General features: G+C 58.4%; 49 protein-coding genes and 1 pseudogene (1 of these 50 cut by a window edge). 15 read left to right on the top strand and 35 right to left on the bottom strand.

Going from position 1 to position 57,671, the window contains the following annotated elements; translation table 11 throughout:
* The first annotated feature begins 92 nt into the window (after positions 1-92).
* The 4 genes and pseudogenes from rcsF to ACOI6Z_RS22115 all read left to right on the top strand — a co-directional run bounded on the left by rcsF (position 93) and on the right by ACOI6Z_RS22115 (position 3,936).
* Complete coding sequence (gene rcsF, locus ACOI6Z_RS22130) at positions 93-500, top strand: Rcs stress response system protein RcsF (RefSeq protein WP_023292059.1); 408 nt, start codon at positions 93-95, stop codon at positions 498-500.
* Positions 497-1,204, top strand: coding sequence for a tRNA (N6-threonylcarbamoyladenosine(37)-N6)-methyltransferase TrmO (tsaA, locus tag ACOI6Z_RS22125; RefSeq protein WP_032452991.1), 708 nt, complete (start codon positions 497-499; stop codon positions 1,202-1,204). Before rcsF ends, tsaA begins: the two co-directional genes overlap by 4 nt.
* A gap of 111 nt (positions 1,205-1,315) precedes the next feature.
* Positions 1,316-3,034 (top strand): proline--tRNA ligase, encoded by a 1,719-nt coding sequence (gene proS / locus ACOI6Z_RS22120; protein ID WP_032452990.1) that lies wholly within the window; start codon positions 1,316-1,318, stop codon positions 3,032-3,034.
* Between the two features lie 59 nt (positions 3,035-3,093).
* Positions 3,094-3,936 (top strand): annotated as a pseudogene (locus ACOI6Z_RS22115) (YaeF family permuted papain-like enzyme).
* A 157-nt stretch (positions 3,937-4,093) separates the two neighbouring features.
* Here ACOI6Z_RS22115 and nlpE read toward each other — a convergent pair.
* Genes nlpE through ACOI6Z_RS22100 form a run of 3 tightly spaced genes read right to left on the bottom strand, consistent with a single transcriptional unit; the run spans position 4,094 to position 5,790 of the window.
* The gene (gene nlpE / locus ACOI6Z_RS22110; RefSeq protein ID WP_086075002.1) at positions 4,094-4,792 is read right to left on the bottom strand and encodes an envelope stress response activation lipoprotein NlpE; all 699 of its coding nucleotides are present in this window, start codon (positions 4,790-4,792) and stop codon (positions 4,094-4,096) included.
* A gap of 42 nt (positions 4,793-4,834) precedes the next feature.
* The gene (gene arfB, locus ACOI6Z_RS22105) at positions 4,835-5,248 is read right to left on the bottom strand and encodes an alternative ribosome rescue aminoacyl-tRNA hydrolase ArfB (RefSeq protein WP_004204468.1); all 414 of its coding nucleotides are present in this window, start codon (positions 5,246-5,248) and stop codon (positions 4,835-4,837) included.
* Entirely contained in the window at positions 5,245-5,790 is a 546-nt protein-coding gene (locus tag ACOI6Z_RS22100; RefSeq protein WP_023292054.1) for a YaeQ family protein, read from the bottom strand. The genes arfB and ACOI6Z_RS22100 overlap by 4 nt, the downstream gene beginning before the upstream one ends.
* Positions 5,791-5,986: 196 nt before the next feature.
* Between ACOI6Z_RS22100 and ACOI6Z_RS22095 the strand changes: the two genes are divergently transcribed.
* The gene (locus ACOI6Z_RS22095) at positions 5,987-6,187 is read left to right on the top strand and encodes a YaeP family protein (protein WP_002889429.1); all 201 of its coding nucleotides are present in this window, start codon (positions 5,987-5,989) and stop codon (positions 6,185-6,187) included.
* Positions 6,174-6,434, top strand: a complete 261-nt coding sequence (gene rof, locus ACOI6Z_RS22090) for a Rho-binding antiterminator (RefSeq protein ID WP_002889424.1) — start codon at positions 6,174-6,176, stop codon at positions 6,432-6,434. Before ACOI6Z_RS22095 ends, rof begins: the two co-directional genes overlap by 14 nt.
* A 12-nt stretch (positions 6,435-6,446) precedes the next feature.
* Here rof and tilS read toward each other — a convergent pair whose 3' ends face one another.
* The 20 genes from tilS to rpsB form a co-directional block, all read right to left on the bottom strand.
* Positions 6,447-7,760 (bottom strand): tRNA lysidine(34) synthetase TilS, encoded by a 1,314-nt coding sequence (gene tilS, locus ACOI6Z_RS22085; protein WP_065812209.1) that lies wholly within the window; start codon positions 7,758-7,760, stop codon positions 6,447-6,449.
* Between the two features lie 53 nt (positions 7,761-7,813).
* Entirely contained in the window at positions 7,814-8,203 is a 390-nt protein-coding gene (locus ACOI6Z_RS22080) for a VOC family protein (RefSeq protein ID WP_002889387.1), read from the bottom strand.
* A 46-nt stretch (positions 8,204-8,249) separates the two neighbouring features.
* Positions 8,250-10,403 carry a lysine decarboxylase LdcC gene (locus ACOI6Z_RS22075; RefSeq protein WP_065812220.1) on the bottom strand — a complete coding sequence of 718 codons (2,154 nt, stop codon included), beginning with the start codon at positions 10,401-10,403 and terminating at the stop codon, positions 8,250-8,252.
* A gap of 113 nt (positions 10,404-10,516) precedes the next feature.
* On the bottom strand, positions 10,517-11,476 hold the full coding sequence (gene accA / locus ACOI6Z_RS22070; protein ID WP_004145855.1) for an acetyl-CoA carboxylase carboxyl transferase subunit alpha: 960 nt from the start codon (positions 11,474-11,476) through the stop codon (positions 10,517-10,519).
* A 12-nt stretch (positions 11,477-11,488) separates the two neighbouring features.
* Positions 11,489-14,971, bottom strand: coding sequence for a DNA polymerase III subunit alpha (gene dnaE / locus ACOI6Z_RS22065; RefSeq protein WP_048336426.1), 3,483 nt, complete (start codon positions 14,969-14,971; stop codon positions 11,489-11,491).
* Positions 14,972-14,988: 17 nt separating this feature from the next.
* Entirely contained in the window at positions 14,989-15,588 is a 600-nt protein-coding gene (rnhB, locus tag ACOI6Z_RS22060; RefSeq protein WP_420687517.1) for a ribonuclease HII, read from the bottom strand.
* A complete protein-coding gene (gene lpxB, locus ACOI6Z_RS22055) occupies positions 15,585-16,736 on the bottom strand; it encodes a lipid-A-disaccharide synthase (protein ID WP_064158231.1) in 1,152 nt (383 codons plus the stop codon). The genes rnhB and lpxB overlap by 4 nt, the downstream gene beginning before the upstream one ends.
* Positions 16,736-17,524: an acyl-ACP--UDP-N-acetylglucosamine O-acyltransferase gene (lpxA, locus tag ACOI6Z_RS22050; RefSeq protein WP_004204455.1), complete on the bottom strand. Its 789-nt coding sequence runs from the start codon at positions 17,522-17,524 to the stop codon at positions 16,736-16,738. The genes lpxB and lpxA overlap by 1 nt, the downstream gene beginning before the upstream one ends.
* Positions 17,525-17,527: 3 nt before the next feature.
* Positions 17,528-17,983: a 3-hydroxyacyl-ACP dehydratase FabZ gene (gene fabZ, locus ACOI6Z_RS22045; protein WP_004145858.1), complete on the bottom strand. Its 456-nt coding sequence runs from the start codon at positions 17,981-17,983 to the stop codon at positions 17,528-17,530.
* A gap of 105 nt (positions 17,984-18,088) precedes the next feature.
* A complete protein-coding gene (gene lpxD, locus ACOI6Z_RS22040; protein WP_032452898.1) occupies positions 18,089-19,114 on the bottom strand; it encodes a UDP-3-O-(3-hydroxymyristoyl)glucosamine N-acyltransferase in 1,026 nt (341 codons plus the stop codon).
* A 3-nt stretch (positions 19,115-19,117) separates the two neighbouring features.
* Positions 19,118-19,603, bottom strand: a complete 486-nt coding sequence (gene skp / locus ACOI6Z_RS22035; protein WP_002889325.1) for a molecular chaperone Skp — start codon at positions 19,601-19,603, stop codon at positions 19,118-19,120.
* A gap of 121 nt (positions 19,604-19,724) precedes the next feature.
* Positions 19,725-22,154 carry an outer membrane protein assembly factor BamA gene (gene bamA / locus ACOI6Z_RS22030; protein ID WP_023292048.1) on the bottom strand — a complete coding sequence of 810 codons (2,430 nt, stop codon included), beginning with the start codon at positions 22,152-22,154 and terminating at the stop codon, positions 19,725-19,727.
* A 31-nt stretch (positions 22,155-22,185) separates the two neighbouring features.
* Positions 22,186-23,538: a sigma E protease regulator RseP gene (gene rseP, locus ACOI6Z_RS22025; RefSeq protein WP_004204451.1), complete on the bottom strand. Its 1,353-nt coding sequence runs from the start codon at positions 23,536-23,538 to the stop codon at positions 22,186-22,188.
* 11 nt (positions 23,539-23,549) lie between these two features.
* Entirely contained in the window at positions 23,550-24,407 is an 858-nt protein-coding gene (gene cdsA / locus ACOI6Z_RS22020; protein WP_023292047.1) for a phosphatidate cytidylyltransferase, read from the bottom strand.
* A 12-nt stretch (positions 24,408-24,419) separates the two neighbouring features.
* Entirely contained in the window at positions 24,420-25,178 is a 759-nt protein-coding gene (gene ispU / locus ACOI6Z_RS22015) for a (2E,6E)-farnesyl-diphosphate-specific ditrans,polycis-undecaprenyl-diphosphate synthase (RefSeq protein ID WP_032429282.1), read from the bottom strand.
* 237 nt (positions 25,179-25,415) lie between these two features.
* Positions 25,416-26,618 (bottom strand): 1-deoxy-D-xylulose-5-phosphate reductoisomerase, encoded by a 1,203-nt coding sequence (gene ispC, locus ACOI6Z_RS22010; RefSeq protein ID WP_044521082.1) that lies wholly within the window; start codon positions 26,616-26,618, stop codon positions 25,416-25,418.
* A 228-nt stretch (positions 26,619-26,846) separates the two neighbouring features.
* The gene (gene frr, locus ACOI6Z_RS22005; protein ID WP_002889308.1) at positions 26,847-27,404 is read right to left on the bottom strand and encodes a ribosome recycling factor; all 558 of its coding nucleotides are present in this window, start codon (positions 27,402-27,404) and stop codon (positions 26,847-26,849) included.
* A 150-nt stretch (positions 27,405-27,554) separates the two neighbouring features.
* The gene (gene pyrH / locus ACOI6Z_RS22000; protein WP_002889306.1) at positions 27,555-28,280 is read right to left on the bottom strand and encodes a UMP kinase; all 726 of its coding nucleotides are present in this window, start codon (positions 28,278-28,280) and stop codon (positions 27,555-27,557) included.
* Positions 28,281-28,427: 147 nt separating this feature from the next.
* Entirely contained in the window at positions 28,428-29,279 is an 852-nt protein-coding gene (gene tsf / locus ACOI6Z_RS21995) for a translation elongation factor Ts (RefSeq protein WP_004151930.1), read from the bottom strand.
* Positions 29,280-29,398: 119 nt separating this feature from the next.
* Complete coding sequence (gene rpsB, locus ACOI6Z_RS21990) at positions 29,399-30,124, bottom strand: 30S ribosomal protein S2 (protein ID WP_004204447.1); 726 nt, start codon at positions 30,122-30,124, stop codon at positions 29,399-29,401.
* 323 nt (positions 30,125-30,447) lie between these two features.
* On the opposite strand from rpsB, the gene map reads away from it, so the two are divergent.
* From map to ACOI6Z_RS21970, 4 genes are all read left to right on the top strand, one after another.
* The gene (gene map / locus ACOI6Z_RS21985) at positions 30,448-31,242 is read left to right on the top strand and encodes a type I methionyl aminopeptidase (RefSeq protein WP_004204446.1); all 795 of its coding nucleotides are present in this window, start codon (positions 30,448-30,450) and stop codon (positions 31,240-31,242) included.
* A gap of 57 nt (positions 31,243-31,299) precedes the next feature.
* On the top strand, positions 31,300-33,963 hold the full coding sequence (gene glnD, locus ACOI6Z_RS21980) for a bifunctional uridylyltransferase/uridylyl-removing protein GlnD (RefSeq protein WP_023292044.1): 2,664 nt from the start codon (positions 31,300-31,302) through the stop codon (positions 33,961-33,963).
* A gap of 30 nt (positions 33,964-33,993) precedes the next feature.
* A complete protein-coding gene (dapD, locus tag ACOI6Z_RS21975) occupies positions 33,994-34,818 on the top strand; it encodes a 2,3,4,5-tetrahydropyridine-2,6-dicarboxylate N-succinyltransferase (protein WP_002889295.1) in 825 nt (274 codons plus the stop codon).
* A 107-nt stretch (positions 34,819-34,925) separates the two neighbouring features.
* Positions 34,926-35,312 (top strand): DUF3461 family protein, encoded by a 387-nt coding sequence (locus ACOI6Z_RS21970; RefSeq protein WP_002889292.1) that lies wholly within the window; start codon positions 34,926-34,928, stop codon positions 35,310-35,312.
* A gap of 118 nt (positions 35,313-35,430) precedes the next feature.
* On the opposite strand, the gene cdaR is transcribed toward ACOI6Z_RS21970, so the two are convergent.
* The 3 genes from cdaR to dgt all read right to left on the bottom strand — a co-directional run bounded on the left by cdaR (position 35,431) and on the right by dgt (position 39,837).
* The gene (gene cdaR, locus ACOI6Z_RS21965) at positions 35,431-36,588 is read right to left on the bottom strand and encodes a DNA-binding transcriptional regulator CdaR (RefSeq protein ID WP_050533898.1); all 1,158 of its coding nucleotides are present in this window, start codon (positions 36,586-36,588) and stop codon (positions 35,431-35,433) included.
* Between the two features lie 166 nt (positions 36,589-36,754).
* Complete coding sequence (gene degP, locus ACOI6Z_RS21960) at positions 36,755-38,188, bottom strand: serine endoprotease DegP (protein ID WP_023292042.1); 1,434 nt, start codon at positions 38,186-38,188, stop codon at positions 36,755-36,757.
* A 134-nt stretch (positions 38,189-38,322) separates the two neighbouring features.
* Positions 38,323-39,837: a dGTPase gene (dgt, locus tag ACOI6Z_RS21955; RefSeq protein WP_049013573.1), complete on the bottom strand. Its 1,515-nt coding sequence runs from the start codon at positions 39,835-39,837 to the stop codon at positions 38,323-38,325.
* 83 nt (positions 39,838-39,920) lie between these two features.
* On the opposite strand from dgt, the gene mtnN reads away from it, so the two are divergent.
* Genes mtnN through ACOI6Z_RS21940 form a run of 3 tightly spaced genes read left to right on the top strand, consistent with a single transcriptional unit; the run spans position 39,921 to position 42,075 of the window.
* Entirely contained in the window at positions 39,921-40,619 is a 699-nt protein-coding gene (mtnN, locus tag ACOI6Z_RS21950; protein WP_023292040.1) for a 5'-methylthioadenosine/S-adenosylhomocysteine nucleosidase, read from the top strand.
* On the top strand, positions 40,612-41,412 hold the full coding sequence (gene btuF / locus ACOI6Z_RS21945; protein WP_117129218.1) for a vitamin B12 ABC transporter substrate-binding protein BtuF: 801 nt from the start codon (positions 40,612-40,614) through the stop codon (positions 41,410-41,412). The genes mtnN and btuF overlap by 8 nt, the downstream gene beginning before the upstream one ends.
* 36 nt (positions 41,413-41,448) lie before the next feature.
* Complete coding sequence (locus tag ACOI6Z_RS21940) at positions 41,449-42,075, top strand: TRIC cation channel family protein (protein WP_023292038.1); 627 nt, start codon at positions 41,449-41,451, stop codon at positions 42,073-42,075.
* A gap of 82 nt (positions 42,076-42,157) precedes the next feature.
* Here ACOI6Z_RS21940 and erpA read toward each other — a convergent pair whose 3' ends face one another.
* Positions 42,158-42,502, bottom strand: a complete 345-nt coding sequence (gene erpA / locus ACOI6Z_RS21935; RefSeq protein ID WP_002889275.1) for an iron-sulfur cluster insertion protein ErpA — start codon at positions 42,500-42,502, stop codon at positions 42,158-42,160.
* Between the two features lie 81 nt (positions 42,503-42,583).
* Positions 42,584-44,002, bottom strand: coding sequence for a H(+)/Cl(-) exchange transporter ClcA (clcA, locus tag ACOI6Z_RS21930; RefSeq protein ID WP_044521076.1), 1,419 nt, complete (start codon positions 44,000-44,002; stop codon positions 42,584-42,586).
* Between the two features lie 180 nt (positions 44,003-44,182).
* On the opposite strand from clcA, the gene hemL reads away from it, so the two are divergent.
* A complete protein-coding gene (hemL, locus tag ACOI6Z_RS21925) occupies positions 44,183-45,463 on the top strand; it encodes a glutamate-1-semialdehyde 2,1-aminomutase (RefSeq protein ID WP_017900647.1) in 1,281 nt (426 codons plus the stop codon).
* Positions 45,464-45,773: 310 nt separating this feature from the next.
* Here hemL and fhuB read toward each other — a convergent pair whose 3' ends face one another.
* From fhuB to mrcB, 5 genes are all read right to left on the bottom strand, one after another.
* Positions 45,774-47,756, bottom strand: coding sequence for a Fe(3+)-hydroxamate ABC transporter permease FhuB (gene fhuB / locus ACOI6Z_RS21920; protein WP_065812208.1), 1,983 nt, complete (start codon positions 47,754-47,756; stop codon positions 45,774-45,776).
* Positions 47,753-48,643, bottom strand: coding sequence for a Fe(3+)-hydroxamate ABC transporter substrate-binding protein FhuD (gene fhuD / locus ACOI6Z_RS21915; RefSeq protein WP_032452786.1), 891 nt, complete (start codon positions 48,641-48,643; stop codon positions 47,753-47,755). The genes fhuB and fhuD overlap by 4 nt, the downstream gene beginning before the upstream one ends.
* Positions 48,643-49,440, bottom strand: coding sequence for a Fe3+-hydroxamate ABC transporter ATP-binding protein FhuC (fhuC, locus tag ACOI6Z_RS21910; RefSeq protein ID WP_032452785.1), 798 nt, complete (start codon positions 49,438-49,440; stop codon positions 48,643-48,645). The genes fhuD and fhuC overlap by 1 nt, the downstream gene beginning before the upstream one ends.
* A 45-nt stretch (positions 49,441-49,485) precedes the next feature.
* Positions 49,486-51,693: a ferrichrome porin FhuA gene (fhuA, locus tag ACOI6Z_RS21905; RefSeq protein ID WP_065812207.1), complete on the bottom strand. Its 2,208-nt coding sequence runs from the start codon at positions 51,691-51,693 to the stop codon at positions 49,486-49,488.
* A 234-nt stretch (positions 51,694-51,927) separates the two neighbouring features.
* Positions 51,928-54,483 carry a bifunctional glycosyl transferase/transpeptidase gene (mrcB, locus tag ACOI6Z_RS21900; RefSeq protein WP_049014303.1) on the bottom strand — a complete coding sequence of 852 codons (2,556 nt, stop codon included), beginning with the start codon at positions 54,481-54,483 and terminating at the stop codon, positions 51,928-51,930.
* 587 nt (positions 54,484-55,070) lie between these two features.
* Here mrcB and gspS point away from each other — a divergent pair.
* Positions 55,071-55,445, top strand: a complete 375-nt coding sequence (gene gspS / locus ACOI6Z_RS21895) for a type II secretion system pilot lipoprotein GspS (RefSeq protein WP_023292031.1) — start codon at positions 55,071-55,073, stop codon at positions 55,443-55,445.
* 39 nt (positions 55,446-55,484) lie between these two features.
* Here the strand turns inward: gspS and gspB are convergent, their stop codons facing one another.
* Positions 55,485-56,042, bottom strand: coding sequence for a type II secretion system assembly factor GspB (gene gspB / locus ACOI6Z_RS21890; protein ID WP_044521071.1), 558 nt, complete (start codon positions 56,040-56,042; stop codon positions 55,485-55,487).
* Between the two features lie 255 nt (positions 56,043-56,297).
* Positions 56,298-57,671, bottom strand: the 3' end of a protein-coding gene (pulA, locus tag ACOI6Z_RS21885; protein WP_065812206.1) for a pullulanase-type alpha-1,6-glucosidase. 1,917 nt of this gene lie beyond the right edge of the window; the window shows 1,374 of its 3,291 coding nt (coding positions 1,918-3,291); its start codon lies off the right edge, out of view; it ends in the stop codon at positions 56,298-56,300.

Raw genomic sequence — 57,671 nt, 5'->3', positions numbered from 1 at the left:
ATATCATTCAGGACGGGCTTCACGCCCGTCTTGTCATTTATGCAAGCACCTGATTCAATAACGCCCTGTTTTTTATTCATTGAGGAAATACTATGCGTGCTTTACCGGTCTGTTTGTTAGCACTCATGTTAAGCGGTTGTTCCATGCTAAGCAGATCTCCCGTTGAACCTGTTCAAAGCACTGCAACTCCCCCGGTTAAATCGGAGCCGAGCAAACCACGCGCAACCCGTCCGGCGCCGGTACGTATTTATACCGATGCGTCAGAGCTGGTAGGTAAACCATTCCGCGATCTGGGGGAAGTGTCTGGCGAGTCCTGCCAGGCCTCGAATCAGGATTCTCCGCCGAATATCCCTACCGCCCGCAAGCGCCTGCAGATTAATGCCGCACGTATGAAAGCCAATGCTGTCCTGCTGCACCGCTGCGAAGTGACCAGCGGCACCCCAGGCTGCTACCGTCAGGCGGTTTGTCTGGGCTCGGCGCTTAACGTCTCGGCGCAATGAGTGCATTTCAGTTCGCGCAGATAGGCGTGATCCGCTCGCCGTATAAAGAGAAGTTTGCCGTACCTCGCCAGCCGGGTCTGGTCAAGCACGGCGGCGGAGAACTCCATCTGATCGCGCCCTACAACCAGGCCGACGCCGTGCGTGGTCTGGAAAGCTTCAGCCATCTGTGGATCCTGTTTGTGTTTCATCAGACCATGGAAGGCGGCTGGCGTCCGACGGTGCGCCCTCCCCGTCTCGGGGGCAACGCGCGTATGGGCGTCTTCGCCACCCGCTCCACCTTTCGCCCCAATCCCATTGGCATGTCTCTGGTTGAGCTGAAGGGCGTTCGCTGTCAGAAAGAGCAGGTGATACTGGAACTCGGCAGCCTCGATCTCGTCGACGGTACGCCGGTGGTCGACATCAAACCCTATCTGCCGTTTGCCGAAGCGCTACCCAACGCGCACGCCAGCTACGCGCAACAGGCGCCGCAGGCGGATCAGGTCGTCAGTTTTACCGCCGACGTCGAAACGCAGCTTTTGCATCTGGAGAAGCGTTATCCGCACCTGAAGGCGTTTATCCGAGAGGTGCTGGCGCAGGATCCGCGTCCGGCCTACCGTAAGGAGGAAGAGGCAGGCAAAAATTACGCCGTCTGGCTGCTGGATTTCAACGTCCGCTGGCGGGTGACTGCCTCCGGTTTTGAAGTCTTTGCCCTCGAAGCGCGCTAATTTTATTTTCCTCTCTTTTGGCATCTTTGCCACACTGGTAAACTAAACCACTTTTTTGTTTCAGGCTGGGCAACCAGCCTGTTCCGCTCGTTTAACTGGAACCGTTACAACATGCGTACTAGCCAATATCTGCTCTCCACTCTGAAGGAGACACCTGCCGACGCCGAGGTAATCAGCCACCAGCTGATGCTGCGCGCCGGGATGATCCGCAAGCTGGCCTCCGGGTTATACACCTGGCTGCCGACCGGCGTGCGCGTCCTGAAAAAAGTCGAAAACATCGTGCGTGAAGAGATGAACAACGCCGGTGCGATCGAGGTGTTAATGCCGGTCGTTCAGCCATCTGAACTGTGGCAGGAGAGCGGTCGCTGGGAGCAGTACGGCCCGGAACTGCTGCGCATTGCCGATCGTGGCGATCGTCCGTTCGTCCTCGGTCCAACCCACGAAGAGGTCATCACCGATCTGATCCGCAACGAGCTGAACTCCTATAAGCAGCTGCCGCTGAACTTCTATCAGATCCAGACCAAATTCCGCGACGAAGTGCGCCCGCGTTTCGGCGTGATGCGCTCCCGCGAATTCCTGATGAAAGATGCGTACTCTTTCCATACTTCGCAGGAATCGCTGCAGGAAACCTACGATGCGATGTACGCCGCTTACAGCAAAATCTTCAGCCGTATGGGGCTGGATTTCCGCGCGGTACAGGCTGATACCGGCTCCATCGGCGGCAGCGCCTCTCATGAATTCCAGGTGCTGGCGCAGAGCGGCGAAGACGATGTGATCTTCTCCGACAGCTCCGACTACGCGGCAAACATCGAGTTTGCGGAAGCCGTTGCGCCGAAAACGCCGCGCGCGGACGCCACCCAGGAGTTGACCCTGGTCGACACGCCGAACGCCAAAACCATCGCCGAGCTGGTTGAGCAGTTCAACCTGCCGATCGAAAAAACCGTGAAAACCCTGCTGGTGAAAGCGGTTGAAGATAGCGCTTCCCCGCTGGTTGCCCTGCTGGTGCGCGGCGATCACGAGCTGAACGAAGTGAAAGCGGAAAAACTGCCGCAGGTCGCCAGCCCGCTGACCTTCGCCACCGAAGAAGAGATCCGCGCCCTGGTGAAAGCCGGTCCGGGCTCCCTGGGTCCGGTGAACCTGCCGGTGCCGGTGATTATCGACCGTACTGTGGCGGTGATGAGCGATTTCGCCGCCGGCGCCAACATCGACGGCAAACACTACTTCGGCATCAACTGGGACCGCGATGTCGCCACGCCGGAAGTCGCTGACATCCGTAACGTCGTTGCCGGCGATCCGAGCCCGGACGGCAAAGGTACCCTGCTTATCAAGCGCGGTATCGAAGTGGGTCATATCTTCCAGCTGGGGACGAAGTACTCCGAGGCGATGAAAGCCGCGGTTCAGGGCGAAGATGGCCGCAACCAGATCCTGACCATGGGTTGCTATGGTATCGGGGTCACTCGCGTGGTGGCGGCGGCGATTGAGCAGAACTTTGACGATCGCGGTATTGTCTGGCCAGATGCGATTGCGCCGTTCCAGGTGGCGATCCTGCCGATGAACATGCATAAATCTTACCGTGTGCAGGAGCTGGCGGAGAAACTGTACGCCGAGCTGAGCGCCCAGGGTATTGAAGTGCTGATGGACGATCGTAAAGAGCGTCCGGGCGTGATGTTCGCCGATATGGAGCTGATCGGTATCCCGCACACCATCGTGCTGGGCGATCGTAACCTCGACAACGACGATATCGAATACAAGTATCGTCGCAACGGTGAGAAGCAGCTGATCAAGACCGGGGATATTGTGGAATATCTGGTTAAAGCGATAAAAGGCTAATTACACAGCTCAGGGCCCTGAACGGATGTCAGGGCCTTTTTTTTACAAGGACTGTACCCATGACTGCACCTCTCCTCAGCAGCGGGCTGCTTACCTCCGCCCTGCTCCTGCTTACCGCCTGCACTGTAGACGTCGGCCGCAGCGCCCCTTCCGCATCCGCTACCGATGGCCGCTCACCGCCATGGGCTGTCACCCTCCAGCGTCAAAGCTCGATTGCCGGCAGCGGACTGCGCGAAATCGCCGAAAACGACCTTCGTTCCGGCGACCTGCTCTTCTCCTCCAGCCTTGGCGTCACTTCGCTTGGGATCCGCGCCTTCAGCGCCTCTTCCGTGAGCCACGTCGCGCTGTATCTCGGCGAGGGTCAAATTGCGGAAGCTACCGGCGCCGGTGTGCAGGTGATATCGCTACAGCAAGCGATGGCGCACAGCGATAAACTCTTTGCCCTCAGAGTGCCCGATCTGACGCCGGACCAGGCGATGGCGATGAGAGGTTTTGCCTGGCAGGTCAAAGACAGCGGGTATAACTATCGCGGCATTATTCAGTTTATCCCTTATATGGTCACCAAACCGCTCTGCTCGCTCAACCCTTTCTCGCGTAACTTTCGCCAGCAGTGCGTAAGCGGCCTGGCCAAAGCGCAACTGGGCGATGGGGCCAGCCCCGACAAGAAAGCGTGGTTTTGCTCGGAGTTTGTCAGCGAGGCCTTTGTCAGAGCCGGGCATCCGCTGACCCTGGCGCAGGCGGCGTAGATCAGCCCTTCCGATCTGCTGCACATGCGGGAAGGAGATGTCGCCACCTTTAAACCCGAGACGCAGCTGCAGTATGTCGGGCATCTGAAACTGGGAGTTTATCTTCAGGCCGGTAAACTGGTGGGGTTGAGCAAACCGAAGGCCGGTGCGGAGTAAAAGAACGATTTGCCCTTTACCCCCGTCATGAGGCTCATGCTTCGTGCGCTATGGTTGGTGGAAAAGGGGGGACGGTAAAACCGCAATGACCCAATTCCGCTGGCCGGCTACCGCTGAGGCGTATCCCCTGCCCGTTTCCCGGGCAGGAGCCGGACAATCAGTGTCCGCAGTCCTTCCCAGGAATAAATTTGCCAGCCTGATCCGTCATCAGCGTTTTCATCATTTCGCCGGTATCCGGGTTCGCCTCGAGGGTAAAGTGCCCCTCCACCACCAGCAGCACCGGACGTGAATCATTGCCGCGGGCAGCGGCATAATCCCGCTCAAGCTGGGCATTATTCGCCACCGCGATGCGTTTACCGGTCGCGCAATCAGTAAAGGTTGCCGCATCGGCCATATAGAAGTACATACCACGCATCGCCATCGGGGTGGTCGGCAGGCTGGCCTTCACCGGCTCCAGGGTATAGTTGAGGGGAGACTGAATGGGACTCCCGTTGCGGTCGAGCATCTCCAGCTTGTCGCCCTTCGCGCGAAAGTACGATTTTTCGCCCTTGCTGTTGGTCAGTACCAGCTTATCCGCCGTACGCGCCCAGGTGCCGTAAGAGGCAAAGGAGGATGGTTCACGACGCGCGCCCTGGTAGTGCTCATTCATCACCCAGGTGCCGTCTTTTTCCAGGAACAGCGAGGTGTCGATGCCTTCGCAATCCGCGCAAGGCAGCACCCCGCGCCAGCTTTGCTGCATCGGCTTGAGCTCTTCCATCGCCGCCGGCTGGACCGTGTCAGTTTCGGCGCGATGGTTACAACCAAACAGCGCGAACAGCGAACAGGCCGCTATCACGGAGAATATGATTTTCTTCACTCTACTTTCCTTATGATCCATTCCACCCGTTCGCCGACGCCTTCACTGGCGAACTTTCCCACGCAGCGCCTTGACTGAGGACTTTTGCGCCTTGGAAGCAAGGCGTCGCTCTTTGGATGCCCGAGTCGGTCGCGTCTCCCGGCGACTTTTTTGCACTGCGGTCAATTCTTTGATAAGGGCCACCAGCCGGGCGATCGCCGCTTCGCGGTTCATCTCCTGACTGCGATATTCCTGAGCCTTAATGATAACCACACCGTCAGCAGAAATTAAATGGTGGCTGGCGGCGAGCAGGCGCTCTTTGTAAAACGCCGGCAGGCTCGAGGCTTTAATATCGAAGCGCAGATGGATCGCGGTCGACGCTTTGTTCACGTGTTGGCCCCCGGCCCCCTGGGCGCGAATACCTTCCAGCGTGATCTCGTTATCGGCAATGGCCACGCTGCGGCTGATAGTAATCATGCCGGCCCTTGCCAGGCGGTAAGCTGAATTTCCAGATTATTCTGAGCGTCGGACAACCAGATGCTCCCCTCCTGCAAAGTGGCCTGCAGCGTCATCGTGCGGTCGGCAAAAGCGCTAAGCTGCGCCAGCTGGGCATCATCAAGATACCAGATAGTCAGCTTCGGGTATGCCGCAAGCTTGTTCTGATTCTGCTGCCACCAGATTTCAGCCGCCCGGCTGTTATAGGCAAACAACGCCACCGCCTGCGCCCGCGAGCAGGCTTTCTTGAGACGTTTCTCGTCCGGCAGCCCCAGCTCGATCCACAGATCAACCCCGAGATGATCGTTAAGCAGCCACAGCTCCGGCTCGTCGTCTGACGAGAGGCCGCGCGTAAACTGCAGCCGCTCATCGGCATATTTGATCCACGCCAGCAGGCGCAGCATCATGCGCTCCTGGGTTTCCGACGGGTGCTGCGCCAGCGTCAGGTTAGCATCCAGAAACTGGTTGCGATCCAGATCGGCTACATTCACCGCGGCTTTATATATCGTCGCTTTCAGCGCCATGAACAAACTCCTGAAAAAAATGGCGTACATTGTAGCGAAACTGGCGACAAAAGGCTGTCAGCAATCGCAGCAACCTGTTTCATCCTGCTGAAATTGCTTAAATGACTATGATATAGTTCCCTTGCTAAACAGAGTTTATCTTCGTAGGCTTAAACTTGCATCCCACGGTTGAGTCAGAACGCTGACAGGAGGGCATGTGGACCACTATTGTGAGTTAATACGCAAGCGGTATGCGGAAATAGCCAGCGGAGACTTAGGGTATATCCCGGATGCGCTGGGTTGCGTGTTGAAAGTATTGAATGAGATTGCGGCGGATGAGGCCCTTTCGGAGTCAGTCAGGGAAAAGGCCGCTTATGCGGCAGCAAACTTACTGGTGAGCGATTATGTCAATGAATGATACTTATCAACCCATTAACTGCGATGATTACGACAACCTGGAGCTGGCCTGCCAGCATCACCTGGTGCTGACGCTGGCGCTGAAGGATGGCGAACAGCTGCAGGCGAAGGCCAGCGATCTAATCTCGCGTAAAAATATCGAGTATCTTGTGGTCGAACTCGCCGGCAACGTCCGCGAGCTGCGCCTGGATAAAATCGCCAGCTTCAGTCACCCGGAAATCGGCACCGTGGTGGTGAGCGAATCCTGAATCAAAACGGGCTTAACCGCCCGTTTTCCTCCACGCCAGACTGACCCCTTCCCCGTCTTTGACTTCACCTTCGTTGGTCACAAACAGATCGTCCGCTGCGGCAATCGGCGTTTCGCCGTAAAACAGCAGCGGCGTGGTGTCTCGTCGCCACGGAGCAACGCCCAGCTCCTGCCAGATCTTCTTCAGCTTACGGCCGCCATGACGCCCGACGATATGCAGATGGCCGCTGGCGCGAAAGCGGACGGTGACTGGCTCATCCGCCGGGGGCGGGCGCAGCCTGCCGCCCGGCTGCAGCATCAGCTCACCAAGACCGTCCGCCAGCCGCAGCGGTTGGCGCCAGTCTGACCAGCGCTGGACGCTGTCCGTCTGCCCGGGTACATATCTCACCCAGTACAAGCGCTGCTGAAAACGGCGGACGGTAAATTCCCCCAACCGCAGGCAGGGGCTGGCATCTTCCCGCGCCAGCGCCACCTCGTGCCAGAGGCGCTCAGGCACCTCGCGGGCCGGCATCGGCGCCTGCTGCCCGGCGAGCCAGCGACGCAGCAACGCCGCGCGGCGGGGAGAACTCATCGACGTCAGCGGCGCGATAGCCAGTGACCCGTCTTCGGCCACCAGCGACGCCAGCTCCGCCGCCAGCATCTCGTCCAGCAGCTGCTCCTGCTCGGCGCACAGGCTGGCGCTGCGGGCGACGGCCTCGCTAAAGTGCGGCCAGCGCTCACGCAGCACCGGGATCACCCGCAGGCGCAGGAAGTTGCGGTCATAGGTATCGTCCTGATTACTCTCATCTTCAATCCACGACAGCTGGTGGGCGAGCGCCCACTGGCGCAGCGATTCCCGGGTTTCATTGAGGAGAGGGCGCAGCAGTCGACTGCCGGCAAAGGGAGACGATGGCGCCATCGCCGACAGGCCGGTCGGACCGCTGCCGCGTTTTAACGCCAGCAGCAGCGTTTCACACTGATCGTCCTGGTGCTGAGCGGTCACTAACACTTCGCCGGCGCGGAGCGTCTCCTGAAAGGCCTGATAGCGCGCCGCGCGGGCATGGGCCTCGACGCCCAGGCCGCCTCGGGCTAACGTCACGCGATGCACCGCCAACGGCACCTGCCACTGCTGGCAAATTTGCCGACAATGCGCCACCCAGTCGTCTGCGTGGGCGCTAAGGCCGTGGTGAACATGCACCGCCCGCAGCGTCAGAGAGGGATCCTGTTCCCGCAGCAGCACCAGCTGATGCAGAAGAACCGTCGAGTCCAGACCGCCGCTGAAGGCCACCAGCAGCTGGCGATGGGGATGAAGCGTATGCGCAATGTTAGCCGTCATAACCACAAACATACCGAGAAGTGATGGCCCGGCACGTTACCGGGCCAGGGTCGCGCTGGCAAGGTTTACTGCTGATATATTTCCAGCGGCAGGTCGTCCGGATCGCTAAAGAAGGTAAAGCGTTTACCGGTAAAGGGATCGACGCGAATCGCTTCGCACTCCACGCCATGCGCCGTCAGGTGCGCCACCGCAGCGTCGATATCATCCACGCTAAAGGCCAGATGACGCAGCCCGCAGGCTTCCGGACGACTGGGTCGGGCCGGCGGAAACGGGAACGAGAACAGCTCAATCACATACTCGCCGTTGAGCGCCAGATCGCCCTTCCAGGAGTCACGTTCGGCGCGATAAAACTCGCTTTGCAGCGTAAACCCCAGAATATCGCAATAGAACGCTTTACTGCGGGCGTAGTCAGTCGCAATGATGGCAATATGGTGAACCCGTTTCAAACCCAGCATGGTCAAACTCCTTCTGTTAAGCCAGCCACGTTACTCGTGCGCGCCGTTAACGCGCAAGCCTTTCGTCATTTTTTAAGACTCGTACCCGATACACGCCGTCCTCATCGCGCTTCGCGCCGTGAATACCGGTCTCAAACCCCGGGTAATGACGTCCTATTGAGCAGAGCATTAGCAGGAAGTCGAGCACCGCCCGGCTCTCCTCGGTGATCATCTCTCCCGGCATCAGCAGCGGTACGCCCGGCGGATAAGGGAGGATCATGTTGGCCGAAATCCGGCCCACCAGGTTCTCCAGTTCAATGGTTTCCACCTCACCCTTGATCTGGCGCTGCCAGGCATGATGCGGCGTCATTTTCATTTCCGGCAGGACGTCAAAGGCGCTGAGCATCAGCTGCGGCAGCTGGTGCTGGCGGATCAAGCGGTGGATCCCCTGTGCCAGATCCTGGATCCGCATGTTGCGGTAGAAGTCGGGATCTTCCGCGTACAGATCCGGCAACATATTTTTCACCCGCAGATTGAGATCGTAGGCGCGCTTAAATTCGGTCAGGCCGCGCAGCAGACCCATCGCCCGGGTTTTATCGATACCGATGCTAAAGAGGAACAGCAGGTTGTAGGGGCCCGTTTTCTCCACCACCACGCCCCGCTCGTCGAGGAACTTCGCCACCAGCGCCGCCGGGATCCCCTCTTCATCCATATTCCCCTGCTCGTCCATACCCGGCGTCAGAATGGTGACTTTCACCGGATCGAGGTACATATGATCCGCATCGGCATCTTTGAAACCGTGCCAGTCATCGCCCGGCGCCACCGGCCAGCACTCGGCTTTATCCACCGCTTCCGGCTGCCAGATATCAAAGAACCAGCCGTCCGACTCCTCGCGCAGTCGCTGCACCTCTTTGCGGAAATCCAGCGCCCGCTCAATGGAGCGCTGGATCAGGCGCTTACCGGAGTTACCGCGCAGCATCGCCGCCGCGGTCTCAATCGACGCGACGATGGGATAGCTCGGCGACGTAGAGGTATGCATCATAAAGGCTTCATTAAAGGTCTCTTCATCATAGTTGCCCTTAATGTGGATCAGCGAGGCCTGCGACAGCGCGGCCAGCATCTTATGCGTCGACTGCGTCTCGAAGATGACTTTTCCGGGGATCCGCTCACCGCTCATGCCGCTTTTCCCCTGATATATCGGATGGAAATGGGTATACGGCACCCAGGCGGAATCGAAATGGATCGACGGGACGTCGAGCGTCTCTTTAAGCCAGGTGGTGTTGTAGAGCAGCCCATCGTAGGTGGAGTTGGTGATCACCGCATGCACGGGCCACTGCGCCCCGCCCGTGTCGCGCACTTTCTGCTGAATACTGTCGCGGGTAAACTCGCGCCGGGGGATACCGCCGAGGATCCCTAACGCATTGCGGGTCGGCTTCAGCCACAGGGGAACCACATCGCTCATCATCAGCAGGTGGGCCAGCGATTTGTGACAGTTACGGTCAATCAGCAGGGTACTGCCGGCGGGCGCCGAGTACATACCGACAATTTTATTGGACGTCGAGGTACCGTTGGTCACCATATAGCTTTGCTCGGCGCCAAAGGCGCGAGCGATATACTCCTCCGCCTCCAGATGCGGGCCGGTATGATCCAGCAGGGAGCCCAGCTCGGTGACCGAAATCGAGACATCCGCCTTCAGCGTATTCCCGCCAAAGAAATCATAGAACAGGCAGCCCACCGGGCTTTTCTGATAGGCGCTACCGCCCATATGACCCGGCGTACAGAAGGTATATTTCCCCTCCTGCACATAGTTAAACAGCGCGCGGGTAAATGGCGGGGTGATATTGTCCAGGTACTCGCGGGTATACTGCCCGATGCGGGTGGCGATCTCTTCGGAGAGTCCCAGCGCATATTCGAAGAACCACAGCGTCATGCGCAGATCCTGACTGCTGACGTCCATCGTCGAGTGGGCGTTAATAAAGGCGTACAGAGGCAGATATTCATTGAGCTGGTTAATATCGCTGCACAGATCGACGCTGTACTCATCCCAGTCGAAGATCACGCCGCAGATGCGCGGGTTGTGCTCGATAAACTGCAGCAGGTCGGCGCTATTTTGCGGCCAGATGGTCTGAAAGCCCTGGCGCTGCAGCGCCGCTTCCAGTTCTTTGATCGGCTCGTCTTTGTGGTAGACGCCGTGAGGCCCCATGATGGCGATGATATTCACGCTTTCCTCCTGGTATTCACCTAAGTCCAGCATCATAGCAATCCCCTGGGCGCATCGCACATAAAAAAAGGGCCGGAAAATCCGGCCCTTAGTGTTTTGCGCTAGCGGAAAACTTAGGCGTAACCGTAGCTCATCAGACGTTGATAGCGGCGGTTCAGCAGCTCTTCTTCGCTGAGAAGATCGAGATCGGCCAGGTCCGCCAGCAGCTGCGCTTTCAGGCTTGCCGCCATCGCTTCCGGGTTGCGGTGGGCGCCGCCCAGCGGTTCCGGAACGATAGAATCGATCAGCTTCAGCTCTTTCAGACGCGGGGCGATAATGCCCATCGCTTCCGCAGCCAGCGGCGCTTTATCCGCGCTCTTCCACAGAATGGAGGCGCAGCCTTCCGGCGAAATCACCGAATAGGTGCTGTACTGCAGCATATTGACCTTGTCGCCCACGCCAATCGCCAGCGCGCCGCCGGAGCCGCCTTCGCCGATCACGGTGCAGATAACCGGCACGCTCAGACGCGACATCTCACGCAGGTTGCGGGCAATCGCTTCCGACTGGCCGCGCTCTTCCGCGCCGACGCCCGGGTAGGCGCCCGGGGTGTCGATAAAGGTGATGATCGGCATTTTAAACCGCTCAGCCATCTCCATCAGGCGCAGCGCTTTGCGGTAGCCTTCCGGGGCCGGCATACCAAAGTTGCGACGAATTTTTTCTTTGGTTTCGCGACCTTTCTGGTGGCCGATGATCATCACCGGACGACCGTCAAGACGCGCGATACCGCCGACAATCGCTTTATCGTCAGCGAAGGCGCGGTCACCGGCCAGTTCGTCAAATTCGTCGAACGCCAGGCGGACATAATCCAGGGTGTAAGGACGGCGCGGGTGGCGCGCCAGTTGCGCAACCTGCCATGCACCGAGATCGGCGAAGATTTTGCGCGTCAGCTCTACGCTTTTCTCGCGCAGACGATGCACCTCTTCGTCGATGTTAATATCCAGTTTCTCATCCTGACGGCTTACCGCAGTCAGGGAATCGATTTTCGCTTCCAGCTCTGCAATCGGCTGTTCAAAATCTAGGAAATTCAGACTCATAGTATTCCTGTATTAGTCAAACTCCAGTTCCACCTGCTCCGAGCCGATAAGGCCACGCAGATCGTTGAGTAAACGATCGCTCGGAGAGACGCGCCATGTTGCGCCGAAACGCAACCGCGCGCGTGCATCCGCCCTCTGATAGTAGAGGTGCACTGGAATGGTTCCCGAACGGTGGGGTTCCAGAGACTGACGGAGTCGGTTTAAAAGCTGGTCATCAATTTGCCTGTCCGTCAGCGAGATAGCAAGCCCGCGAGCATATTTTTCCCGGGCTTCGTCAATGTCCATGACTTCACGGGCGGTCATTTTAAGCCCCCCGCTAAAGTCATCAAAGCTGACCTGTCCGCTGACGATAAGTATGCGGTCTTTTTCCAGCAACTGCTGATATTTATCCAGCGCGTCGGTGAATAACATCACTTCCAGCCGCCCGGAACGGTCATCCAGGGTACAGATGCCGATACGATTGCCGCGCTTGGTGACCATTACCCGCGCCGCAATCACCAGCCCCGCCGCCGTGGTCACTTTTCCACGATCGGTCGGATGCATGTCTTTGAGCCTCACGCCGCCGACGTAGCGCTCAATCTCTTTCAAATACTGGTTAATCGGGTGCCCGGTCAGGTACAGCCCCAGGGTCTCCCTTTCACCATCCAGCACCACCTGCTCAGGCCACGGCTGGCAGCTGGCGTAGGACTGTTCAATCTGCTCAGGCTCTTCCGCCAGCACGCCGAACATATCGGCCTGGCCGATGGCCTCGGCTTTGGCGTGCTGATCGGCGGCTTTCAGCGCATCGCCCAGTGAATTCATCAGCGCCGCGCGATGCGGACCGAGACGATCGAACGCCCCGGACATAATCAGTTTTTCCAGCACCCGACGGTTGAGCTTTTTAATATCGGTCCGCGCGCAGAGGTCGAACAGCTCGCGGAAATAACCGCCGTTGTTGCGCGCCTCAATGATCGCTTCGATCGGCCCTTCGCCGACGCCCTTGATGGCGCCGATACCGTAGACGATCTCGCCGTCGTCGTTGACGTGGAAATGGTACAGGCCGGAGTTAATATCCGGGGGCAAAATTTTCAGCCCCATACGCCAGCATTCGTCCACCAGGCCAACGACCTTTTCGGTGTTGTCCATATCGGCGGTCATTACCGCCGCCATAAACTCAGCCGGATAGTGCGCCTTAAGCCACAGCGTCTGGTAAGAAACCAGCGCGTATGCGGCGGAGTGCGATTTGTTAAACCCGTAACCGGCGAATTTCTCCACCAGGTCGAAGATTTTCATCGCCAGCTCGCCATCAACGCCGTTTTTCTTCGCCCCATCCTCAAAGATAGAACGCTGCTTGGCCATCTCCTCCGGCTTTTTCTTACCCATCGCACGACGCAGCATATCCGCGCCGCCGAGGGTATATCCGGACAGCACCTGGGCAATCTGCATGACCTGTTCCTGGTACAGGATGATGCCGTAGGTCGGCTCCAGCACCGGTTTCAGGCTTTCATGCTGCCACTGTACGTCCGGATACGAGATCTCTTCGCGGCCGTGCTTACGGTCGATAAAGTTATCTACCATCCCCGACTGCAGCGGGCCCGGGCGGAACAGGGCCACCAGCGCGATCATATCTTCGAAGCAGTCCGGCTGCAGGCGTTTAATCAGATCTTTCATGCCGCGCGATTCAAGCTGGAAGACCGCGGTGGTTTCCGAGCGCTGCAGCATGTCGAAACTTTTCTTGTCATCCAGCGGGATGGCGGCGATATCCAGCGGCCCTTCGCCGTTCTTCTCACGGCGCTTGTTAATCATCTCCAGCGCCCAGTTAATGATAGTGAGCGTACGCAGACCGAGGAAGTCGAATTTCACCAGCCCGGCGTATTCCACGTCGTTCTTGTCAAACTGGGTAACCGGATGTAGCCCCTGCTCATCGCAATACAGCGGGGCGAAGTCGGTGATTTTGGTCGGCGCGATAACCACGCCGCCCGCATGCTTACCGGCGTTTCGCGTCACCCCTTCCAGCTTACGCGCCATGTCGATCAGCGCTTTCACTTCTTCGTCCGCCTCGTAGATCTCCGGCAGCTGCGGCTCGGCCTCAAAGGCTTTCGCCAGCGTCATGCCCGGATCGGGCGGCACCAGCTTGGAGATGCGGTCGACAAAGCCGTACGGGTGACCCAGCACGCGGCCCACGTCGCGGATGACCGCCTTCGCCGCCATGGTACCGAAGGTGATGATCTGCGATACCGCGTCGCGGCCATACATATCCGCCACGTGCTCGATAACCTGGTCGCGTTTCTCCATGCAGAAGTCGACGTCGAAGTCGGGCATCGAAACACGTTCCGGGTTGAGGAAACGTTCGAACAGCAGGTCGAATTCCAGCGGGTCAAGATCGGTGATCTTCAGCGCGTAGGCCACCAGCGAGCCGGCGCCGGAACCGCGGCCCGGGCCGACCGGCACGCCGTTATCTTTCGACCACTGGATAAACTCCATCACGATCAGGAAGTAGCCGGGGAAGCCCATCTGGTTGATCACCTGCAGCTCGATATCCAGACGCTCGTCGTATTCCGGCCGGCGCTTCGCGCGCACTTCCGGATCCGGGAAGAGGAATTCCAGCCGCTCTTCCAGACCCTCTTTCGATTTCATTACCAGGAAATCTTCCGTGGTCATATCGCCGGTCGGGAACTGCGGCAGGAAATATTCGCCAAGCCGCACGGTGACGTTGCAGCGTTTGGCGATCTCGACGCTGTTTGTCAGCGCTTCCGGAATATCGGCGAACAGCTCGCACATCTCCTCCTCGCTGCGCATATATTGCTGTGGCGAGTAGTTGCGCGGCCGTTTCGGGTCGTCGAGGGTGAAGCCGTCGTGAATAGCGACGCGGATTTCATGGGCGTCAAAGTCGCCAGTGTCGAGGAAGCGGACATCGTTGGTCGCCACCACCGGCAGACCACGCGCTTCCGCCAGCGCCACGGCGGCATGGAGATAACTCTCTTCATCCTGACGACCGGTGCGGATCAGCTCCAGAAAATAGCGATCCGGGAAATGCTCTTCATAGAAGGAGACGCACTGCTCAACCAGCGGCATGTTGCCGCGGATCAGGCTGACGCCGACGTCGCCTTTACGGCCGCCGGAGAGCAGAATCAGCCCTTCCTGATGTTCCACCAGCCAGTCGCGATCGATCCACGGCCCCAGGGCGCCGTAGCCGCGCTGATAGGCGCGGGAAATCAGCAGAGTCAGGTTCTGGTAGCCGGTGTTGTTCGCCGCCAGCACGGTCAGCTCGGTAAATTCGTCGCCGAGCAGGTCGCACTGCACGTGGAAATCGGCGCCGACGATCGGCTTAATCCCCGCGCCGTGTCCCGTCCCGTAGAACTTCACCAGCCCGCAGAGGTTGGTGAAATCGGTGATCGCCAGCGCTGGCATGCCAAGCGAGGCCGCCTTCTTGACCAGCGGCCCGGTCTTTGCCAGCCCATCGATCATGGAATAGTCGCTGTGCACCCGCAGGTGTACGAAACGTGGTTCAGCCATCTTTAGATCCCGGTGACTTAGTTGGACGCCAGGCCCAGGGCACGCTTCACCGGGCCGAAACTGCGCCGGTGATGCTCTGTTGCGCCGTGTTCCTGCAGCTTCTGCAGGTGTACAGCGGTGGGATAGCCTTTATGCTGGGCAAATCCGTAGTGGGGAAATGCGAGGTCCAGCGTGGCCATTTCGGCGTCACGAGTGACTTTTGCCAGAATAGACGCTGCGCTGATTTCTGCCATCCGGCTGTCGCCTTTCACCACCGCCAGGGAGGGCATCGGTAGCGACGGACAGCGGTTGCCATCGATCAGAACAAACTCGGGCACAATGCTCAGGCCGGCGACGGCGCGCTGCATCGCCAGCATAGTGGCATGCAGGATATTCAGCTCATCGATTTCATGGGGCTCGGCGCGCCCAAGGCTCCAGCACAGCGCTTTCTCTTTAATCTCATCGAAGAGCGCCAGTCGACGCTTCTCGCTGAGTTTTTTGGAATCATTCAGACCCACAATCGGCTTCGCCGGATCGAGGATCACCGCCGCGGTCACCACCGCGCCAACCAGGGGGCCACGCCCGACCTCATCGACGCCGGCAACCAGATGGGTATGCGGATAGACGAACTCCATCATTGTTTTGCTAACTCCAGTACGGCGTCCGCCGCCTGCTCATCGGCGTTGCAGCGGATCTGCTGATGCAGCGCGCGGAATGTCTCATGCATCTCATGGCTGGTTTTGCCATCGGCCAGCAGCGGCTGCAGGGCGGCAGCCAGCGCCTGCGGCTCGCACTCATCTTGCAGCAGCTCTTTAACCAGCTCGCGCCCGGCCAGCAGGTTCGGCAACGAGACGTAGTCGGTTTTAACCAACCGCTTCGCCAGCCAGAAGGTGAACGGCTTCATGCGATAGCCAACCACCATCGGGCATTTCGCCAGCATACACTCCAGCGCCGCCGTCCCGGAGGCCAGCAGCGCGGCGTCGCTGGCGATCATCGCATCGCGCGCCTGGCCGTCCAGAATATGCACGATCATATCCGGCGCCGTCTCAGCTTTAATTCGCTCAAACTGCTCCCGCCGTTTAGCATTAACCAGCGGCACCACCACCTGCAGATCGGGATAGGTAGCCCGCAGAAGCTGCGCGGTTTTCAGGAAGTCCGCACTGAGCATTTCGACTTCCGCGCCGCGGCTACCGGGCAACAGCGCCAGGCAACGCACGTCGTGCGGGATCCCTAACCGGTCGCGCGCGGCGCCTTTGTCAGGATCCAGCGGCATCGCATCCGCCATGGTATGGCCGATAAAGCGGCAGGGAACGTTAAATTTGTCATAAAACGCTTTTTCGAAAGGCAGAAAGGCCAGCACCAGATCGGTTGATCTGCCGATTTTGAAAACGCGTTTTTGTCGCCAGGCCCAAACCGATGGGCTGACGTAGTGAATGGTTTTGATGCCCTGCTTTTTCAGATTCCCTTCGAGGGTAATATTGAAGTCAGGGGCGTCGATACCGACGAAAACATCGGGACGCAGCTCGCCGAAGCGGCGAGTCAAATCGGCGCGAATATGGAGTAAGCGACGCAGGCGACCGAGCACTTCAACAATACCCATCACCGCCAGCTCTTCCATTTCGTACCAGGCTTCACACCCTTCCGCCTGCATCAGCGGTCCCGCCACGCCGACAAAGCGCGCATTCGGGATGCGTGCTTTGAGGGCGCGGATGAGGCCGGCGCCAAGAATATCGCCGGAGGTTTCTCCGGCGACCAAGGCAATCGTCAGGGGACGCTGTTCAGCCATTAACGAATCAAGCCGCGGGTAGAGCGGGCGAAGAAATCGACAAACGGCTGAACTTCAGGATGCTGAGTCGCCAGTTCGGCGATCTCCGGCTTGGCTTCTTCCAGCGTCTTGCCGCTGCGGTACAGCAGTTTATACGCGTTGCGGATCGCGGTAATCGCTTCCCGGCTGAAGCCGCGGCGTTTCAGACCTTCGATGTTGACGCCGAACGGCGTCGCATGGTTGCCCTGGGCAATCACGAACGGCGGAACGTCCTGCGCCACGCCGGAGCAGCCGCCAACCATAACGTGTGAGCCAATGACGCAGAACTGGTGCACCGCAGTCATGCCGCCGATAATGACATAATCATCCAGCGAAACATGGCCAGCGAGCGTCGCGTTATTGGCCAGGATGCAGCGATCGCCAAGCGTACAATCGTGCGCCACGTGGGCGTTGATCATCAGCAGGTTATCGTTGCCCACCTTTGTTAATCCACCGCCCTGTACTGTGCCGCGATGAATGGTGACGCTTTCGCGAATGCGGTTGCGATCGCCAATTTCCACCCGGGTCGGTTCGCCAGCATATTTCAGATCCTGGTTAACTTCGCCGATGGAAGCGAACTGATAGATCTCGTTGTCACGGCCGATTTTGGTGTGGCCGTTAACGACAACGTGAGACTTCAGTACGGTGCCTTCGCCGATTTCGACGTTGGCGCCAACAATACAAAACGGACCAATGTGGACGTTAGCGCCAATCACGGCGCCTTCTTCAACAATGGCGGTAGGATGAACAAAAGCGGTTTTATCAATCACGTATCAGGCCTCCCGGCTACGCGCACACATCATCGTCGCTTCGCAAACCACTTTACCGTCAACCAGCGCAACGCCTTTGAAACGGGTCAGGCCGCGGCGGGTTTTCTCGAAAGTGACTTCCATAATCATCTGATCGCCTGGTACTACCGGGCGTTTGAAACGTGCTTCATCGATACCCGCGAAGTAATACAGCTCGCCTGGTTCCAGTTTTCCAACGCTTTTGAATGCCAGAATCCCGGTGGCCTGCGCCATTGCTTCCAGAATCAGGACGCCCGGCAAAATCGGCTTACCAGGGAAATGCCCCTGGAAAAACGGCTCGTTTACAGAAACATTTTTTACTGCGCGCAGAAAACGACCTTCTTCAAAATCCAGCACGCGGTCTACCAGCAGGAACGGGTAACGGTGAGGCAGAAGTTCCAGAATCTCTTCAATGTGCAGAGTATGAGTGTCAGTAGTCAAAATACTCTTCCTGTCTAAATGTACTAAAAGGCAATAATAACACGGCCTGCGGCAATCTTTTAGCGAATGCAACAGGCCGGAAATGTCATGTGACCAAATGATGAATTAGTCTTGTTGATTAACCTTGCGCTCAATCGCTTTCAGGCGCTTGCTCATCTCGTCAATATTCATCACCAGCGCAGCGGTTTTACGCCACGCCTTGTTCGGCTGCAGCGGAATACCGGAGGAGTATACGCCTGGTTCGCTGATAGGACGCATCACCATCCCCATCCCCGTGACGGTGACCTTATCGCAGATTTCCATATGGCCGTTAATCACGCTGGCGCCGCCAATCATGCAGTAGCGGCCGATTTTCAGGCTGCCTGCCATGATGACACCGCCGGCAACCGCGGTATTGTCGCCAATCACCACGTTATGCGCAATCTGGCACTGGTTATCAATGATAACCCCGTTGCCAATCACGGTATCGTCCAGCGCGCCGCGGTCAATTGTGGTGCAGGCGCCGATCTCCACGCGATCGCCAATAATGACGCGACCCAGCTGCGGGATCTTCACCCAGTTGCCGCGATCGTTGGCGTAGCCGAAGCCATCCGCGCCGATCACCGTGCTGGACTGGATCAGGCAATTCTCGCCGATCTCAATCTCATGGTAAACGGTCACATTGGCCCACAAACGCGAGCCGGCGCCTATTTTCGTATTTTTCCCAACGAAGCAGCCTGCGCCGATGACCACGTTATCGCCCAGCTCTACCCCAGATTCGATAACGGCGTTGGCGCCGATGGCAACGTTGCTACCCAGCTTCGCCGTCGGATCGATAACCGCGCTCGGCGCGATATCCTGTGCCGGCTGCGGCGTGGTATCCAGAATTTGAGCCATGCGCGCGTAGGTCAGGTAGGGATTACGCACTACCAGCGCGGCGCTATGGGCAAAAGGCAAATCATCCTGCGTCATCACAACGGCAGAAGCCTGGCAAGCGGCCAGGTGTTCACGGTACTTAGGGTTGACCATGAAAGTGATTTGGCCCGTTTTCGCGCTCTGCATGGACGCAACGCCGGTGATGACGATATCGCCATCACCGTGTAATTCTGCATCCAACTGCTGCGCAAGATCAGCCAGTCGAATTGAAGGCATTACTTATTTAACCTGTTTCAGCACATCAGCGGTGATGTCTTTTACATCGCTGCTGTTGTATGCAACGGCATTCGCGTCAACCACCAGATCGATGCTCTGATCTTTCGCTACGCTCTGTACGGCAGTCTGGATACGGGTCACCAGTTTACCACGCTCTTCGTTGGAACGACGAGCGCGATCCTGTTCAAACGCCTGCGCTTTCTGGGAGAAGGTCTGGCGCTGAGCCATCACGTCTTTTTCCAGTTTGGTACGATCGGCGCCCGGCTTCATGGACTGCAGACGCTGCATTTTAGACTGCAGGTCGCCTTCCATACGCTGCAGTTCGCTAGCGCGGCCTTTGAACTCGTTTTCCAGCGTGTTGGAAACGCCAGTTTTCTGGGCAACCTGTTGGAACAGGCTGTTCATGTTCACCAGGGCAATTTTATCTGCCGCCTGAGCGGAAGTTACCATTGCCAAACCCAGACCTGCAGCTAATAACCACTTTTTCACAATAAACTCCTTACCATCCCATGAGTACCCAGGGGTACCGTTATTTGCGTGGCGAGGCGATAAACGCGTTATCGCCTACGGTCAGCGCTATACTGCACTTGCATTCCATTGCCGCCAACAATTACCAGGTTTTACCAATGTTAAACTGGAACTGTTCGGCTTTGTCTCCATCGTACTTTTTGAACGGTTGGGCGTAGGAGAAGACCAACGGCCCCAACGGCGACATCCACTGCACGGCAATACCCGCAGACATACGGATGTTGCTCGGATCGCTGTAATCCGGATAACCGCCATACGCGCTCGAATCCCAGTGAGTATCCCATACGGTACCCATATCCCAGAAGAAGGAAGTCCGGACCGAGTTCGCATATTTGTCACTAATGAACGGCGTCGGGGTAATCAGCTCCAGGCTGGCCACCGCCATCGCGTTACCGCCCACCGCATCATCGGATTTACACGGTGCGGATTCGGTGCTCTTACATTCATTATCGTAGCTGTCATCATCGTCATGACGGCTGCTTGCCGGGAAATACACTGCCTTCGGACCAATGGTGTTCGACTGGAAGCCACGCACGGTGCTGGAGCCACCGGCATAGAAGTTCTCATAGAACGGCATCTCTTTGCCGCCGATACCATCGCCATAGCCAAAGCGGGTACGACCCAGCACCACCCATTCATGATCGTTGTCGATCGGCACATAGGTGGCGGTATCCAACGTCGCTTTGTAGTATTCGTTGTCCGAACCCGGAATGGTCACTTTACCGTTCAGGTTGACGCGCGAACCTTCCGTTGGGAAGAAGCCGCGGTCAAGCTTGTTATAGGTCCAACCGTAGTTGAAGGTGAAGTCATTCGCACTGAACGAGTTCCGGTCGTTGGTGTTGTCCGGATACTGGCCCATCGAGTTCAGGTAACGCCACATCGCCACCTGCGGCTGCATATTGGACAGGGAGTTATGCACATACCCGACGCCGGCGCGCAGCGTGTTGTATTCGTTGACCGGGAAGCCCAGCGTGATGTCTGTACCATAGCTTTTGTTAGTATAGTCAGACAGATCCGCATCGTTCGCATCAAAGTCATTATAGAAGACACGGCCGCCGAGGCTTACACCGTCTACGGTGAAGTACGGGTTGGTCACCGACAGCTCGGTATAGGTTTGGTAGTCGTTTTTGGTGCCGTTGATCCCGACAGCATAGCCAGTACCTAACCAGTTATCCTGCTGAACGCCCGCCTGGAAGCTGACGCCGCTCTCGGTACCGTAACCGATACCGAAGTTGAAGCTACCGGTGTTACGCTCTTTCACCTTGTAGACTACGTCGACCTGGTCCGGGCTGCCCGGGACGCGCTGGGTATCGGTATCGACCGTTTCGAAGAAGCCTAAACGGTTGAGACGGTCTTTACCCTGATCGACGAGGTCGCTGCCCAGCCACGCGCCTTCCATCTGGCGCATTTCGCGGCGCAGAACGGCATCTTTGGAGGTGTCGTTGCCTTCGAAGCGAATTTTACGCACGTAATAGCGGTTGCCCGCATCGACGTTGACGTGCAGCTTAACGGTTTTATCGCTGTCGTTGATCTCCGGCTGCGACTGCACGCGCGGGTAGGCGTAACCATAACGACCCAACAGTTTCTTGATGTCGTTTTCCATCTTGGTCACTTTCGCGCCGTTATACAGTTCACCCGGCTCGACTTTGGTCAGCGCTTCGATTTCCGCGGAATGGCCGGCGAGGTTGCCCGTCACCTGCACCCCGGAAAACTTGTACTGATCGCCTTCGGTGATGTTGACGGTGATGTAGATCCCTTTCTTATCCGGCGTCAGGCTGACCTGGGTAGAATCGATGTTGAAACGGGCATAGCCGCGATCCAGGTAGTAGCTGCGCAGGGTTTCAAGGTCGCCCGCCAGCTTCTGCTTCTGGTATTTACGGTCGCCGACCACGTTCCACCACGGCACTTCATCGCGCAGCTGGAAGTGGGAGATCAGCTCATCAGTCGAAAACGCATGGTTGCCGACGATGTTGATCTGCTGAATTTTAGCGGAGACGCCTTCCTGGAAGACCAGTTTCAGGTCGACACGGTTTCGCGGCAGCGGGGTAACCACCGCTTTGACGCTGGCGCTGTATTTACCGACGCTGTAGTAGAAATCCTCGAGACCCTTCTCGATGTCCGCGATGGTCGTGCGGTCAAGCGACTCGCCCACCCGAACGCCAGAGGCCTCAAGGTTCTGCTTGAGCATGTCATCTTTCACCGACTTGTTGCCGGAGAAAGTGATGCTGGCGATCGTCGGACGCTCTTTCACCTGCACCAGCAGGGTATCACCATCGCGCAGGACGCGGACGTCCTCGAAGTTGCCAGTGGCAAACAGCGCGCGAATAGTGTTACTGATATCATCGTCGGTCACCGTATCGCCAGGACGCACTGGCATACTGAGGAGGGCCGCACCAACAGCGACACGCTGCAAGCCTTCGAAATGAATGTCCTTCACCACGAACCCTTCAGCACCGTATACAGTCGCGCTGCTAAACAGCAGCGACGCTATGAGCAACTTTTTCATCGCCATCGTTATTATGCGTTCTTCCTAACAAACTCTCTTATAACCGAGAGAAATCATTGAAAAGTGCAAGCCCCATTAACAGCACCAGCAGTATTGAGCCAATGCGATAACTAAAGTCTTGAACTCGCTCGGATACCGGCCCGCCCTTCAGCTTTTCAATCGCCAAAAACAGCAGATGTCCCCCATCCAGTACGGGTAGTGGGAACAGGTTGATGATTCCGAGGTTCACGCTAATCAGCGCAAGGAACATCAGATAATAAATCAACCCAAACTCCGCTGACATTCCAGCCCCCTGAGCGATAGAGATCGGCCCACTGAGGTTGTTCAGTTTGACATCACCGGTTATCAATTTACCCAGCATCCTGACCGTCAGCGACATCAGCTGCCAGGTTTTATCCGTGGCTTCAGCGATGGCGGCAAACGGTCCGTACTGACGTACTGTCTTGTATTCTTCAGGCAGCGGGATGACCTTTGGCACCACCCCTGCGAACCCTTCTGCCTTACCTTTCACCGTTTTTGCATCCGGCGTCAGGGTTAACGGCAGCGCACTCCCCTGCCGTTCAATCTCCAGCGCCAGCGCTTTGCCCGGATTATCGCGCACCAGATTAACAAACGTCATCCACTGCGTTAACGGTTGTCCATCGACTTTAACGATCCGGTCGCCCGCTTGCAAACCTGCTTTCTGAGCTGCCGAGCCCGCCTGGACTTCCGCCAGCACCGTATCAATCTGCGCGCTGCGCGGCTGGATCCCTAGCGACGTCACGGGATCTTGCTTGTCTGGCTCAAACGCCCAGTGCCGCAGATCGACGATTTTATCCTGGCGCTGATTGGTCCCGAAAGGGGCGACGGTAAGTATTGTTTGCGGGTTGCCGATTTTGGCCACCAGCTGCAGACGCACCGCATCCCAATCAGGCGTTTCGATACCATCTATCGCTTTAAGTTCCGTGCCTTTTGCAATTTGTGCTTGCGCGGCAACCGAATTGGGGGTTATTTCACCCACTACCGGGCGAACGCCAGGAACGCCGATGATGAAGACCAACCAGTAGGCAAAGATAGCGAAAAGGAAGTTAGCGATGGGACCGGCGGCAATCACCGCCGCACGCTGGCCGACGGTTTTATTATTGAAAGCGTAGTGGCGCATCTCCGGCGCCACCGCTTCAACACGCTCATCCAGCATCTTGACATAGCCGCCCAGCGGGATCAGGGCAATGACGAACTCCGTACCCTGCTTATCCATCCGCCGCCATAGCGCTTTGCCGAAGCCGATAGAAAAACGCTCAACCCGGATACCGCAGCGGCGCGCTACCCAAAAATGGCCAAACTCATGCACCGTAATCAGTACGCCAAGCGCAATGATAAAAGCTGCCAGATTCCAGAGCACGCTCAGCATATAACCTTCCGTCAAATCGTCCTGAAGACCAACAGTAGCAGACAGGCGAAGACCGGCACCGCCGCCGTCAGGCTGTCGATACGATCGAGAATACCGCCATGTCCGGGAATCAAGTGCCCGCTATCCTTAATGCCGGCCTCGCGCTTAAACATACTTTCCGTCAGATCGCCCAGCACCGAAGCCAGGGCTGCCACCACCGAACAGACCAGCAGCACCGTTGGCGTAACGTCAAGATGGGCCCACACCCCGTAGGCCCAGGAGATCACCGCCGCGGTCAGCAAACCGCCAAAAAAGCCCTGCCAGGTTTTCCCCGGCGAGACCTTCGGCGCCAGCTTGTGCTTGCCAAACATTTTGCCAAACATATAGGCGCCGGAGTCCGCGCCCCAGACCAGAATCATCACATACAGGAGCCACAGCGCGCCGCTGTAATGGTTATCGGTATAGTGCCAGGCGCGCAGCGCCAGCATGCCCCAGAAAAACGGGACGATGGTCAGGATACCGAAGATAAGGCGCAGCACTTTCGAGTGCCGCCAGAATGCCGCCGACGCCGGATAAGAGAGCACCAGCAGCAGCGCGACGATCCACCAGGCGAAAGAGGCCCACAGCGAGCCTTCAACCATCGGTTGATGAACGTCATAATGGTATTCCGGCAGCAAAAACAGCATCGCCGCCAGCAGAAGGCCGCACAACACCGCCAGCCAGACCCGCTGCGACGTCGAGGTGAAACCGCTCAGTTGCCCCCACTCCCACGCGGCGAGCATGCAGACCACCAGGGTCACGATAGCAAACCCCATCGGCGGCAATAAAAACAGCGCCGCAATAACGACGGGGATTAAGACGAAAGCAGATATCAGGCGATACTTCAGCAAAAGTGACCCCCATCAGGCATGACTGCCACCCGGCTCAGTGCCGCCGAAACGACGCTCTCGATTAACAAAGGCATGGAGTGCACCTTCAAAGTCCTGTTCAGCAAAATCGGGCCAAAGAACATCCGTAAAGTAAAGTTCGGCATAGGCAATTTGCCAAATCAGAAAATTACTTATTCGGTGCTCTCCCCCGGTCCTAATAACTAAATCTACGGGAGCCAGTTCATGCATGCAGACCTGCTGACTCAGCATGTCTTCCGTGATCTGCTCAGGCAGCAGCGTCCCGTCCTGTACCTGTTTCGCCAGAAAACGAACGCCCTGGGTAATATCCCAGCGACCGCCGTAATTGGCCGCAATATTCAGCGTTAAGCCGGTATTGTTCGCGGTCAGCGCTTCCGCTTTGCGGATACGCTCCTGCAGGCGCGCATTGAAGCGCGTGGTGTCGCCAATAATCCGCAAACGCACATTGTGTCGGTGCAGGCTTTTGACTTCGCTATCCAGCGCCCAGACGAACAGCTCCATCAGCGCACTGACTTCCTGAGCCGGACGGTTCCAGTTTTCGCTGCTGAACGCGTATAACGTTAACGCCTCAATTCCATTATTCGCCGCGAAAGAGACCGCGCGACGCACGGATTTCGCACCGGCCTTGTGCCCGAAAGCGCGAATTTTACCTTGCCGTTTCGCCCAACGGCCGTTGCCATCCATAATAATGGCGACATGACGGCAGCCATGTGTAGGCGATATTTCGCTGACAGTTTGATTAGCAGACAACATCACGCGTTTTAAGTCCATAATAAGGATTAACTAGCCACCAAACAGAGGCCACCGGGCCGCGCTGGATACGCATTTTTATCCGGTGCCGGGGCTGCAGCCAATCGCAGAGAACAACCAAAAGCTTTACGCAAAAAAGCCGTGTTTTGCCACGGCCACCGTAATCTTCAACAACAAAATGCAACGATCGGGTGGCGCAGACTATATCACTGAAGCTTTGCGCCCACAAATATCACCGCGTTACGCCTGGGTGACCAACCGCTTCAGCTGTTGATGAGCAACCGCGCGGGCCTCAGCGTCGATAACCAGAACGTCATCAATGCTTTGCGGCTCCAGCAGGTTCATCTTATCCAGCACCGCCAGGTTAACCGCCGCAATATCGGTAAAGCGGATATCGCCCTGCAGAAACGCGGCAACCGACTCTTCATTGGCCGCATTCAGCGTGGTGGTCGCCGCCTGGCCGACGTCAAACGCCTCCATCGCCAGCTTCAGGCACGGATACCGCGTATAGTCTGGCGCGGAGAAGCTCAGATTGCTCAGCTGACAGAAGTCCAGCGGCTTAGCCCCGGAGTTCAGCCGCTGCGGCCAGCCCATGGTATGGGCGATCGGCGTGCGCATATCCGGTTCCCCAAGCTGCGCCAGCACGCTGCCGTCCTGATAGCGAACCATCGAGTGGATCACCGACTGCGGATGGATAAGGACCTCCATCTGCCGGGCCGAGGCGTTAAACAGCCAGCGCGCTTCAATATATTCCAGACCTTTGTTCATCATCGTGGCGGAGTCGACGGAGATCTTGCGTCCCATCGACCAGTTGGGATGACGGCAGGCCTGATCCGGCGTCATCGCCGCAAGTTCAGCTACCGCTGTCTCGCGGAAAGGCCCGCCCGAGCCGGTCAGCAGAATGGACGAAACGCCGTTCTGCGCCAGGTCAGCGTATCCCAGATGCTGCTGAATTGTCTCCGGCATACTCTGAAAAATCGCGTTATGTTCGCTGTCGACCGGCAGCAATCGCGCCCCCGACCGTTGAACCGCCTCCATGAACAAGCGACCGCAGGTCACCAGCGACTCTTTATTTGCTAACAACACCGTTTTTCCGGCGCGGATCGCCGCCAGCGTCGGCACCAGACCCGCCGCGCCGACGATAGCCGCCATCACCTGATCGACCTCCTCCAGCGCCGCGACCTCTGCCGCCGCCTGCTGGCCGCTCAGCACCTCGGTACGGCAGCCATGTTCCTGCAGACGGGTGCGCAACCGCTCAGCGCTTTGCGCATCGTCCATCACGGCGTAACGGGGGGTAAATTCAAGGCATTGTTCAACCATACGGTCAACGTTTTTCCCCGCGACCAGCGCGGCGACGGAAAAGCGACCGGGATTATGGCGTACCACGTCCAGCGTGCTACAGCCAATGGAGCCGGTCGAACCGAGAACGGTTAATTGCTTCATGAGACGTCCAGAAGAGTGGAAACAGAATAAAAAGCAAAACGCCGCCAGCAAGCCCCTACGCAGCAATTATCAGGGATAAGACGGCGGCATCAGGCCTTCAACTTAGCGCTAAAGGCTACAAGGCCAGCGGTCGCAACGCAATCCCGAGAATTGAGCGTACAGTCTTCTGTACGGCGTTTCGGATTTTACTCAGGCCAGACGCTGTCAGGCCCGAGTAAGGGCAGAGCATCAGAACTGCATCAGTTCCGCTTCTTTGTCTGCCAGCGCCGCGTCAACTTTCTTGATGGCGGCGTCAGTCATTTTCTGCACGTCGTCCTGAGAACGGCGATCGTCATCTTCGCTGATCTCTTTCTCTTTCAGCAGCGCTTTGACTTTGTCGTTGGCGTCGCGGCGAACGTTACGTACGGCAACGCGCGCCTGTTCAGCTTCACCACGCACGATCTTGGTCAGATCTTTACGACGCTCTTCGGTCAGCGGCGGCAGCGGAACACGAATATCGCTACCGGCAGAGCTTGGGTTCAGACCGAGGTCGGACGCCATGATCGCTTTTTCAACAGCCGCGGACATAGAACGGTCAAAGACGTTGATTTTCAGGGTACGGGAGTCTTCGACGGTGACGCTGGCCAGCTGGCGCAGCGGGGTCGGCGTACCGTAGTATTCAACAACAATCCCGTCCAGCAGGCTCGGAGAAGCACGACCCGTGCGAATTTTGCTGATTTGGTTTTTGAATGCTTCGACGCATTTTTCCATGCGGATTTCAGCATCTTTTCTGATATCGCTAATCACGTTACGAATCCTTGAAAGCTTGTCTCAGTCAGACCAGACGGGGCACCCGTCGGAAAATGAGCTAAGTATAGTCAGATTTAATGAAAATCACCGGGTAATATCCCCGCGAAAGTAAAGCGGAATCTTACCCGGATTTGGCGCTGACGGGAATTATTCCGTGATCAATGTGCCTTCTTTTTCGCCCATCACCACGCGACGCAGCGCGCCAGGTTTGTTCATGTTGAAGACGCGAATCGGCAATTTATGGTCACGCGCCAGGGTGAAGGCCGCCAGATCCATCACTTTCAGCTCTTTTTCCAGCACTTCGCTGTAGGTCAGCTGATCGTACATCGTGGCGGAAGGATCTTTGGCCGGATCGGCGGTGAATACGCCGTCAACCTTGGTGGCTTTCAGCACCACATCGGCTTCAATTTCAATCCCGCGCAGGCAGGCTGCGGAATCGGTGGTAAAGAACGGGTTGCCGGTACCCGCAGAAAGGATCACCACGCGGTTGTTGCGCAGCAGGCTGATCGCCTCTGCCCAGCTGTAGTTGTCGCACACGCCGTTCAGCGGAATGGCGGACATCAGACGAGCGTTCACATAGGCGCGGTGGAGCGCATCGCGCATCGCGAGGCCATTCATAACCGTAGCCAGCATGCCCATGTGGTCGCCCACAACGCGGTTCATACCCGCTTTCGCCAGACCAGCACCACGGAACAGGTTACCGCCACCAATTACTACGCCAACCTGAATACCCAGCTCAACCAGCTCTTTGATCTCTTGAGCCATGCGGTCAAGTATGCTTGCATCAATACCGAAGCCTTCTGAGCCCTGCAGCGCTTCGCCACTTAATTTCAGCAGAATACGTTTGTAGACGGGTTTTGCATTGGTAGCCATGTTTCTTTCCTGAGACTGTCAACGAATGAGATGTGAGAATTCCGGCGACATTGTATGTCGCATTTCAGCGCGGTCACTATAAGCAGTTGGCTGAATTTACAAAATGGGCGCAAAAAGAAGCCGCCCTCAGGCGGCTCCTTGTAAAAATTAAGACTGCTTGGACATCGCAGCAACTTCTGCTGCAAAGTCAGTCTCAACTTTCTCGATGCCTTCGCCCACTTCAAAGCGGATGAAGCCAGTCACGTCAGCGTTGTGCTCTTTCAGCAGCTGACCAACAGATTTGCTCGGCTCCATGACGAAAGGCTGACCAGTCAGAGAAACTTCGCCGGTGAATTTCTTCATGCGGCCTTCAACCATTTTCTCTGCGATTTCTTTCGGCTTACCGGACTGCATCGCGATGTCCAGCTGAACCTGGTACTCTTTCTCTACCACTTCAGCAGACACGTCTTCCGGCTTAACGAATTCCGGCTTGCTTGCGGCAACGTGCATTGCCAGCTGCTTAACCAGCTCTTCGTCAGCGCCTTTAGCGGCAACCAGAACGCCGATGCGCGCACCGTGCTGGTAGCTGCCCAGAACGTCGCCTTCCAGAACAGCGATACGACGGATGTTGATGTTCTCACCGATTTTAGCAACCAGGGCAACACGTTCTTCTTCGAACTGCGCTTTCAGAACTTCAACGTCGGAGATTTTACCCGCAACAGCGGCGTCCAGTACTTTGTCAGCAAATGCCTGGAAACCACCATCTTTAGCAACGAAGTCAGTCTGGCAGTTAACTTCCAGAATGTAACCGTAGTTGCCTTCGATTTTGGTTTTGATCACGCCGTCAGCAGCCACGTTGCCTGCTTTCTTCGCCGCTTTGATCGCGCCGGATTTACGCATGTTTTCGATTGCCAGCTCGATGTCGCCATTCGCTTCAGTCAGCGCTTTTTTGCAATCCATCATGCCTGCGCCAGTACGTTCGCGCAGCTCTTTTACCAGGGAAGCGGTAATTTCAGCCATTCTAAAATCCTCGGGAGATGTGGATACTGCCCGGCCAACGGCCAAACAGCGTAAATTGAAAAAAGGGGCCGATAATGGGCCCCTATTCATACACGGTACTAATAAGGGCTTAAACCTTATTATTCAGCTTCTACGAAGCTTTCTTCCGCCTGAGAAGCCAGGTCCTGAGAGCGACCTTCACGAACGGTAGCAGCAACAGCGCCCAGGTACAGGCTTACTGCGCGGATTGCATCGTCGTTACCCGGGATAACGAAGTCTACGCCGTCCGGATCAGAGTTGGTATCAACGATAGCAAATACCGGGATGCCCAGGTTGTTTGCTTCTTTGATAGCGATGTGCTCGTGGTCAGCGTCGATAACGAACAGTGCGTCCGGCAGGCCGCCCATGTCTTTGATACCGCCCAGGCTGTTTTCCAGCTTGTCCAGCTCACGAGTACGCATCAGCGCTTCTTTTTTGGTCAGCTTGTCGAAAGTACCGTCCTGGGACTGAGTTTCCAGGTCTTTCAGACGTTTGATGGACTGACGAACGGTTTTCCAGTTAGTCAGCATACCGCCCAGCCAGCGATGGTTCACGAAGAACTGGTCGCAGCTCAGAGCAGCGTCTTTTACCGCTTCGCTTGCAGCGCGCTTAGTACCAACGAAAAGGATTTTACCTTTACGAGCAGCGATCTTGTTCAGTTCAGCCAGAGCGTCGTTGAACATCGGTACGGTTTTCTCAAGGTTGATGATGTGAACTTTGTTACGCGCACCGAAGATGAACGGCTTCATTTTCGGGTTCCAGTAACGGGTCTGGTGACCGAAGTGAACACCAGCCTTGAGCATGTCGCGCATGGAAACAGTTGCCATGTTTAAAACCTCTATAGATTAAATTGGGGTTATGCCTCCACGTATCCCATATTACCGACCCCGAAGGGCACCCCGGAATATGTGCCGATACGTGTGTGTTATTACACAAAGTGAGCGATGTCGCTTACGTCCCATCCTTGTGTATCTGAGATGGAACGGAAGTCCGGCGCGCTTTATATCACAAAATCCATCCAGACACCAACTCTTGTTGACGTCACGTGCTGTTAATGATTCTCAGTTTGGCACCAGCCTACCCGGACTGTTACCATTGACAGGACTTACTCTATTATTGTCGAAAATATCGACACTGCTGGACATACTCCATGGCTATCTCTATTAAGACATCTGAAGATATTGAAAAAATGCGCGTTGCCGGTCGTCTGGCCGCTGAAGTGCTGGAAATGATCGAACCCTGGGTTAAGCCGGGCGTCAGCACTGGCGAACTGGACCGTATCTGTAACGACTATATCGTTAACGAGCAGAAGGCCATTTCCGCCTGTCTCGGCTATCACGGCTATCCGAAATCCGTCTGCATTTCGGTCAACGAAGTGGTCTGTCACGGTATCCCTGACGACGGCAAGCTGCTGAAAGATGGCGATATCGTGAATATCGACGTGACCGTCATTAAAGATGATTTCCATGGCGATACCTCCAAAATGTTTATCGTCGGCAAACCGACGATTCTCGGCGAGCGCCTGTGCCGCATCACTCAGGAAAGCCTGTACCTGGCGCTGAAGATGGTGAAGCCGGGCATCAACCTGCGCACCATCGGCGCGGCGATCCAGAAATATGTGGAAGCGGAAGGGTTCTCCGTGGTTCGCGAATACTGTGGTCACGGCATCGGCCGCGGCTTCCATGAAGAGCCGCAGGTGCTGCACTACGACTCGCCGGAAACCAACGTCGTGCTCAAACCAGGCATGACCTTCACCATCGAGCCGATGGTCAACGCCGGTAAAAAAGAGATCCGCAGCATGAAAGACGGCTGGACGGTGAAAACCAAAGACCGGAGCTTGTCTGCGCAGTACGAGCATACTATTGTGGTGACAGACAACGGCTGCGAAATTCTGACGCTACGTAAGGATGACACCATCCCGGCGATAATCTCGCACGATGAATGATGAAAAGCCGGCGCCCGCCGGCTTTTTTATTAGATAGTTTTTTCTTATGGTGACGCGATGAGCAACTCATTACCTGACACAGCCTCCCCCCTTCTGCCCATCCCGCCGGAACATCCGGTGAGCTGGCCGCAGGGCGATCTGAACTGTGCTGCAATTAAGGCGCACATCGATACCTTTCAGCACTGGCTGGGCGAGGCGTTTGACGCCGGTATCGCCGCGGAGCAGCTCATTGCGGCGCGCACCGAATTTATCGACCAGCTGCTGCAGCGGTTGTGGATCGCCTGCGGCTTTGAATCCGTCTGCGACCTGGCGCTGGTGGCCGTCGGCGGCTATGGCCGCGGCGAGCTGCATCCGCTCTCTGACGTCGATCTGCTGATCCTCAGCCGCAAAAAGCTGCCGGACGACCAGGCGCAAAAGGTCGGCGAACTGCTGACGCTGCTGTGGGACGTCAAACTGGAGGTAGGCCACAGCGTGCGCACTCTCGAAGAGTGTCTGCTGGAAGGGCTTTCGGATCTCACCGTCGCCACCAACTTAATCGAATCGCGCCTGCTGATCGGCGACGTCGCGCTGTTCCTTGAACTGCAAAAACATATTTTTAGCGACGGCTTCTGGCCATCAGAAAAGTTCTTCGCCGCGAAAGTCGAAGAGCAGAACGTCCGTCATCAGCGCTATCACGGCACCAGCTATAACCTCGAGCCGGACGTGAAAAGCAGCCCCGGCGGCCTGCGCGATATCCATACGCTACAGTGGGTGGCTCGCCGCCATTTCGGCGCCACCTCGATGGATGAGATGGTCGGCTTCGGCTTTCTGACCGAAGCCGAGCGCAATGAGCTCAACGAGTGTCTGCATCAGCTGTGGCGTATCCGCTTCGCGCTGCATCTCGAACTCACTCGCTATGACAACCGCCTGCTTTTCGACCGCCAGCTCAGCGTCGCCCGCCGACTCGGCTATGAAGGCGACGGCAACCAGCCGATTGAGCATATGATGAAGGACTTCTTCCGCGTCACCCGCCGGGTGAGCGAGCTGAACCAGATGCTGCTGCAGCTGTTTGAAGAGGCCATCCTCGCCCTGACCGAGGATGAAAAACCGCGCCCGATCGATGATGATTTCCAGCTGCGCGGCACGCTGATCGATCTGCGTGACGATACGCTGTTTATTCGCGAGCCGCAGGCCATTCTGCGCATGTTTTATATCATGGTGCGCAACAGCACCATCACCGGCATCTACTCCACGACGTTGCGCCATCTGCGCCACGCCCGCCGCCATCTGACCCAGCCGCTGTGCTATATCCCGGAGGCGCGCACGCTCTTTCTCAGCATGCTGCGCCATCAGGGGGCAGTGAGTCGCGGACTGCTGCCGATGCATCGTCACAGCGTGCTGTGGGCCTATATGCCGCAGTGGTCTCATATCGTCGGCCAGATGCAGTTCGACCTGTTTCACGCCTACACCGTCGATGAACACACCATCCGCGTGATGCTCAAGCTGGAGAGCTTTGCTAAAGAAGAGACCCGTAGCCGCCACCCGCTGTGCGTGGAACTGTGGCCGCGCTTAACGCACCCGGAGCTGATTTTAATCGCCGCCCTGTTCCACGACATCGCCAAAGGGCGCGGCGGCGACCACTCGATCCTCGGCGCGCAGGATGTGCTGAAATTTGCCGAACTGCACGGGCTGAACTCCCGTGAAACGCAGCTGGTCGCCTGGCTGGTGCGTCACCACCTGCTGATGTCGGTCACCGCCCAGCGGCGCGATATTCAGGATCCGGAGGTGATTAAGCAGTTCGCCGAGGAGGTGCAAACGGAAAATCGCCTGCGCTATCTGGTGTGCCTGACCGTGGCCGATATCTGCGCCACCAACGAAACTCTGTGGAACAGCTGGAAGCAGAGCCTGCTGCGCGAACTCTATTTCGCCACTGAAAAACAGCTGCGTCGCGGCATGCAAAGCACCCCGGACATGCGCGAACGGGTGCGTCACCATCAGCTGCAGGCGCTGGCCCTGCTGCGGATGGACAATATTAATGAAGAGGCGCTGCATCAAATCTGGAACCGCTGTCGCGCCAACTATTTCGTGCGACATACGCCGACGCAGCTCGCCTGGCACGCCCGCAACCTGCTGCGCCACGATCTGAATAAGCCGATGATCCTCCTGAGCTCGCAGGCCACTCGCGGCGGAACGGAGATTTTTATCTGGAGCCCGGATCGCCCTTACCTGTTCGCCGCGGTGTGTGGCGAACTGGACCGTCGCAACCTCAGCGTCCACGACGCGCAGATCTTCACCACCCGCGACGGCATGGCGATGGATACCTTTATCGTCCTTGAGCCTGACGGCAGTCCGCTGTCCGCCGACCGCCACGAGGCGATCCGCCAGGGTCTGGAACAGACCATCACCCAGCGCAGTTGGGAGCCCCCGGCGCCCCGTCGTCAGGCGGCAAAGCTGCGTCATTTTTCGGTGGACACCGAGGTGAATTTCCTGCCGACCCATACCGATCGCAAATCGTTTCTCGAGCTGATTGCCCTTGACCAGCCCGGGCTGCTCGCCCGCGTCGGTCAGGTGTTCGCCGACCTCGGAATTTCGCTTCACGGGGCGCGAATTACGACAATTGGTGAGCGAGTAGAAGATTTATTTATAATCGCTACCGCCGACCGGCGTGCCCTTAATAATGAGCTGCAACAAGAAGTGCAACAACGGTTGACAGCGGCCCTCAATCCAAACGATAAAGGGTGACGTATTTTTTTTAGTGAATGGAAAGAAACAATGCAGCAGTTACAGAACGTTATTGAGTCCGCCTTCGAGCGTCGCGCCGACATCACGCCGGCCAATGTGGATACCGTGACCCGCGAAGCGGTTAACCAGGTTATTGCCCTTCTGGATTCCGGCGCGCTGCGCGTCGCTGAGAAGATCGACGGTCAGTGGGTGACGCATCAGTGGCTGAAGAAGGCGGTACTGCTCTCTTTCCGTATTAACGATAACCAGGTTATCGATGGTGCGGAAAGCCGCTACTTCGATAAAGTACCGATGAAATTCGCTGACTATGACGAAGCGCGTTTCCAGAAAGAAGGTTTCCGCGTGGTGCCGCCGGCAGCGGTGCGCCAGGGCGCGTTCATCGCCCGCAACACTGTGCTGATGCCGTCCTACGTTAACATCGGCGCCTACGTTGACGAAGGCACCATGGTTGACACCTGGGCCACCGTCGGCTCCTGCGCGCAGATCGGTAAAAACGTTCACCTGTCCGGCGGCGTCGGCATCGGTGGCGTACTGGAGCCGCTGCAGGCGAACCCGACCATCATCGAAGATAACTGCTTCATCGGCGCGCGCTCTGAAGTAGTTGAAGGGGTGATTGTCGAAGAAGGCTCCGTGATCTCCATGGGCGTTTACCTGGGTCAGAGCACCAAAATCTACGATCGCGAAACCGGCGAAGTCTTCTACGGCCGCGTGCCGGCTGGCTCGGTAGTGGTGTCAGGCAACCTGCCGTCGAAAGATGGTAAATACAGTCTGTACTGCGCAGTGATCGTGAAGAAAGTCGATGCTAAAACTCGCGGCAAGGTCGGCATTAACGAACTGCTGCGTACCATCGACTAAAGCAAATAAAAAGCGGGAGATATCCCGCTTTTTTGATATTTGATGCTGGCGAGAATGGATTTTTTCGTTAATTATTCAATGGTTATGATGCTATCAAAGGTACCGTTATGTACGATAATCTGAAAAGTCTTGGCATTACCAACCCTGATGAGATCGATCGCTATAGCCTGCGGCAGGAAGCTAACAACGACATTCTGAAAATCTATTTTCAGAAAGACAAAGGCGAATTCTTCGCCAAGAGCGTGAAGTTCAAATATCCGCGTCAGCGCAAAACCGTCGTCGCCGACGGCGTCGGCCAGGGCTACAAAGAGGTCCAGGAGATCAGCCCCAATCTGCGCTACGTCATCGATGAGCTGGATCAGATTTGCCAGCGCGACCGCACTGAAATCGATCTCAAGCGTAAAATCCTCGACGATTTACGCCATCTGGAAAGCGTGGTCACCAATAAGATCAGCGAAATCGAAGCCGATCTGGAAAAGCTCACCCGTAAGTAAGCGCATCCCCGGCGGCGCGTCGCCTGACCGGGCTGGCGGTATCAAACCGCTACCGACAGCATGCATCGTCCAGGCCGGGTATGGCGAGTCGCTACCCGGCATTTTTTACCTCCACGCCTTAGCGTTGTTCATCCAGCTGCAGCGCGATATACAGCAGCAGCCGGTCGTCAAAGCTGCCAAGATCCAGCCCCGTCAGCTCCGAGATACGATTCAACCGGTACTCCAGCGTATTGCGATGAATAAACAGGGCCTTCGACGTCGCCAGCGGCTGCACGTTATGGCGAAACCACGCCTGCAGCGTTCGCCGCAGCAGCCCGTTGTTATCCATTGTCTTGAGACGCGCCAGCGGACGGGCCAGCTCATTGGCCTGCCAGCCGCCGCGCAGGCTGTCAAGCAGCACCGGCAGCATCAGATCCTGATAGAAATAGCAGCGGCTCTCCGGCATCCGCTGCTTGCCCACCATCATCGTCGTGCGAGCGGTACGGTAAGAGCGGGCGATACTCCCGGGACCGGTGAAGAAGTTGCCCAACGCCACGCGGAAACGGAGCTGGCCATTCTCTTTCATCCTGGCGATAAGCTGCTCGACGCGCCGGACATGATCGTCGGCGTCCCAGCGGCCAAAGCTGTTCAGCGCCGGTTTCAGCACCACCATTTCCGTGAGCGAGACAATGGCCACGAGATTATGGCGATCGGGCGTGGTCAGCGCGTTCTGCAGCTGCTGTAGTTCCGCCATCGCGCTGTCTACGCCGAGCTGGCCGCTGTCCACCTCAATCATCGCCACCACGCGCGGCTGATTCAGGTCGATGCCTAATCGCTGAGCCCATTCGTTCAGCGCCGGGGTATGCTCTTCCGCCTGAATCAGGTTCATCACCAACTCTTCGCGCAGACGGCTGTCCTGCGCCAGGAGATGCATCAGTCGCGACTGCTCCAGCATCATCTCTGCCGTCATGCACACCAGCTCGCCATATTTTCGCAGCGACTCCGGCTCGCCGGTCAGGCCGATCACCCCGACGATCTCCCCCTCCAGGCGCAGCGGCAGGTTAATGCCCTGGCGCACCCCGTGCAGATGGCGAGCCACCGCGTCGTCGATATCCACCACCCGCCCCTGGGAAAGCACCAGCAGCGCGCCTTCGTGCAATTCACCAATCCTTTCCCGATCGCCGCTGCCAATAATCCGCCCGCGGGCATCCATCACGTTGATGTTGGTATCGATGATGCGCATCGTCCGCGCCACAATATCCTGCGCCATTTTGGTATCGAGATGCCAGCCAGCCATGTAATCCTCCCCTTTGCAGGGCACCAGCATAAAAGAGTCGTCGCCCTGCCGCATTGTGCATATGCCCGAAGCCCGGATGAGATATGTGGAGTTGTGGAAGCGGTCACAGAACGGAAAAAAGCCCCTGCCCTCGGCGAGGGAAGGGGCTGGGATCAAGCGCTGACGATTACTGCAGCAGCAGGTAGATAGAGGCGTCGCCGCGCTGAATGTTCAGCGCCAGCACGGACGGTTTGGCGTCGAAGATTTTCCGCAGATCGGCGATGTTTTTCACCGGCTGCTGGTTGGCCCCGACAATGATGTCGCCTTTCTTGAGGCCAATCTGCGCCGCCGGGGTGCCGGCTTTCACATTATTGACCACCACGCCTTTGTCCTGACCCTTGTTGCTCATTTCCGCCCCTTCAATCCCGTTGAAGATGGTGCTGGAGTCAACCTGGGTCTGGTTGCTCTGCTGCAGTTCGACGGTGACGGTCACCGGTTTGCCATCGCGCAGCAGGCCAAGCTCAACCTTGCTGCCGATAGGCATGGTGCCGACCTGAGCACGCAGCGCGGCGAAGCTGCTGATCGCCTTCCCGTTGAGGGAGGTGATCACGTCGCCGGCTTTAATGCCCGCTTTCGCGGCCGCCGACCCCGGCATCACCTGGCTGACGAAGGCGCCGCGCTGGGCGTCGACTTTCATCGCTTTCGCCAGCTCAGAGTTCAGTTCGGTGCCCATGATGCCGAGCTCGCCGCGTTTCACCTGGCCATATTTCACCATCTGCTCGGTCAGGTTTTTCACCATGTTACTCGGGATAGCAAAACCGATACCGATGTTGCCGCCGTCCGGCGCCAGAATGGCGGTGTTGATGCCGATCAGCTCGCCGTTGAGATTCACCAGCGCGCCGCCGGAGTTCCCGCGGTTAATCGCCGCATCGGTCTGGATAAAGTTTTCGTAGTTTTCCACGTTCAGGCCGCTACGACCCAGCGCGGAAACAATCCCGGAGGTCACGGTTTCGCCCAGACCGAACGGGTTACCGATAGCCACGGTGTAGTCGCCGACGCGCAGCGCGTCAGAGTCGGCAAGCTTAATTGCCGTCAGGTTTTTCGGATCCTGAATCTGAATCAGCGCGATATCAGAGCGCGGGTCTTTACCCACGACTTTGGCATCAAACTTACGACCATCGCTCAGCTGGACCTTAATCGTGGTGGCGTTGTCCACGACGTGGTTGTTGGTCACCACATACCCTTTGGCCGCATCAATAATCACGCCGGAGCCCAGCGCCATGAATTTCTGCTGCTGGCCGCCGTCAGGCTGACCGCCCTGTCCGCCGCCCTGGCAAAACGGCGAACTCTGGAATGGAGAACCATCCTGGCAGAACGGCGAGTTATCGCCAAAGAACTGCTGGAAGTTACGCGGCATCCGTGGGGTATTAACGGTGGTGCTACCTTCAACGTTAATGCTCACCACCGACGGCATCACTTTCTCCAGCATCGGGGCCAGGCTTGGCATCTGCTGCGCGTTAGTGGCCGAAGATGCCGTTTCCGCCGCGCTCGCAGAGAGCGGGGACAATGCCAGACCTAAACTCAGAGCCAGTGCACTCATTGCTAACGTGGTTTTTTTCATCAGTTTCAATCTCAATATCAGAAAACGAAAGTTGCTGTGTACGTGACTATCAGAGTCATTTTATAGCGCTAAGTTCCGGAATTAAGTTTCTGGAAAAAGTAAAAATTTATTGTCCATCTTTACAAAACTCCAGCCTATTCCACCGCCATCAGTCGTCGATATTCATCCCACGCATATAAATCCGTCATCCCGCTGATATAATCCTGAATCAGACGGCAGCGATAATAGTATTCCATCAGCGCAAATTCAGGCGCTGTGCGCGCGAGCTTATTTACCGCTTCCACATAGGCCAGCCGGTGGCGGGTTGAAAGTTTCTGATACAGTCGGGAGGCAATGGGTAAACGCCGTACCCGCTCCTGTGCCACTAATTCGCTGAAATCCTCCAGTGATAATTTCAGCAGCGGCTGATAGATATCCAGCAGGCCGCTGATCACCCGGTAGCCCTGCAATTCCAGCTGCTCGACATCCGGATGGCTAAACACCTGTTTCATCGCCACATTTTTATAAAGCTCCAGCAGCTGACTGCAATCGCTGTCGTCCTCGAGCAGCGCATGATTAAAGTCGCCCGTAAAGATGGCCGGCAGGTTGTCAATAAATCGGCGCGCCGCGTAGGGCACCAGCTTATTCAGCGTGTTCACCCGCAAATACATAAAAAACTGATCTTCCGCGCTCTGCTTCAGGGAATTGGCTCGTGATTTCTCCCAGGCATTTTCCACCACCTGCGAGAATAACGATCCTTTTTCATGGCTGCCCCAGGCGTCGTAAAGATGCTGATAAAGCTGCTCTGCGCTGAAAATACGTTTTTCCACCGCGTCCTCGAGATCCGCGACGCAATATGAGATGTCATCCGCGGCTTCCATAATCCAGGTTAATGGGAACCGATTGTAAGGCGCCAGATCCAGTTCTTTACGCAGGCGCGCCACATACTCCTCTTCGGCTAAATAGTAGCCAGGCTTCTTCATTAAATAACTGTGGCTGGCTGGCGTCGCCTCGGACCACCACGCCGGACGAGTATATTTCAGAATACAGCCGACCTGCGCCCAGGTCAGATTCATGCGCATCAGCGTATGGACCAGACGAATGCCCTGGGCGTTGCCCTCAAAGCAGCAGAGATCCTGGCGCACTTTGCGGCGCAGCGCGTTAAGCGACGTTTCCCCCTCCTGCAGGCGTAATGCCTGCACTTCACAGCGATCGTCGGTCAGCGGCTGCCCGAGCGCATCGCCGGGCGCCAGACGCTGGCGGAACCAGTCGTTAATCGCCGCCTCGCCAAAATGGCCAAACGGCGGGTTGCCGATATCGTGCATCAGGCAGGCCATCTCCACGACGCTCTCGAATGGCCCGGTCAGCTCTTCCAGGCCATACTCTTCCAGCAGCCTCTGCTCTTTCAGCCGGCTCAGTACCTCTTTGGCGATATAACGCCCCACCTGCTGCACCTCCAGCGAGTGGGTCAGACGGGTACGCACCGCTGCGTTGCGCTCCAGCGGGAAGACCTGAGTTTTTTGCTGTAAGCGACGGATGGCCGGCGAGTTGACGATCCGTCCCCGATCGCTTTCGAAGATCCGCAGGATGTCGCGCTCCGTCTCGACACGCGGCGGCGAACGGAAGCGTCGACGCCAGTTTATCTTGTTGCGAAAATCAATCTTTGCCATAGCCTCTCCCGCGCGAGCAATACGCTTCCCCTTAAGCGCATGATAGACTATGCAACTAAACCTGACACATCGCGAGTAAATCTATGAAAATTGGCATTATTGGCGCTATGGAAGAGGAAGTTACCCTTCTGCGCGACAAAATCGAAAACCGCCAGACTATCACTATTGGCGGGAGCGAAATCTATACCGGCCAACTTCACGGCGTTGACGTCGCGCTGCTGAAGTCTGGTATCGGGAAAGTGGCGGCGGCGATGGGCGCGACCCTGCTGCTGGAGCGTTGCCAGCCTGACGTGATCATTAATACCGGCTCAGCCGGCGGCCTGGCGTCGACGCTGAAGGTCGGCGATATCGTCGTCTCCGATGAAGCGCGCTACCACGACGCCGACGTCACCGCCTTCGGTTATGAGTACGGCCAGCTGCCTGGCTGCCCGGCGGGCTTTAAAGCGGACGAAAAACTGGTGGCCGCCGCGGAGAGCTGCATTAACGCGTTAGATCTCAATGCCGTTCGCGGCCTGATCGTCAGCGGCGATGCCTTCATTAACGGCTCTGTCGGTCTGGCGAAGATCCGCCATAATTTCCCGCAGGCGATCGCTGTGGAAATGGAAGCGACCGCTATCGCTCACGTTTGCCATAACTTTAAGGTTCCCTTCGTGGTGGTTCGCGCCATCTCCGATGTGGCCGACCAGCAGTCTCACCTCAGCTTTGAGGAGTTCCTTGCGGTCGCCGCCCGACAGTCCACCCTGATGGTGGAGAATCTGGTCCAGAACCTGGCACGTGGCTAAGTCGCTCTCCTTCGCGCTTGCCGCGCTGCTGTTACTCGCCCCGGCGTGGCTGCTGGCCGCGCCGCGGGTGATCGCCCTCTCCCCCGCCAATACCGAACTGGCCTTTGCCGCCGGGATCACGCCGGTCGGCGTCAGTAGCTATTCCGATTATCCGCCGCAGGCCAAAACGATTGAGCAGGTTGCCAGCTGGCAGGGGATGAACCTGGAGCGCATCGTAGCGTTAAAGCCAGACCTGGTGCTGGCCTGGCGCGGCGGTAATGCCGAACGTCAGGTTAACCAGCTGCAGTCGCTGGGGATCCACGTCCTCTGGGTGCAGACTTCGACCATCGAAGAGATCATCGCCACCCTGCGTCAACTGGCGAAGTGGAGCCCGCAGCCGGAAAAAGCGCATCAGGCGGCGCAGGCGATGCAGCAGGAATACGATGCACTGAAAGCGCGCTATGCCAGCGCGCCGAAGAAACGCGTCTTCCTGCAGTTCGGTTCCGCCCCGCTGTTCACCAGCGGCCCCGGCTCGATTCAGGATCAGGTGCTGAGGCTGTGCGGCGGCGAGAATATCTTTGCCGCCAGCCGTGTTCCCTGGCCGCAGGTGAGCCGCGAACAGGTGCTGGCCCGTCAGCCGCAGGCGATTGTGGTGACCGGCGACGCCAGCCGCATCGCCGAGGCGCAGCGCTTTTGGCAACATCAGCTCACCATTTCGTTGATTGCGTTACACAGCGACTGGTTTGAACGCGCAAGCCCACGTATTATCCTCGCCGCCAAACAACTTTGCGCGGCGCTCGACCAGGTAAAATAACCATCCGGTAAAGCGGATGTTCAGTGGGAATCAACGATGCTTGTCTATTGGCTGGATATTATTGGCACGGCCGTTTTCGCGATCTCCGGCGTTCTGCTGGCCGGAAAATTACGCATGGACCCGTTTGGCGTGCTGGTGTTAGGCGTGGTGACGGCGGTGGGCGGCGGAACCATCCGCGACATGGCGCTGGCGAATGGCCCGGTATTCTGGGTCAAAGATCCCACCGATCTGGTGGTGGCGATGGTCACCAGCATGCTGACCATCCTGCTGGTCCGCCAGCCGCGCCGGCTGCCGAAATGGATCCTGCCGGTGCTCGACGCCGTCGGTTTAGCGGTGTTTGTCGGCATCGGCGTGAATAAAGCCTTTCTCGCCGGCAGCGGCCCGCTGGTAGCGGTATGCATGGGGGTGGTGACCGGCGTTGGCGGCGGGATAATCCGCGACGTGCTGGCGCGCGAAATTCCTATGATTCTGCGCACCGAGATCTACGCCACCGCCTGTATTGTCGGCGGCATTGTCCACGCCACCGCGCACGACACCTTCCATCTCCCGCTGGAGAATTCGGCGATGATGGGGATGGTGGTGACCCTGGCGATCCGGCTGGCGGCGATCCGCTGGCATCTGAAGCTGCCGACGTTTGCCCTGGACGATAACGGACGGTCATAAAAGCAAAACGGTAACCCTGAGGTTACCGTTTTTAGCGTTGGCGCCCTCTCGCTGCGAGAAAAAGCCCCCTGCCGCGCTCGCTTTAAACGCTGAACGAGGACCCGCAGCCGCAGGTGCTTTTCGCGTTCGGGTTGGTCACGATAAAGCGCGAACCTTCCAGCCCTTCGGTATAGTCGACAGAGCCGCCGACCAGGTACTGCAGGCTCATCGGGTCAACCACCAGGCCGACACCCTGTTTCTCAATGGTCATATCCCCTTCGTTCACCTGATCGTCGAAGGTGAAGCCATACTGGAAACCGCTGCAACCGCCGCCGGTGATATATACGCGCAGTTTCAGGTTCGGATTATCTTCATCCGCAATCAGGTGTTTTACTTTATTGGCTGCGGCTTCGGTAAACTCCAGCGGCAACGCTACGTCATCACTCATTTTTTGCTCCCATTGATACTTCCGGCCGGTTAAAGAATAACCGGACCTTTTGAGCCATTATCTAATACCCTGGTAAATCGTTCAAGTATTCTCCCGGGGTGCCTGCTGCGCTTTTGCCGCCTGCTCGGCCTCCTGCTTCGCCAGAGTACGTTGCAGAATGGTCGAATACAAAGGCTTACCGCCGAGGAATTGCGCCAGTAGTGTTGCGCCAAGGCAGGTAATAATCATTGGCAAAATGAGCTGATAGTTATCGGTCATCTCCAGCACCAGCACAATCCCGGTCAGCGGCGCGCGCACCGAGGCGGCGAGCAGCGCCCCCATACCGGCGATGGCGAAGGTGCCGGCATCGAGATGGTAGGACGGAAACAGCGGAATAGCCGCCATGCCGAACGCCGTGCCCAGCAGCGTGCCGAGCGCCAGCATCGGAGCGAAAATGCCGCCCGGCGCGCCGGAAGAGAAGCAGATCAGCGTGGTCACCACGCGGGCAATAAAGATGAACAGCAGCAAACCGACGGAGAAGTTACCGGCGGCGGCGATGGGGATCAGGTTAAAGCCACCGCCCACCGCGGAGGGCTGCATCAGCCCCAGCAGGCCGCAAAGCCCGCCGATGCCCCCGCCAATTAACACCCATTTTTTGATGTTGCCGCCGTGAATGCGCTGGAACAGATCCTGGGTGCGTAGCACCAGAAAATTAAACAACGGGCCAAAGCAGCCAAACAGCATCCCCAGCACCAGGTACAGCCACAGGGTATTCACCGGGGCATTGCTCAGCTTGCCCACCTCTATAATTGCCGCCTCGCCGTTGAAAATGCGAAACACAATGCTCGACATGATCACGCCGGTAAATACCGCTTTAATGGAGATCAGGTTGTAGCGGAACTGCGGGCGCATCTCTTCAATGATAAACAGGATACCGGCCAGCGGCGCGTTAAAGGCCGCTGAGAGCCCCGACGCCGCACCGGTCGCCAGCAGCGTGTGCCGCGCTTCCGGACTGCGCATGCGGAAAATATCCAGCACCATGCGTCCAATGTTGCCGCCAAGCTGCACCATCGGCCCCTCGCGTCCCAGCACCATTCCGGCGCCCAGGGTCCCCATGCCGCCGATGAATTTCACCGGCAGCACGCGCCACCAGCGCACTGGCCGCAGCTCCTCCAGCGCCCCTTCGATTTCCGGGATCCCCGATCCGCCAGCCTCCGGCGCAAAACGGCGCACGAGGAAATAGCCGACCATCGCCAGCAGCGCCGACAAGATAAACGCCAGCGGCCAGACCAGATACCAGTGGTCCGCCACCTGCGCCAGCGCGCCGATCCGCTGGTTCTGCACCCAGTTCACGCTCTTCTCAAACGCCACGCCCACCAGCCCGGCCAGCGTGCCGACCACCGCCGCCATAAACAGCACCGCCAGCGGCGTTTTATCGCGCTGAATCAACCGGCGCACCGCATCGCCGCGACGCACCCGCACGAACTGATGTGCCTCAAAAGAGGGAGTTTCTGCTTTCATGCCATTATCAATTATTGGTAATACAAATGAAGAGAGAGGCATTTTAGCCGCCCCGGCGCGCTGCGTCGTCAAAAAAATGCCCTTGCGGCACATTGTTTCAATTGGGCAAAACTTTCATAACCATCCTGGAATAACTTAGAATAGCCGATAAAACATTTTTCACGAACCAGGACCCTGGCCATGAGCAAATCTGAAAATCTGTACCACGCCGCGCGTGAACTGATCCCCGGCGGCGTTAACTCGCCGGTCCGCGCCTTCACCGGCGTCGGCGGCACCCCGCTGTTTATCGAACGCGCGGATGGCGCTTACCTTTATGACGTGGATGGGAAAGCCTATATCGATTATGTCGGCTCCTGGGGTCCGATGGTGCTGGGCCACAACCATCCGGCGATCCGCAACGCGGTGATCGAGGCGGCGTCCCGCGGCCTGAGCTTTGGCGCGCCGACCGAAATGGAAGTAAAAATGGCGGCGCTGGTGACCGAGCTGGTGCCGACCATGGATATGGTGCGCATGGTGAACTCCGGTACCGAAGCCACCATGAGCGCGATTCGCCTGGCGCGCGGTTTCACAGGCCGCGACAAGATCATCAAGTTCGAAGGCTGCTACCACGGCCATGCCGACTGCCTGCTGGTGAAAGCCGGTTCCGGCGCGCTGACCCTCGGCCAGCCGAACTCGCCGGGCGTGCCGGCTGATTTCGCCAAACATACCCTGACCTGCACCTATAACGACCTCGCCTCCGTGCGCGCGGCGTTCGAGCAGTATCCGCAGGATATCGCCTGCATCATCGTCGAGCCGGTCGCCGGGAATATGAACTGCATTCCGCCGCAGCCGGAGTTCCTGCCGGGCCTGCGCGCGCTGTGCGACGAATTTGGCGCCCTGCTGATCATCGACGAAGTGATGACCGGCTTCCGCGTGGCGCTGGCGGGCGCGCAGGCTTATTACGGCGTGGAGCCGGATCTGACCTGTCTCGGGAAAATCATCGGCGGCGGGATGCCGGTAGGCGCCTTCGGCGGCCGTCGCGAGGTGATGGACGCGCTGGCGCCCACCGGTCCGGTCTACCAGGCCGGAACCCTCTCCGGTAACCCGATCGCCATGGCCGCCGGCTTCGCCTGCTTAAGCGAAGTGGCGCAGCCGGGCGTGCATGAAACCCTCACCGAGCTGACCAACCAGCTGGCGCAAGGCCTGCTGGATGCGGCGCGTGACGCCGGGATCCCGCTGGTGGTCAATAACGTCGGCGGCATGTTCGGCATCTTCTTTACCGATGCCGAAACCGTCACCTGCTATCAGGACGTGGTGAAGTGCGATGTCGAACGCTTCAAGCGCTTCTTCCATCTGATGCTGGAGGAAGGCGTGTACCTGGCGCCGTCAGCGTTTGAGGCTGGCTTTATGTCCGTCGCCCACAGCGAAGAAGATATCGACAATACCATCGACGCCGCGCGTCGGGTATTTGCCAAACTGTAAGGTGCTTGAATGCCTGGTAACGCAGGGATTTTCCCGGATGCGGCGCATTGCGCCTTATCCGGGCTACCAAATCGCACAGCGCTGTAGCCCCGGTAAGCGATAGCGCCACCGGGGATTTTCCCGGATGCGGCGCATTGCGCCTTATCCGGGCTACCAAATCGCACAGCGCTGTAGCCCCGGTAAGCGATAGCGCCACCGGGGATTTTCCCGGATGCGGCGCATTGCGCCTTATCCGGGCTACCAAATCGCACAGCACTGTAGCCCCGGTAAGCGATAGCGCCACCGGGGATGTTGAGGCCATCCGGGATCGTTAGCGGCTCTGCTTCCTCAGCAAATAGATAAAGTACGGCGCGCCGATAAAGGTCGACAGCAGCCCCGCCGGGATCTGGTACGGGAACATGATCATCCGTCCGCACCAGTCGGCGAAGACCAGCAGCAGCCCGCCAGTCAGTCCGGAGATCACCATATGCGGCAGCGTTCGGCGGAAGCCCATCATGCGCGCGATATGCGGCGCCATCAGCCCGACGAAGCTCAGCGGGCCGATGGTTAGCGTCGCCGTCGCCGTCAGGCAGGCCGCCAGCAGCAGCAGAACAATCCGCGATGACGTCAGCGCCATGCCCACCGCCCGCGCCGCCTCCCCGCCCAGCGGCAGGATGGTTAACCAGCGGCGACAGAGCGGCGCCAGCGCCAGCAGGACCAGCATCACCGCGCCGCTGCGTACCACCCTCTCCGGCGTCGCGCTGTAGGTCGACCCCGAGATCCACGTCAGGATCTGCGCCATGCGCGGATCGCCGCTGGCCTGCAGCATCATCAGCAGCATGGTGAAGGCGGTACTGAGCGCCATCCCCGCCAGCAGCATCCGATGCGGCGAGAAACCGCCCCGTCCGGCGGCCAGCATAATGATCAGCAAAGTGGCCGCCGCGCCAAGGCTCCCGGCCGGCAGCAGCCAGCCAAAGGCGTCGCCAGGCACGAAGAACAGCATCAGCACCACGCCAAAGGCGGCGCCGGAGCTGATGCCCAGCACTTCCGGGCTGGCCATCGGATTGCCGGTCAGGCGCTGGATAATACAACCGGCGACAGCCAGCATCACCCCGGCGAACAGCGCCGACAGCACTCGCGGCCAGCGCCAGGGCAGCAGTTGCTCCAGCAGATCGCCGTGAGCCCACAGCCAACCGTGGGCATCGCGACCAAAGGCCAGCGCTACGCTCATCGCCAGCAGCAGCAACGCGACGCCCCCGAGAACAAACCATTGCACGTGATAGCGCTCAGGCTGCACATTATCGCCGCCGTTCATCACCGGGGCGCTGATGCTGCGCAGCCGCGGCAGCAGCCACAGCAGCAGCGGCGCGCCAATCAGGGCGGTGACCGAGCCGGTGGAGACTTCCCGCCATACCCGGCTCAGCCAGAGGATCACCTGATCGGAAAGCCACAGGAGCAGCGCGCCGATCAGCGCCGCCAGCAGCAGCCGGGCCAGCAGTCGACGGGCGCCGAGCATTTTCGCCAGCAGCGGCGCGAACAGGCCGATAAAGCCGATAATCCCGACCGCGTTGACCAGCAGCGCGCTCATCACGATCGCCAGCGTCAGGGCGCCGAGGCGCGCCAGAGACAGCGCCAGCCCCAGGTTGCGTGCCACCCCGTCATCGAGCCCCATCAGAGTCAGCGGACGCAGCAGCAGCAGGGTGAGTATCGCCCCGCCCAGCAGCTGCGGCCACAGGCGCTGCGCCACGCTCCAGTCGGTTTGCGTCAGCGTCCCGGTGCTCCACAGGAACATGCTCTGCAGCTGGTCGTGATGGAAAATCACCATCAGTTGGTTAAGCGCCCCGCAGTAGAGGCTGACCACCAGGCCCGCCAGGATCAGCGTTACCGGCGACAGACGCTTGCCCCAGGAGACGCCAAACACCAGCGCACCCACCAGACAGGCCCCGGCCAGCGCGGCAAACTGCGACGCCAGCACGCCGGGGATGGCCCACAGCGTGGTGACCGTTATCCCCAGCTGCGCGCCGGTGGCGACGCCAAGGGTGGTCGGCTCCGCCAGCGGATTGCGCAGCACCTGCTGGAACAGTACGCCGACCAGTCCCAGCCCGGCCCCCACCAGCAGTGAAACGGCCACCCGCGGCAGCAGGCTGTAATGAAACAGCATCTGGGCAATCTGATCGCTATCCGGCTGCCGCAGCGCCTGCCGCCATTGCGCATAGGGCAAGGCGACATTGAGATTGACGATACTCAACGCGAAGGCGGCAACCAGCAGCGCGGCCAGCAGGATACTGGCTAACGGTGAAATACGCGTATTCATGCCGGACTCCCCTGGGCCTCGGCCAGCACGCGGGCAAAATGCATCGCCGACAGCGTCGCGCCATAGAACCACACCGCCGGAACGCGCTGGAAGCGCCCCGCGCGCACGAACGGCATCGCCTGCCACAGCGGGGTCGCCAGCAGCTGGGTCATCTCCCGCTCGTTACCATGATCAAAACAGATCACATCGGCCTCGTTAAACGCCGCCAGCCGGTCGATGCCAACGCTAACGCTGCCCCAGAACGCCGCTTCGCCGCGCCAGGCGTTTTTAATACCAAAGCGGTCAAGCACCTCCTGGAACAGGCAGTTTTCGCCAAACACCAGAACGTGGCGCGGATCGAGCAGGGAGATCATCAGCAGCGGACGGTCGCCGCGTCCGGCAAAGCGCGGCTTCAGGCTCGCCATCAGCGCCTCAAACTCCGCCAGGTGGCGCTGAGCCTGCTGCGGTTTGCCCAGCAGGTCAGCCATCTCCAGCAGCGAGCGCTGAGCCATCGCCAGCGGGCGTTTGCCGTCGCTAAAGGTGAATCCGCGACCGGGGGCGATACGCGCCAGCTTCTCCGGCGACGGGCCGTAGCCTGCTGACCAGACGATAAACGACGGTTTCATCTGCGTCAGCAGCTCAAGATTGGGTTCAGTGCGCAAACCGACATCGATCACCGAGTCGGGCAGCGCGGGCTCGTTCACCCACAGGCGATAGTTAGGGATATCGGCCACGCCGTAAGGCGTGACGCCCAGCGCCAGCAGCAGCTCCGCCGGCAGCCACTCCAGGGCGACCACACGCTGCGGGTCAACGTTCGCCGCCTGCGCGCCGCGCATCTGCCACAGCAGCGGCGAGAGCGCCATCGCGGTCAGCAGGCGACGTCGGGTTATCTGAGTCGGGGTCATCATCAATAGACAAAGCTTACCGGCGCCGCGCCGGCCGGGTGCGGCAGGATCCCCATCGGGATGCCGTAGATTTGTTCCAGGGTGTCGCTGCGCATCAGTTCCGCCGGCGTCCCCTGGGCGATCATTTCCCCGCCGCGCAGGGCCACCAGATAGTCGCAGTAGCGGGCCGCCATATTAACGTCGTGCAGGACGGCGATCACCGTCAGGCCGCGCTGCTGGCTGAGACGATGCACCAGCGCGAGGACATCAACCTGATGGGCGATATCCAGCGCCGAGGTGGGTTCATCGAGCAGCAAACAGCGGCTATCCTGCGCCACCAGCATGGCGATCCACGCCCGCTGGCGTTCGCCGCCGGAGAGGCTGTCCACCAGACGATGGGCGAGCGGCTTCAGCCCTACCAGCGCAATCGCCTCTTCCACTTTCTCGCGGTCCGCCGCGCCAAAGCGACCCAGCGCGCCGTGCCATGGATAGCGGCCGATCGCCACCAGCTCGCGCACCGTCATACCTTCGGCCGGCGGCAGCTGCTGCGGCAGATAGGCCACTTTGCGGGCAAAGGCTTTGCTGCCCCAGCTCTCCAGCGGCTGGCCGTCCAGCAGCACATCGCCTGCGGAAGGCGGCTGATGGCGGCCAAGCATTTTCAGTAACGTCGACTTGCCGGAGCCATTATGGCCGATCAGGCCTGTGACTTTTCCGGCCGGGAAGGTGAGCGAGAGCGGATGGAGCAACGTGCGGCCAGGCACACGGAAAGTGACGCGATCCAGCGCGAAGGTGGTTTCTGCGTGCGGAGTCTGTTCCTGCATAGCGATAACCTGATAAAGGGCGCGGCGAACCGCGCCCGTAGGTGGTTAGAAACGGAAGGTGGCGGTGGCGACGACCTGACGTCCGGCCCCCCAGTAGCAGGCGTATTCGCTGTAGCAACTGGAGACATATTCGCGGTCGAACAGGTTGTTGACGTTGACGCCGACCGACGAGCCCGGCAGGCCAAAGCGCGCCAGATCGTATTTCACCGTCGCATCCATCAGCGCATAACCGGCCACACTAAAGGCATCATTTTTCTTACCGGTGCTGGTGTCATTTTTGTAGTAGCTGACCGTTGAACCGATATAGCGCGCCCCGGCCCCAATCGTCAGACCGCTCAGCGCGGTTTCGTGGAAGGTATAATCCGCCCACAGGGAGGCCATGTTACGCGGCACTTCCGCCGGACGTTTGCCGTTGAACACCGTATCGTGAGTGTACTCCGCATCGGTGTAGCTGTAGGCTGCGGTGACGTTAATATTGGCGTTCACTGCCGCCTTCGCCTCCAGCTCAAGGCCGCGGGAGCGGATTTCGCCGGTCTGGATGCTGAACGCCTGGTTAGCCGGATCCGCCGTCAGGTTCTTGTCTTTGGTCAGCTGATAGACCGCCGCGGTGACCACCACCGGCATATCTTTCGGCACATATTTCACGCCGGCTTCATACTGCTTACCGCGCGACGGATCGAACGGCTTACCGCTGCTGCTGGCGCCCGATACCGGTTCAAACGATTCGCTGTAGCTGAAGTACGGAGAGATACCGTTATCGAACAGGTAGTTGATGCCGCCGCGCCAGCTGAACTGCTGGTCGTGGTTCTCCGCCAGGCTGTTGGTGGCGCGGGTTAACGTTGAGGTCGTGGCGTAATCGTAACGGCCGCCCAGGGTCATCACCCATTTATCCCACTCCATCTGATCCTGCGCGTACAGGCCAGTCTGCTCCATCCGGTTGAGCACCGCGTACGGGAAGGTGACCTGAATATTCGGGTTGCCGTACTGCGGATTGTTCATGCTGATGGGATCCGCCGTCCCGTAGTCGGCATCCACATCGTTACGCATCCGCGAGTAGTCCACGCCGGTCAGTAGGGTATGGCTAACCGCGCCGGTGGAGAAATCAGACTGCAGCTGAGTATCGACGGTGAAGGTGTTCAGGTGCTCGTCGGAGCGCACATAGGCGCGATTCATGTAGCCCGGCGCGACATAGCCGTTGCCGTAAACCGAACGATAGAGCGTATGCACATCGGCATAGCGCAGGTTCTGCCGCACGGTAAAGGTGTCATCGAACTGATGGGAGAAGCTGTAGCCCACCATCTTCTGGCGGCGGGAGATTTTATTATCCGCCTCGCCTTCGTTGAAATCGGTCGGCAGCTTATGCGCCTTACCGTTGGCGTCGTAATACGGCACCACGGTGCCTTCGCGCGGCAGCCAGCCGTAGTAGCCCGCATCCGGATCATTCTGGAAGTTGCTCAGGAAGGTGAAGTCGGTTTTATCGTCAGGACGCCAGCTAAAGGAGGGCGCCACCGCGTAGCGGGTCGATTTCGCCATCTGCTGCTGGGCATCCTGGCTGCGGCCCAGACCGGTCAGGCGGTAGGACCAGACGCCGGCATCATCAATGGCGTCGCTGAAGTCAAACCCGGTCTGCCACAGATTGTCGGTGCCCATCTTAAACTGCACTTCTTTCAGCGGCTCGGTGGTCGGGCGTTTGCTGACCATGCTGACGATACCGCCCGGGTTGCTGTTGCCGTACAGCACCGAGGTTGGCCCGCGCATCACTTCCACGCGCTCCAGGAAGTAAGGATCCATGGAGACTTCAGAGTAGTTATTCCCCTGCAGCTTCATGCCGTCCAGATACTGGTTGGTGTTGACGGTCGTCGAGGTGGTGAAGCCGCGAATGGTGACCACGTCATAGGTGGTCGAACTGCCGCGAGTGGAGAAGACGCTTGGCGTATAGGAGAGCGCCTCTTTTACCGTCGTCGGCTGACGCATCTCCATCTCCTGGCGCGTCACCACCGACACAGACTGCGGCGTTTTTTCTATCGGGGTATCGGTTTTCGTCGCCGTGGCGGAGCGTTTCGCCGCGATGGTCGGCGCCGGTCCCCAGGCGCTTTCCTGGGCGGCCGGGGCGGCAACGACGGTAATGGTTTCTTCTTGCTTCGGTTGTTCTGCTGCCTGTGCGTAGACAGACATGCCGCTAACCGCCGTGGCTACTACAGCTGCGACTTTACGCAGCGAGTGGTTTGGCTGAGCAGTTTTTGGACGCGCCATGGGTATATCTCTGATGAAAGTGAATGATAACGTAAACGAGAATTATTATTATGACGGGCGATATAATAGGCGAAACGTTGAAGGCAAGGCAAGCGATATGCCTGTCGCTGCGGGTTGAAGGCTGAATTAATAACCAGATAGTTATTATGGAGTTAAAGAGCCGTTAACTTTTTTACAGGCATAAAAAAACCCCTTAATACTTTCGTCTTAAGGGGTCTGGTCTTAGGGCTTAAATCAGTTACTGCCGAACATATCCTTGATCCAGCCCGCGACGCCGTCGCTCTTCTCCTGCTGCTTCGGCGGCTGCTGTTGCTGCTGCTGTTGCTGCTGAGGCTGCTGCTGCCCGGACTGATTGAACGGGTTGTTCGCTTCCTGCTGCTGCAACTGCTGCTGCTGCATCATCTCGCCCTGGCGGCACAGCGCATCCGGCTGCGTCGTCCACACCGGCAGCGAACGCATACCGCCGCTGCAGACGAAGTTGCCGTTGCTGTCCACGCCCATGTCGACCACGTCTTCAGGCGCCGTCAGCACCAGCGGCGTTGGCGTCTGGTTCGCCAGATAACGCTGGTAAATCGACATCGCACCGCTGGCGCCGTACAGTTTGGTTGGCTGGTTATTATCGCGACCCACCCAGGTGATGGTCACCTGGCTACCGTCGATCCCGGCAAACCAGGTATCGACGTTATTGTTGGTGGTCCCGGTTTTCCCCGCCAGATGGAGGCCCGGATACTTCGCGCCCAGTTGGCGCCCCGTCCCGCGCTGCACCACCTGCTGCATGGTCCACAGCGTCATGTAGGCCGCCTGGGCAGGCACCGCGCGCTCCGCCTGCGGGTAGCTCTGATACAGCACCGTGCCATCTTCCGCAATCACTGACCGCAGGGCGGAGAGTGGCGCACGGTTGCCGCCGCTGGCGATAGTCTGGAAGGCCTGGGCCACTTCAATTGGCGTCAGGTTCAGCGCGCCAAGCAGCATCGCCGGCACGGCGTTGAGCTGATTCTTCGGCGCCCCCAGTTTGGTCCAGGTATCGACCACCGCCGGCAAGCCCAGCGCCATCCCGAGGTTAACCGTCGGCACGTTCATCGAACGGGTCAGGGCATCCACCAGCATCACCTGGCCGCTGAAGCGACGATCGTCGTTCTGCGGCGACCAGGTCTGGCCGTTGGACAGGCGAATGGTCACTGGCGCATCGGCGATCCACGTATTCAGGCGATACTGGTTCGGCTGGCTCAGCGCGGTCAGATAGGTCGCCGGCTTGGCCAGAGAACCAATCGACCGGCGGGCCTGCATCGCACGGTTGTAGCCGGCGAACTGCGGCTCCGCGCCGCCGACCATCGCCCGCACTTCACCGGTAAAGCGGTCCACCACCACCATGGCGGTTTCCAGATCTGCCAGCTTGCGCTGTTTCTTCAGTACCGGGATCCCTTCAGTAGCCGCTTTTTCCGCGGCATCCTGCGCCACCGAGTCGAAGGTCGTGAAGATCTTCACGCCGGAGAGATCTTTCACTTTATCGCCCAGCTTCGCCTGCAGCTCCTGACGCACCATCTGCATAAACGCCGGCTGCGGTGAAATCACCCCGCCGCGCGGCTGCACGCCCAGCGGACGCGCGCTCAGCATGTCGTACAGCTCCTGGTCGATGACCTGCTGCTGCTGCAGCAGACGCAGCACCAGATTGCGTCGCTCAAGGGCCAGTTTCGGGTTGCGCCACGGGTTATAGACCGAGGCCCCTTTCACCATCCCCACCAGCAGCGCCTGCTGGTCGAGGCTCAGCTCTTCCACCGGACGGCCAAAGTAGTACAGGCTGGCCAGCGGGAAGCCGCGAATTTCGTTATCGCCGCTCTGACCGAGGTACACCTCGTTCATATACAGCTCAAGGATGCGATCCTTGCTGTAGCGGGCGTCGACGATCAGCGCCATGTACGCTTCGTTGGCTTTACGCCAGTAGGAGCGTTCGCTGGAGAGGAACAGGTTTTTCACCAGCTGCTGGGTCAGGGTACTTGCCCCCTGCACCGTCCGGCCTGCCGTCAGGTTCGCCAGCACCGCACGGCCGATGGAATAGAGGCTGATACCATCGTGCTCGTAGAAGTGGCGGTCTTCGGTCGCCAGCAGCGTATCCACCAGCAGGTCGGGGAAGCCGCTGCGCTTCACGAACAGACGCTGCTCGCCGTTCGGCGACTGCAGCATGGTGATAAGTCGCGGATCGAGACGGAAGAAACCGAACTGGCGGTTGTTATCCATATTCTCGATGGTTTCCAGATGGTCGCCATCGAAGGTCAGACGCGCGCGCACCTGCCCTTCTTTACTGTCCGGGAAATCGAACGGACGGCGGATCATCTCGATGCTGTTGGCCTGCACCGTATATTCGCCGGGACGCGTCATCGCGCTGACCTGACGATACTGGGTGGCGTTCAGCAGACGCACCATCTCGTTTTTGCTGATCTGCATGTCAGGCTCAAGGTTCACCATTCGGCCATAGACCGCGGCCGGCAGCTCCCAGACTTTACCGTCAATGCGGCTGCGGATTTTCTGGTCGAGGTAGACGCCATAGGCGGCAATCAGCACCGCGAAGACAATCCCCAGCTTGACCAGCAGCCACAGCCAGCTGCGCTTACGACGAGGCTTACCACCTTTGCCTTTGCCTTTTCTCGGCACCGGTTTCTCATCCTCATAATCATCGTCATCATACTCGTCGTCGTAGTCCTCTTCCCGGACCCGGCGACGGGTGACTTTCTGTTTTGTCGGACGTGAGGGTCTTCCCTTACGTCCGATAGGCTCGCGGTCATCTCCCGCCATGCTTTTTCTCCGCAACGTTCAGGCGCAAAGGCCTGATTCTCAATACTTCCCCTGTTCAGAGGAAGAAGAAATCTCTCAAATTAACGTCCTGGCTGCTTACCCTCGGGACGACAACCTGCTGGCGGGCAGAACGCGCCGCCCACCTTTCAAAGGGTTGGTTTGCTTCGTTTCACATGATACTAACAATAAAAATTCACCATAAAATCATTGTGTTAAACGCATCACTGGCAGAATGAGTCAGAACATAGCACGTAATGTTCAGGGCATACAGGATAGCACTAAAATGCGACATTCTTAACCAGCATTTTACCTCGTGCTCACGTAACAAGATGGGAAAGAGTATGTTTTTTAATAACATAAAAAATGACGCTCGCCCTGACGCCAAATGCGGCGACATCATCTGCCGCAGAAAATATATTTTCCGGCCGCCAATGTTTATTACTGAAAGAAGTAAAGGGGATTAATCGAGTTTGAGCCAATAAAAATGAGAGCCTGTTAACATTTATGCAGAATCATATTTTATGATGACACCAGGGAAATATTTGTTAAACTAGCGGCCAGTGATTCATTATTTTGATTACTCTACTATGCGCATTCCGCTTATATTTCCGCTTTGCGTGGTGGCCGTGCTCTCTGGCTGCCAACAGAAACCCGCCTCAACGCTCAGTCCGGCCATCAGTAGCCAGGCGCAGCTCGAGCAGCTCTCGTCCGTGGCGGCAGGAACGCGCTATCTCAAGAATAAATGTAATCGTAGCGATCTGCCCGCCGATGAAGCTATTTATCGGGCGGCGGTGAATGTCGGCAAAGCGCGCGGCTGGGGAAATATTGACCCGGCAACGTTAAGCCAAAATAGCGACCGGCTTTACCAACAGCTTTTACAGGACAGCACCCCGGAAGCCGCGCAGTGCAGTCAATTTAATCGCCAGCTTGCTCCCTTTATTGCCAGCCTGCGCGGCGACTAAACAAAATATCTTCAACGCGCATTTTATTGCGCGTGCCCCTTATTCGCCTTTCGGCTCCTCGTCAATTTTCCCGCCGGGCCAGTCCTCCAGCGCCGCGAGGGTAAAGGTCGTGCCGTTGAAGCTAAAGATCGTCACATCCTGCTGGATCTGCTCCACCACCAGATTGGGCAGCGGGGAGTCGCCCTCCGTCCACGCTTTGCCATTTAACACAATGCTGCGCTTTTCCGCTAACGAGGCGTAGACATGCGCGCTATAGCGCAGAGGCGGCAGCGTATCGCTGTCCACCACCGGCGCGGCGGGCGCACTGGGTTTTGTCGCCGGCGGCGGCGTCTTTGGCGCGGCCTCTCCGGCAGCGGTTAACGGCAGAAGCGCCGCATGCGCCACCGGCAAGGGCAGCGTTTGCGGCGGTGCCGGATGACGCCACTGCTCGCCGCCAAACCAGCCGAGCGCGAATAATAATCCGGCATACAGCGGGATAATCCAGCCTGGGATCTGCACCATCCGGCCGCGGATCACCGGCGCGTCCGCCTGCGCGGAAGGCGGCTGATGCGCCACCAGCGGGGGGATCCCTCTTTCACTGTCATCACGAACAATCACCACGATCTCCTGTTCCCTCACGATAACGAGAAGGCGCCCTTACGGGCGCCCCAAACGGCTGACAAAGCGCAATCTTCAGGGATTGCCCGGCGGCGCTGCGCTTGCGCGGGCCTACAGCTAACTGCATAACGGTTTGATATTGCAGTCCTTCACAGGCCGGGTAAGGCGAAAGCCGCCACCCGGCAGAAAGGCGGCACAGCATCAAACCAGGTTTGTCATCAGCCAGAGGCGCCCTTACGGGCGCCCCACGTCACGTTATTTACTGCTCACCGGCAGGCCGGCGCCCTGCGATTCGCCCTGCGGCAATTCGAGAACGGCAACCGACCAGGCCGGCAGCGTGACCGAGCCGTCAGCGGCAATCTGCACGCCGCTGGCCAGCGAACGGTCACCCGCCGCCTGCTGGATGGCGCTCAGCTGGAGCGATGTGCCGGCGAAATCCTGCAGCGTCCGGCTTTCCGGAGCGGCGTTAATCGCCACCACGATGCCGTCGACGCGGCTGTCCAGACTGGCGCCAGCCTGCATCCCGTCATCGATGGTCATCACCAGCAGACCGGTCTGCTGATCGGCGCCGGTATTGCGGAAGTCCACACGCTGCATCACCGTCGCGCCGTCGCCGAGGGTAAACAGCGGAGATGACTTACGCAGCGCGGTCAGCTCCTGATAAAACGCGGTCATCTGCTTGAGCTCGGCTTCACCTGGGGTGGCCACCCAGTCCTTCACGCGGGCGATGATGTCATAGTTGCTGCCATCATCGCTGCTGCGCGGCATACCGACGTTGTAGTTGTTGTCCTGCAGGGAGTAATCCACGCGGTTAAACCAGTCGCCGGAATCATACGAGTCGCGGGTAAAGGATTTGGAGCGCAGCAGCTCCGAGCCCTGCTGGTCAAAGGCGATCCCCTGGCCGAGCATGACCGTGGCCAGCGACACCGCCTGCATCCGGACGCGGGTGTCGAGATCCGCCTCCTGAGCGGCTTTGTAGCTGATCATGTCCCACAGCGTCTGGTTGTCGTGTTTTGACACATAGTTCACGACTTCCGTCGGATCAGCCGCGTAGCCGCCAGGCGCGCCGTTATAGTCAATCTCGCTGCCTCTCTTCACCGCGCCGTCTTTGTCGATCAGCACGAAGTCCGCAAGGTTACCGGCCATACCGAGACGGGTCAGATCGGCGAGATGGCGCGCCTGATCGTCGGTCAGGGTGGTCAGCTCATTCGGCAGAACGCCGGCCCCGCTGCCCACGCCCTGGTTCTGGCGCAATGCATCGCCGGAGTCGAACGGTCCGCCGCCGCGCACGGCGTCGCGCAGACGATCGGAGAACGTGCCGATCCCGGTGCCTTTGAGATTGATTTGCGAGGCAATTTCAAAGCGATCGCTCTGGTTGGAATCCCAGCCTTCGCCAAAGAAGTAGATATCCGGGTTCAGCGCTTTAATGCGCTCCCAGGCCGAGAGGATCTGCGCTTTCGGGTGGTAGCCCATCAGGTCGAAGCGGAAGCCATCGATCTTATAATCGGTGGTCCATACCGCCAGTGAATCGGCGATAAGCTTGGCGAACATCCGGTGCTCTGGCGCCGAGTCGGAGCAACAGGTGGCCGATTCCACGCTGCCGGTGGTTTCGTTCAGACGCTGATAGTA

Origin of the sequence: Klebsiella sp. C239, from assembly GCF_048822715.1 — a bacterium.
GTDB lineage: Bacteria > Pseudomonadota > Gammaproteobacteria > Enterobacterales > Enterobacteriaceae > Klebsiella > Klebsiella quasipneumoniae.
Note: the sequence above shows the minus strand (reverse complement) of the source record. Positions and strands in the feature narration are given on the sequence as shown.

Excerpts from the sequence above, each read along its gene's own strand:
- dgt (WP_049013573.1), bottom strand. The coding sequence starts at position 39,837 with ATGGCAAAGATTGATTTTCGCAACAAGATAAACTGGCGTCGACGCTTC.
- ACOI6Z_RS21970 (WP_002889292.1), top strand. The coding sequence starts at position 34,926 with ATGTACGATAATCTGAAAAGTCTTGGCATTACCAACCCTGATGAGATC.
- map (WP_004204446.1), top strand. The coding sequence starts at position 30,448 with ATGGCTATCTCTATTAAGACATCTGAAGATATTGAAAAAATGCGCGTT.
- dnaE (WP_048336426.1), bottom strand. The coding sequence starts at position 14,971 with ATGGCTGAACCACGTTTCGTACACCTGCGGGTGCACAGCGACTATTCC.
- lpxB (WP_064158231.1), bottom strand. The coding sequence starts at position 16,736 with ATGGCTGAACAGCGTCCCCTGACGATTGCCTTGGTCGCCGGAGAAACC.
- fhuC (WP_032452785.1), bottom strand. The coding sequence starts at position 49,440 with ATGCAGGAACAGACTCCGCACGCAGAAACCACCTTCGCGCTGGATCGC.
- mtnN (WP_023292040.1), top strand. The coding sequence starts at position 39,921 with ATGAAAATTGGCATTATTGGCGCTATGGAAGAGGAAGTTACCCTTCTG.
- rnhB (WP_420687517.1), bottom strand. The coding sequence starts at position 15,588 with ATGATGGAGTTCGTCTATCCGCATACCCATCTGGTTGCCGGCGTCGAT.
- rof (WP_002889424.1), top strand. The coding sequence starts at position 6,174 with ATGTCAATGAATGATACTTATCAACCCATTAACTGCGATGATTACGAC.
- arfB (WP_004204468.1), bottom strand. The coding sequence starts at position 5,248 with ATGATTACTATCAGCCGCAGCGTGGCCATTGCCGATAACGAGATCACG.
- rpsB (WP_004204447.1), bottom strand. The coding sequence starts at position 30,124 with ATGGCAACTGTTTCCATGCGCGACATGCTCAAGGCTGGTGTTCACTTC.
- fhuA (WP_065812207.1), bottom strand. The coding sequence starts at position 51,693 with ATGGCGCGTCCAAAAACTGCTCAGCCAAACCACTCGCTGCGTAAAGTC.
- tsf (WP_004151930.1), bottom strand. The coding sequence starts at position 29,279 with ATGGCTGAAATTACCGCTTCCCTGGTAAAAGAGCTGCGCGAACGTACT.
- ispU (WP_032429282.1), bottom strand. The coding sequence starts at position 25,178 with ATGTTGTCTGCTAATCAAACTGTCAGCGAAATATCGCCTACACATGGC.
- fhuB (WP_065812208.1), bottom strand. The coding sequence starts at position 47,756 with ATGAATACGCGTATTTCACCGTTAGCCAGTATCCTGCTGGCCGCGCTG.
- ACOI6Z_RS22100 (WP_023292054.1), bottom strand. The coding sequence starts at position 5,790 with ATGGCGCTGAAAGCGACGATATATAAAGCCGCGGTGAATGTAGCCGAT.
- mrcB (WP_049014303.1), bottom strand. The coding sequence starts at position 54,483 with ATGGCGGGAGATGACCGCGAGCCTATCGGACGTAAGGGAAGACCCTCA.
- ispC (WP_044521082.1), bottom strand. The coding sequence starts at position 26,618 with ATGAAGCAATTAACCGTTCTCGGTTCGACCGGCTCCATTGGCTGTAGC.
- cdaR (WP_050533898.1), bottom strand. The coding sequence starts at position 36,588 with ATGGCTGGCTGGCATCTCGATACCAAAATGGCGCAGGATATTGTGGCG.
- bamA (WP_023292048.1), bottom strand. The coding sequence starts at position 22,154 with ATGGCGATGAAAAAGTTGCTCATAGCGTCGCTGCTGTTTAGCAGCGCG.
- accA (WP_004145855.1), bottom strand. The coding sequence starts at position 11,476 with ATGAGTCTGAATTTCCTAGATTTTGAACAGCCGATTGCAGAGCTGGAA.
- glnD (WP_023292044.1), top strand. The coding sequence starts at position 31,300 with ATGAGCAACTCATTACCTGACACAGCCTCCCCCCTTCTGCCCATCCCG.
- pyrH (WP_002889306.1), bottom strand. The coding sequence starts at position 28,280 with ATGGCTACCAATGCAAAACCCGTCTACAAACGTATTCTGCTGAAATTA.
- rcsF (WP_023292059.1), top strand. The coding sequence starts at position 93 with ATGCGTGCTTTACCGGTCTGTTTGTTAGCACTCATGTTAAGCGGTTGT.
- ACOI6Z_RS21940 (WP_023292038.1), top strand. The coding sequence starts at position 41,449 with ATGCTTGTCTATTGGCTGGATATTATTGGCACGGCCGTTTTCGCGATC.
- fhuD (WP_032452786.1), bottom strand. The coding sequence starts at position 48,643 with ATGATGACCCCGACTCAGATAACCCGACGTCGCCTGCTGACCGCGATG.
- hemL (WP_017900647.1), top strand. The coding sequence starts at position 44,183 with ATGAGCAAATCTGAAAATCTGTACCACGCCGCGCGTGAACTGATCCCC.
- tsaA (WP_032452991.1), top strand. The coding sequence starts at position 497 with ATGAGTGCATTTCAGTTCGCGCAGATAGGCGTGATCCGCTCGCCGTAT.
- ACOI6Z_RS22080 (WP_002889387.1), bottom strand. The coding sequence starts at position 8,203 with ATGCTGGGTTTGAAACGGGTTCACCATATTGCCATCATTGCGACTGAC.
- rseP (WP_004204451.1), bottom strand. The coding sequence starts at position 23,538 with ATGCTGAGCGTGCTCTGGAATCTGGCAGCTTTTATCATTGCGCTTGGC.
- lpxD (WP_032452898.1), bottom strand. The coding sequence starts at position 19,114 with ATGCCTTCAATTCGACTGGCTGATCTTGCGCAGCAGTTGGATGCAGAA.
- gspS (WP_023292031.1), top strand. The coding sequence starts at position 55,071 with ATGCGCATTCCGCTTATATTTCCGCTTTGCGTGGTGGCCGTGCTCTCT.
- tilS (WP_065812209.1), bottom strand. The coding sequence starts at position 7,760 with ATGTTTGTGGTTATGACGGCTAACATTGCGCATACGCTTCATCCCCAT.
- dapD (WP_002889295.1), top strand. The coding sequence starts at position 33,994 with ATGCAGCAGTTACAGAACGTTATTGAGTCCGCCTTCGAGCGTCGCGCC.
- erpA (WP_002889275.1), bottom strand. The coding sequence starts at position 42,502 with ATGAGTGATGACGTAGCGTTGCCGCTGGAGTTTACCGAAGCCGCAGCC.
- degP (WP_023292042.1), bottom strand. The coding sequence starts at position 38,188 with ATGAAAAAAACCACGTTAGCAATGAGTGCACTGGCTCTGAGTTTAGGT.
- proS (WP_032452990.1), top strand. The coding sequence starts at position 1,316 with ATGCGTACTAGCCAATATCTGCTCTCCACTCTGAAGGAGACACCTGCC.
- clcA (WP_044521076.1), bottom strand. The coding sequence starts at position 44,002 with ATGAAAGCAGAAACTCCCTCTTTTGAGGCACATCAGTTCGTGCGGGTG.